Consider the following 56,104-nt stretch of genomic DNA (forward strand, 5'->3'; position numbering starts at 1 on the left):
CCCCACGGCCTCGGCCCGGATCGCCCGGACCCGGCGACCGGCCCCGCCCCGGGCGGGATCAGTTGGGCACCGGGGGGGAGGCCAGCTCCGACAGCGGCACCGGAACCGCCCGGACCTGGCGCAGCAGAGCCGCCTCGCGGTTGAGCAGCCGCAACTCGGCGCGGAGCCGGGCGGCGGTGTCGTCGATGGCAAGCAGCCGCTGCCGGTCCGTCACGGTCAACGCGGCGGTCGCCGCCACCAGGTGCGACAGCACCGTCGGGTCCTCCGGCAGCTGCTCGGAGACCTCCTGCTCGCCCGGACGGACCAGTCCCAGGTACTGCCGGAAGACCGCGATCACCCGGGCCGCCAGCAGCTCGGTCACCTCGTCGGCTCCGGCCGGCTCCGGCAGCCACTCCACCTCGGCGGTCAGGTACGGCCCGGCGTCCCGCTCGACGTCGACGACGCGGAACCGCCGCCGGCCCACCGTGACGATGTTGAAGCCGCCGTCGTCGAGCTCGGTCACCTGACGCAGCTCGGCGGTGCAGCCCACCTCGTGCAGGACCACCTCGCCGCCGCCCGGAACGGCCCGTCCCGCGTCCGGGGCGACCTCCCAGCCGCTGCGGATCGCCACCACGCCGAACTCGCGGGGTGCCCCCTCCGGCCGCCCGACCAGGTCGCGCACCAGGGTGCGGTAACGCTCCTCGAAGATGTGCAGCGGCAGCACCAGACCGGGGAAGAGCACCGTTGCGAGCGGGAACACCGGCAGCCGTGCGGTCACGCGTCCGAGCGTAGCCCGATCCCGCGCGGACGGCGTGTCCCGGCTCACCGTCCCGCCGTGCGGACGGCGCGGGCCGCCTCCGCGGCAGCCGCCTAGACTCGCAGGGGTGTTGAATCGGATCGACCTGCGCGGCGGGGCCCGTGACCCGCGCCGCCTGCTGCCCCGTGCCCAGCTCGACGTCTCCGTGGCCGTCGAGCGGATCCGCCCTGTGGTGGAGGCGGTCCGGGAGCATGGGTACCGGGCGATCCGGGAGGCCAGCGAGCGGTTCGACGGGATCAGCCCGGAGGTGCTGCGGGTTCCCGCCGAGGTTATCGCCGAGGCCGAGGGGACGCTGGACCCGCAGGTGCGCGCCGCGCTGCTGGAGTCGATCACCCGGGCCCGGAAGGTGCACGCCGACCAGCGCCGCACCGACCACACCACCCAGGTCGTGCCGGGTGGCACGGTGACCGAGCGGTGGCTGCCGGTCGACCGGGTCGGTCTCTACGTCCCCGGCGGCCTGGCCATGTACCCGTCGACCGTGGTGATGAACGTGGTCCCGGCCCAGGTGGCCGGGGTCCGCTCGCTGGTCGTGGTCAGCCCGCCGCAGCAGGAGAACGCCGGCCTGCCCGACCAGCGGGTTCTCGCCGCCTGCGCGCTGCTCGGCGTCGACGAGGTGTACGCCGTCGGCGGCGCCCAGGCGGTGGCGATGCTCGCGTACGGCGCGGCGGTCGACCCCGAGGGCACCCTCTTCTGCGACCCCGTCGACATGATCACCGGTCCGGGCAACATCTGGGTCACCGCCGCCAAGCGGCTGCTGCGCGGCGTGGTCGGCATCGACGCCGAGGCCGGCCCGACCGAGATCGCCATCCTGGCCGACGACACCGCCGACCCGGCGCACGTGGCCGCCGACCTGATCAGCCAGGCCGAGCACGACCCGCTCGCCGCGAGTGTGCTGGTCACCCCGTCGGTCGCGCTGGCCGACGCGGTCGACACGGAGCTGGCCCGGCAGGTGCCCGCCACCAAGCACGCCGAGCGGGTGGGCACCGCGCTGCGCGGCGAGCAGAGCGGCGTCGTGCTGGTCGACGATCTGGCCGCCGGGCTGCGGGTGGTCGACGCGTACGCCGCCGAGCACCTGGAGATCCAGACCGAGAACGCCCGCGAGTGGGCGCTGCGGGTCCGCAACGCCGGGGCGATCTTCGTGGGGGCCTGGTCGCCGGTGTCGCTGGGCGACTACTGCGCCGGCTCCAACCACGTACTGCCCACCGGCGGCTGCGCCCGGCACTCCTCCGGGCTGTCCGTGCAGTCGTTCCTGCGCGGCGTCCACCTGGTGGAGTACACCCGGGAGGCGCTGCGCGAGGTGGCTCCGCACGTGGTCACCCTGGCGGGGGTCGAGGACCTGCCCGCGCACGGCCAGGCGGTGCGGGCGCGCTTCGCGGAGGAGTCCGCGTGACGACCCTGGACGACCTGCCGATCCGCGACGACCTGCGGGGCCTGACGCCGTACGGGGCGCCGCAGCTGGACGTCGCGGTGCGGCTGAACACCAACGAGAACTCCTATCCGGTGCCCGGGCCGGCGGTCGACGCGATCGGCAGGGCCCTCGCCGCCGAGCTACGCGACCTCAACCGCTACCCCGACCGCGACGCCGTGGCGCTCCGCGCCGACCTGGCCGCGTACCTGGGCCACGGGCTCACCGGGGACCAGGTCTGGGCCGCCAACGGCTCCAACGAGATCCAGCAGCAGCTGCTCCAGGCGTTCGGCGGCCCGGGGCGCAGCGCGCTCGGCTTCGTCCCGGCGTACTCGATGCATCCGCTGTTGTCCCTGGGCACCGGCACCCGGTGGATCCCGGCCGCGCGTGGCGTCGACTACGGGCTGACCGCCGGCGAGGCGGTCGCCCAGGTCCGGGAACACGGCCCCGACGTGGTCTTCCTCTGCTCGCCGAACAACCCCACCGGCACCGCCCTGGACCCGGCCGTGGTCGCCGCGGTGCTCGACGTCGCGCGCGGCATGGTGGTGGTCGACGAGGCGTACGCCGAGTTCGCCCGGCCGGGCACGACCAGCGCCCTGGCGATGCTGCCGGGGCACCCGCGGCTGGTGGTCACCCGCACCATGAGCAAGGCGTTCGGTTTCGCCGGTGGGCGGCTGGGTTACCTGGCCGCCGACCCGGCGGTGGTGGCGGCGGTGCAGCTCGTGCGGCTGCCGTACCACCTCTCGGCGCTGACCCAGGCCGCCGCCCGGGCGGTGCTGGCGCACCGCGACGCGCTGCTCGGCACCGTCGAGGCGATCATGGCGCAGCGCGACCGGATCGTCACCGAGCTGCGCGCCCTGGGGTACCGGGTGGCCGACAGCGACGCCAACTTCGTGCTGTTCGAGGTGGGTGGCGACCAGTCCGCCGCCTGGCGCACCCTGCTCGACGCGGGGGTCCTGGTCCGTGACGTCGGCCTGCCCGGCTGGTTGCGGGTCACCGCCGGCACCCCGGCCGAGACCGACGCCTTCCTGTCCGCAATGAAGAAGCTCTAGTGGGAGCGCGAGGAGTGAGCTCGCGGGTCCCGCAGCCGCGACCGAAAGGTAAGCAATGAGTCGCACCGCCCGGGTGGAGCGGATCACCAAGGAGACCAACGTCCGGGTCGAGCTGGACCTCGACGGCGCCGGCAGGGCCGAAATCAGCACCGGCGTCGGCTTCTACGACCACATGCTGCACCAGATCGCCCGGCACGGCGGCTTCGACCTCACCGTGCGTACCGTCGGCGACCTGGAGATCGACGCCCACCACACGATGGAGGACACCGCGCTCGCCCTGGGCGCCGCGTTCGACCAGGCGCTGGGCGACAAGGCCGGCATCCGCCGGTACGGCTCGGCCACCGTCCCGATGGACGAGGTGCTGGTCCGGGCGGCGGTCGACCTGTCCGGCCGGCCGTACGTGGTGCACGACGAGCCGGCCCTGGCGCCGTACATCGGCCCGGTCTACCCGACCAGCATGACCCGGCACATCTGGGAGTCCTTCGGCCAGGCGGCCCGGATCACCCTGCACGTGGACGTGCTGCGCGCCGCCCGGCCGGGCGGCCACCCGGACGCCCACCACGTGGTGGAGGCCCAGTTCAAGGCGGTCTCCCGGGCGCTGCGGGAGGCCACCGCGCTGGACCCGCGCAACGCGGGTGTGGTGCCCAGCACGAAGGGGGCGCTGTGACGGGCGCGTGGATCGGCCCGGCGGCCGGGACCGGAGGCCGGCGCTGATGGGCGCGGTGTTGCCGACCCTGCTGTTGATCCTGGCCGGGGTGCTGGTCGGCGGGACGTGGTCGTTGCTCCGGCAGGGCGCGCCGCGGGGCGCGGTGGTGGTCACCGGGCTGCTCGCCGCGCTGGCCACCGTCGCCGGGCTGCTCTGGCTGCTACCGGGGGAGGGCTGATGGGCAAGCGGATCGTGGTGCTCGACTACGGTTCGGGCAACCTGCGGTCGGCCGAGCGGGCGCTGGAGCGCGCCGGCGCGGACGTGACCGTCACCGCCGACCTGGCCGCCGCCGCCGGGGCGGACGGCCTGGTGGTGCCGGGCGTGGGCGCGTTCGCCGCCTGCATGGCGGGGATCGAGGCGCTCGGGGCCGGGGCGGTCATCGCCGACCGGGTCGCCGCCGGCCGGCCGGTGCTGGGCATCTGTGTCGGCATGCAGGTGCTCTTCGAGCACGGCGACGAGCACGGGGTGGTCACCAAGGGCCTGGGTCTGCTGCCCGGCGGGGTCAGGAAGCTGCCCGCCCGACGGCTGCCGCACATGGGCTGGAACACCGTCGACGCGCCGGCCGGTTCGGTGCTCCTCGCCGGGTTGCCGGCCGGCAGCCGGTTCTACTTCGTCCACTCGTACGGGGTGACCGACGTGGCTGGCCTGGTCGCCGCCGGCGCGACGGTGACCACGGCCCACCACGGGGCGGACTTCGTCGCCGTCGTGGAGCGCGGTCCGCTGTCGGCGGCCCAGTTCCACCCGGAGAAGTCCGCCGACAGCGGCGCCGCGCTGCTGCGCAACTGGCTGGCCACGGTTGACTGAGCCGGTGGTCCGGCTGTCCGCGCGGGCGGCCGGCCGGTGAGCAGGGAGCGGGCCCGGCGGCGCGCCGAACGGGAGGCCCGGACCGCCCGGGAACGCGTGGTCCGCCAGCGCAGGCTGGCCCGCCGGGAGCGCCGCCGGGCCCTGGTCCGCCGGCTCACGCCGCAGTGGCGGCGGGGCCGGACCGGGCGGCTGGCCCGGCGTACCCGCGGAGAGCGGGCGGCGATCGTCGGGCTGAGCCTGGCCGCGCTGTTCGGTGTCTGGATGTTCGTCGACGACCCGGCGCTCCGGCTGGTCCTGGTCGTCCTGTTGCTGCTGGTCCTGCCCGCGGTTGTGGTGATCGCGCTGGACCGTCGGATCTGACCGAGGAGAAGAGAAGTTGAGCCTCACCCTGTTGCCCGCCGTGGACGTCGCCGACGGCCAGGCCGTCCGGCTCGTGCAGGGCGCCGCCGGTAGCGAGACCGCGTACGGCGACCCCCTGGAGGCCGCGCTGGCCTGGCAGTCCGACGGTGCCGAGTGGATCCATCTGGTGGACCTCGACGCCGCGTTCGGTCGGGGCTCCAACGCGCACCTGCTCGCCGAGGTGGTCCGCCAGCTCGACGTGAAGGTCGAGCTCTCCGGCGGCATCCGGGACGACGAGTCGCTGAGCGCCGCCCTGGGCACCGGCGCCGCCCGGGTCAACATCGGCACCGCCGCGCTGGAGGACCCGCCGTGGTGTGACCGGATCTGCGGGGAGTACGGCGACCGCGTCGCGATCGGGCTGGACGTGCGGGGCCGTACCCTGTCGGCCCGGGGCTGGACCCGCGACGGCGGTGACCTGTGGGAGGTGCTGGAGCGGCTGGACAAGGCCGGCGCGTCCCGGTACGTGGTGACCGACATCACCAAGGACGGCACCATGCGTGGGCCGAACCTGGAGCTGCTGCGCGAGGTCTGTGCCCGCACCGACGCCCCGGTGATCGCCTCCGGTGGTGTCTCGACCCTGGACGACCTGCGGGCGTTGGCCACCCTGGAGCCGGTGGGAGTGGAGGGTGTGATCACCGGCAAGGCGCTCTACGCCGGGGCGTTCACGGTCGCCGAGGCGCTGGAGACGCTTCGGGCCGCCGGGTGAGCCCGGCTGGGCCGGAGTCGGCGGTCGTCACCCGGCTGGGTTCAAGTGGCCCCTGGGAGGCGCGGTACGGCTACTCCCGGGTGGTGCGGGCCGGGGACCGGGCCTGGACGGCCGGCTGCACGTCGACGGTCGACGGTGTGGTGGCGCACGTCGGGGACGCGGCGGCGCAGACCGTCCAGGCGTTGCGGATCGGCCTGGCCGCGCTGGCCGAGGTGGGCGCGTCGGCGGCGGACGTCATCCGGACCCGGATGTACGTCACCGACCGGAGCCACGCCGACGAGGCGGGTCGGGCGCACCACGCTGTCTTCGGCTCGGTGCGTCCGGCGGCGACGATGGTGGTGGTGGCCGGGCTGATCGATCCGGACCTGCTGGTCGAGGTGGAGCTGGAGGCGTACCTGGGCCAGCGGTGAGCGGGGCCGCTCGGGGTGGGGGCTGTCACATCGCGACCGGATAAGTAGTGCACAACTTAATTTGGCACTACTGTTTGGGGCGTGACCGATGATCTGGTGCTGCGTCGACAGGTGTGCTTCGCGCTCTATGCCGCGTCCCGCGCCCTCACCGACGTCTACCGGCCCATCCTCGACGAGTTCGGCCTGACCTACCCGCAGTACCTGGTGCTGCTGGTGCTCTGGGAACGCGGCGACGACGCCCCCACCGTCTCCGAACTCGGCGCCGCGCTGCGGCTGGACTCCGGCACGCTCTCCCCGCTGCTCAAGCGGCTGGAAGTCGCCGGCCTGGTGGTCCGGTCCCGATCCGCGCGCGACGAGCGGCGGGTGGAGGTGGGGCTGACCGCCGACGGTGCGGCCCTGCGGCAGCGGATCGGCGAGGTGCCGGCGCGGGTCGCCCGCGCCACCGGCCTCACCCAGGCCGAGTTGGTCGCCCTGCGCGACAGCCTCACCCGGGTCACCGAGACGATCCACCGACAGAAGGAGCAGTGATCCCCGTGCAGGTGCTCTACACCGCCTCCGCCCGCGCCACCGGTGACGGCCGCAACGGCCACGTCCGCACCTCCGACGGCACCCTCGACCTGGACCTGGCGATCCCGAAGGAGATGGGCGGCGCGGGCGACGCGGCCAACCCCGAGCAGCTCTTCGCCGCCGGCTACGCCGCCTGCTTCCACTCCGCGCTGCGCACCGTGGCCCGCAAGGCCAGGGCCGACGTTTCCGGCTCGGTCGTCGAGGCGGAGGTGGGCATCGGCCCGAACGGCAGCGGCGGCTTCGGGCTGACCGTCGCCCTCGTGGTGGACCTGCCCGCCCTGGAGCGGGCCGCCGCCGAGCAGCTCGTCGAGGCCGCCCACCAGGTCTGCCCGTACTCCAACGCGACCCGCGGCAACATCGACGTCGCGCTCACCGTCCGCGAGGCCGCGTCGGCCTGAGCGTCACCCCCGACGACGACCGCGTACGAGAGGAAAACCTTCATGAGCACCAACCGTGAGATCCACCTGGCCTTCCGCCCGCAGGGCTGGCCCACCGCCGACAACTTCCGCCTCGTCGAGACCGAGGTGCCGACCCCCGGTCCGGGCCAGATCGTGGTCCGCAACCAGTACATGTCGGTCGACCCGTACATGCGGGGCCGGATGGACGACGTCAAGTCGTACGTGCCGCCGTTCGCGCTCGACGCCCCGCTCGACGGCGGCGCGGTCGGCGAGGTCGTGGCCAGCGAGGCCGACGGCATCACGGTCGGCGACACCGTCCTGCACGGCCTGGGCTGGCGCGAGTACGCCCTGGTCGAGGCGCGCGCCGCCCGCCCGGTCGACCCGACCGTCGCCCCGCTCACCGCCTACCTCGGCGTGCTCGGCATGACCGGCCTCACCGCGTACGCCGGGCTGCTCGAGGTCGCCGCGATGAAGCCGGGCGAGACGGTCTTCGTCTCCGGCGCCGCCGGCGCGGTGGGCAGCATGGTCGGCCAGATCGCCAAGCTCTCCGGCGCCGCCCGGGTGGTCGGCAGCGCCGGCTCGCCGGCCAAGGTCGAGCGGCTGAGGGCGCTCGGCTTCGACGCCGCCTTCGACTACCACGACGGTCCGGTACGGGACCTGCTCGGGGCTGCCGCCCCGGACGGGGTCGACGTCTACTTCGACAACGTCGGCGGCGAGCACCTGGAGGCCGCCATCGGCGCGATGAACCCGCACGGGCGGGCCGCCATCTGCGGCATGATCGCGCAGTACAACTCGACCGAGCCACCGGCCGCCCCGCGCAACCTGGCACAGGTCATCGGCAAGCGGCTCACCCTGCGTGGCTTCCTCGTCGGCGACCACGGCCACCTGCGCGACCGGTTCGTCGCGGACGTGGCCGGCTGGCTGCGCGACGGCAGGCTCTCGCACGACGAGACGGTCGTCGAGGGCATCGAGAACGCCCCCGACGCGTTCCTCGGCATGCTGCGCGGCGAGAACCTGGGCAAGATGCTCGTCCGGGTGTGACCCGGAACTCCTTCCCGGCGGTCGGCCCGGTCGGGTCGGCCGCCGCGCCGTACCGGTTGGATAGGCTCGCGGCATGACGGTGGCGGTACGCGTGATCCCGTGTCTGGACGTGGACGCCGGTCGGGTGGTCAAGGGGGTCAACTTCCTCGACCTGCGCGACGCCGGCGACCCGGTGGAACTGGCCGCGGCGTACGACCGGGCCGGCGCCGACGAGTTGACCTTCCTCGACGTCACCGCCTCCGCCAGCGACCGGGGCACCACCCTCGACGTGGTCCGGCGCACGGCGGAGTCGGTCTTCATCCCGCTCACCGTCGGCGGCGGCGTCCGGCAGGTGGCCGACGTCGACACGCTGTTGCGCGCCGGCGCCGACAAGGTCGGGGTGAACACCGCCGCGATCGCCCGGCCGGAGCTGATCGCCGAGATCGCCGACCGGTTCGGCCGGCAGGTGCTGGTGCTCTCGCTGGACGTACGGCGGGCGCCCGCCGGCACCACCGCGAGCGGCTTCGAGGTCACCACGCACGGCGGCCGGCGCGGCACCGGCCTGGACGCCGTCGAGTGGGCCGCCCGCGGCGCCGAACTGGGCGCGGGAGAGATCCTGCTGAACTCGATGGACGCCGACGGCACCAAGGCCGGGTTCGACCTGGCGCTGATCCGGGCGGTCCGCGCGGTGGTCGACGTGCCGGTGATCGCCAGCGGAGGCGCCGGCGAGGTGTCCCACTTCCCGCCCGCGGTCGGTGCGGGCGCGGACGCGGTGCTCGCCGCCAGTGTCTTCCACTTCGGCGAGCTGACCGTGGGTGAGGTGAAGGACGCGTTGCGGGTCGCCGGGCATCCCGTCCGCTGACGCCGGGGCACCGCTGCGTCCGGCCCCGCCCGGGCCGGTCGGGCCGCCTCAGCGGCCGGACTGGCCCTCGGGTGAGCGGCGCGGCGCGGGGATCGACCGGACGAGGTACTCCTGTACCGCCGCGGCGTGCTCCTCCTCCGGCAGGTGCCACTCCGCGTCGCCGGGCGTGGCGTGCCGGCGGGCCAGCACCCCCTGCACGGTGTCCACCGTGGTCCCGACGCCGGCGCTCGGCCTCGTCCGCCAGAGCCGCTCCCCCTCCGGGGTGATCCGAAACCAGCCGTCGCTCACGCTGACCAGCCCGGCACCGACCAGCCGGCGGACCGCTGTCTCGACGTCCTCCCGGTCGGGGATGTTCTGGTTGAGGTGGTCGGCTGTGGAGAGGACGTCAGCGAGCCGAACGCCCTCCGGGCGCCGGGAGTCCGCGGCGCGGCGGTGCCGCCCCGCGCCGCTCGCGATCACCAGTGACACGAAGATCCAGGCGTCCGTCCACCGCCATGCGTCCACCGCCATGCAGGAATGATGCCCGGCGGTGTCGCCGGAGGAAACACCTACTTTGCGGTGGGCGCGTCTGCGCAGGTCAGGGCCGAGATGGTGAGGTTCGTTTCCGGAGCGGTCCGGTGACTGACGGCGAAGAGGGGGATGAACAGCTGGGTCAACGGGCCGATCGCCAGCGCGTACGCCACCGTTCCCAGGCCCACGGTGCCGCCGAGCAGGACGCCGGAGGCCAGCACGACCACCTCGATGGCGGTGCGGACCAGCCGGACCGACCAGCCGGGACGCCGGGCGACCAGCCCGGTCATCAACCCGTCACGGGGGCCGGGGCCGAGGTCGGCACCGAGATAGAGGCCGGTGGCGGCGCCGTTGGCGACGATGCCGGTGACCACCAGCACGACCCGGGCCGGCAGTGGCAGGTCGGCCGGGAGGAGGGCCACGGTGGCGTCGACGGCCAGTCCGATCACCACCACGTTGCTGAGCGTGCCGAGGCCGGGCCGCTGCCGCAGCGGGATCCACAGCAGCAGCACCGTCGCACCGACCAGGATGCTCGCCGTGCCCACGGAGATCCCGGTCTGCCGGGACAGGCCCTGGTGGAAGACGTCCCACGGGTTCAGCCCGAGTCCGGAGCGGATCATCAACGCCATGCTGACGCCGTAGAGGACCAGGCCGGCGTAGAGCTGGGCCAGTCGTCGTACCGGTCGGGATCGGAGATTGCCAATCAGCGCCATGCATGCCAACCTAGTGGCCAATTAGTGTTAGAGAAGAACCAATTCGGGGGAGGTGGCTATGACCAGCCAGGTCCGGGGAGCCCAACTGGCCCGGTTGCTGGGGCATTGGCATGCCCTGCCCGGCCGCCGCAGAAGCCCGGACTACGCCGCTCTCGCGGCCGCCGTTCGCGGTCTGCTCGCCGACGGCCGGCTCCCGCTGGGGGTACGCCTGCCCGCCGAGCGGGAACTGGCCGAGGCGCTGCGGATCAGCCGGACCACGGTCACCGCCGCCTACCGGCAACTCCGCGAGACCGGCCACCTCGCCAGCCGGCGCGGCGCGGGAAGCTGGACGATGCTGCCCGGCACCCACCGGGTCGCCAGCACCGGGCTGTGGACGCCGCTCGACGACCAGGACATGATCGACCTCGGGGTCGCCGCGCTGGCCGCCCCGCCGCAGCTCGTCCCCGCCGCCCGGGCCGCCACCGAGGACCTGCCCCGGTACCTGAACGGCGCCGGCTACCACCCGACCGGGATCATCGAGCTGCGCGAGGCGGTCGCCCGCTCGTACACCGATCGGGGGCTGCCCACCAGCGCCGAGCAGATCATGGTCACCAGCGGCACTCAGCACGCGCTGGACCTCGTGCTGCGCCTGGCGCTGGCCCCCGGGGGCAGCGTGCTGGTGGAGTCGCCCACCTACCCCAACGCGCTGGCCGCGTTCGCCGCTCGCCGCGCCCGGATCGCCACCCACGGCCTGGCCGCCGACGGCCTCGGCTGGGATCCGGACCTGCTGCTGGGCAGCATCCGCCAGACCCGCCCCAAGCTGGCCTACCTGATCCCCGACTTCCAGAACCCGACCGGCCACCTGATGCCGGCCGACCTGCGGGAGCAGACCGTCGCCGCGGCGCACGCCGCCGGCACCGACCTGGTGGTCGACGAGTCCTTCGTGGACCTGCCGCTGGACGGCACCCCGATGCCACCGCCGGTCGCCGCGTACGACCGGCACAGCCGGGTGATCAGCATCGGCGGGATGAGCAAGCCGTTCTGGGGCGGGCTGCGGATCGGTTGGGTGCGGGCCAGCGCTCCGCAGGTCCAGCGGCTCGCCGCCGCCCGGGTCGGCGTCGACATGGCCAGTCCGGTACTGGACCAGCTCGTGGCGGTGCACCTGCTCGCCGACGCCCCGGCCATCGTCGCCGCCCGCCGGGCCCAGCTCGCCGCCCAGCGCGACGCCCTGCTCGACGCGCTCGACGCACGACTGCCCGACTGGCGGGTGACCGTGCCGCCGGGCGGGGTCACCCTCTGGGCCGAGCTGGACGGCCCGATCTCCAGCGCGCTGGCCCGCGCCGCCGAGGATGTCGGCGTACGGCTGGCACCCGGCCCCCGGTTCGGCCTGGACGGCACCCTGGAGCGCTTCCTTCGGTTGCCCTTCACCCTGCCCGCCGCCGAGCTGGTGGAGGCCGTGAGTCGGCTCGCGGCGGTCCGCTACGACCTGGACCGCTCGGCCCGGCGGCAGTGGCGGGAGGCCACGGTCATCGCCTGAGGCTGCCGGGTCGGCCCTGGCGGCCACCTGCCCGCCACCCGACCCGGCGGTGCCACCACCACCACGTCCGACGGGTCCGTCGCCGATCGGCGACGGACCGGCCGCGCCGCTGGGAGACTGCCGGTGTGCAGGGCGGACGCCGGAGGGGGACGGGCGGGGTGCGACCCGGTGCGCCCGGCTCCCGCACCAGCCGACTGGAACTCTTCTACGACCTGGTCTTCGTCTTCGCGTTCCTCACCGTCACCAACCTGACGTCGAGCCTGGCGACCGTGCCCAACCTGTTCGGCGCCCTGCTGGTGCTGGCGTTGCTCTGGTGGTGCTGGACCGGCTTCGCCGGACTCGGCAACGCGGTCCGCGCCGACCAGGGCGTCATGCCGGTGATCGGCTTCGTCACCGCCGCCGCCACCTTCCTGCTCGCGCTGAGCATGCCCGGGGCGTTCCGCGACGGGCCCGGCGGCGTCAACGGCCCGCTCTTCTTCGCCGGCTGCTACTTCGTGGTCCGCGCCGCGCAGCTCGGCGTCCTCGGCTGGACGCACCGTGCCGACAGGACCCGGCTGCGCCGGTGGGCGCTGCTCGCCGTACTGCCGGTGGTCTCCACCGGACTGCTGGTCGTCGCCGCGCTGGTGCCGCCGCGGGTCGCCGACGGATCCACCCAGGGGTGGATCCGGCTGGGCATCTGGTTGCTGGCCCTGTCCATCGAGTACGTCGGGGGCGTCACGCTCGGCCGGGCGTACTGGACGGTGGTCTCCGCCGGGCACTGGGCGGACCGGCACGCCCTGATCCTGCTGGTCGCGCTCGGCGAGTCGATCATCGCGCTGGGGTTCGGCCCCAAGTTCGTCACCGAGCTGCCGCTCACCTGGCCGGTGGTGGCCGCCGCGCTGCTCGGCGTCGCGGTGGCCGCCGCGCTGTGGTGGGCGTACTTCGACACCCTGGCCCTGGCGGTCGAGCAGACACTGCACCGGACCCGCGAGCCGACCGCCCGGCGCCGGCTCGCCCGGGACGCGTACACCTACCTGCACCTGCCGATGATCGCCGGCGTCATCTTCCTCTCCCTCGGCCTGGAGGACCTGCTGGCCGAGGCGGCAGCGCCGGGCGCACCGGCCTGGGGGCCGCCGCTGGGGTGGTTCTGGATCGTGGTGCTCTGGGGTGGCGTGGGCCTCTATCTGCTCAGTCTCGTCGCGTGCGGGCTGCGGGCGTTGCGCGTGGTCCGGTGGCCGCCGCTCGTGGCCGTGCTGCTGCTCGCCGTGCTCGCCCCGGTCGGGGCGGGTCTGCCGGAACTGGTGGCACTGGCGGTGGTGGCGGTGGTCTGCGTCGCCACGGTCGTCACGCAGACCCTGACCGACGGCGGGTTGCGCCGCGAGGTCCGGCGGGTGGCGCTGGAGGAGGAGCGTGCCATTGAGGCGGAGCACACCCGCTGGCGCGGGCGGCACCTGTGAGCGGGAGCGCCGTACCGCCCGACCGGCGACCGGCGACCGGCGGGCGTGGGTGGCCGTGCCCCGAGCCGTGGGCACGGCCACCCCTGTCCGGTCAGATCCCGGCCAGCGTGCCCTCGTACATCTTGTCGATCTCGGCGGCGAAGTTGCTCTCCACACCCCGCCGCTTGATCTTCAACGACGGGGTGATCTCGCCGTGCTCGATGGTCAGGTCGCGCGGCAGGATGGTGACCTTCTTGATCGTCTCCCACCGGTTGAGCCGCGCGTTGAGCTGGGCGACGTACTCCTCGACCATGGCCTGCGCCTGTGGGGAGGTGACGATGTCGGTGTAGTCGCGGCCCTCCAGCGGGCCGCCCGCCGCCCAGCCCCTGATCGCGTCCGGGTCCAGCGTGACCAGCATGGTGCAGTAGTTGCGGGCCTGCCCGATCACGACCGCCTGCGAGGTGTACGGGCAGACCGCCTTGAACATGCCCTCGATGTGCGACGGCGCGATGTACTTGCCGCCAGAGGTCTTGACCAGGTCCTTCTTTCGATCGGTGATGCGCAGGTAACCGTCGTCGTCGAGGCTTCCGATGTCACCGGTGCGGAAGAAACCGTCCTCGGTGAACGCGGCGGCGGTTTCCTCGGGCAGGTTGTGGTAGCCGCGCATCACCGGCCCGCCCCGCAGCAGGATCTCCCCGTCGGTGTCGATCCGGCACTCCAGGTCGCCCAGCGCCTGGCCGACGGTGCCGATCCGGTTGGCGTGGGGCCGGGCGACGAAGGCCCCGGCACTGGTCTCGGTGAGGCCGTACCCCTCGGAGATGGGCAGGTTGGCGGCGGCGAAGAAGGTGGCGATCTCCGGGCTCAGCGGCGCGGCGCCGGAGACCAGTACCCGGATCCGCCCGCCGAGGCGGGCCTGGAGCTTGCTGAACACCAGCTTCTCGGCCAGCGCGTACTTCAGCCTCAGCCCAATCGGGACCGGCTTGCCGGCCTGCTCCAGGGCGACCTTCTCCTTGCCGACCGCGACAGCCCAGGCGAAGATCTTGGCCTTGGCGCCACCGGCGTCCCGGGCCGTGGTGACCGCCTTGTTGTAGACCTTCTCGAAGACCCGGGGAGCGCCGCACATCAGCGTGGGCCGGACGACGCTCAGCATGTCGACCAGCTTCTCCACCCGGCCGTCGACGTAGGTGGGCAGGCCGACGTGGGTCGCCCCGCACAGCAGCGTCTTGCCGAACGAGTGGGACAGCGGCAGCCAGAGGTACTGCAGGTCGTCCTCGCGCAGCAGGCCGACGTCGGACTGTGCCACGCCCTCCCAGCACCAGCCGCCGTGCAGCAGCTCGACGCCCTTGGGTTGGCCCGTGGTGCCGGAGGTGTAGATCAGGGTGGCCAGGTGATCCGGCCCGATCGGGGCCACCAGCCGCTCGATCAGGCCCGGGTCCGCCGCGAGGGACTGCCGGCCCCGCTGTTCGAGCTCGGCCAGGGTGAGTTGGGGTACGGCGGCGGCCGGGTCGGGCACCCCGTCGAACAGGACCACGTGGGTCAGCGCCGGCAGGTCCGCGCCCGCGATCTTCGCGGCCTGGGCCGGGTTCTCGGCGAACAGCACCCGGGACCTTGAGTCGGCCATGATGTACGCCGCGTCCCCCGGTTCGGTGGTCGGGTACACCGTGGTGGTGGCGCCGCCGGCGCACATGATGCCGAAGTCGGCGATCACCCAGTCCAGCCGGGTGTTGGCCAGGATCGCCACGGGATCCTCCAGGCCGACGCCGAGGCCGTGCAGGCCGGCGGCGACCGCCTTGGCCCGCTGTCCGACCTGTTCCCAGGTGAGCCACACCGGCCCGGAGTCATCCGCGTTGGGGTGGGCGAAAGCGTGGCGGTCCGGTGTCGCGGCCACGCGCTTGAGGAACATGTCGGGGATGGAACGGTACGGTACATCGAGAGACATCGCTGTAGCCGCCTTCAGGGGGTGTAAGACGTGACAAGGGTCACGCCGCTTTGCGGTTACCGAAGAGTATTGCCTGTACCCGGGGGTCGGCTAGCCCTGAAACTGTGAGGCTGCCGGGTGCCCTGACCGGGCACCGGGGATCAGGCGTACCGGTCCGCCCGCAACGACCAGTCGTAGGTGGCCCGGATCCAGGCCCGCCGGGCGGCGAGGAAGGACGCCAGCGCCGGGTCGGCGGCCAGCGCGCTGTCCCGGGCCAGGTATCGGGCCAACCCCTCGTTGAACCGGTCCGCCGCGACCCGGAAGGCGCTGTCGCCGTCCAGCCCGGCCTGCGCCGCGAGCACGGTGACCAGGTTCTGCGCGTCGGACTCCGCCCGCCGCTCCTTGCGGTGCGAGAACAGGTCGTTGCACCAGCAGACCAGGTCGGTGGTGAGGTCGTCCAGGGCGAGCACCTCCGGCGCGCTGCGCCGCCCCACCCCGGGCTGACCGTCGTACGCCAGATCGGTCAGGGTGAGGCTGGGGCGGGCGCCACCGGTGTGCCGCCGCATCTGCACGTACTCAGTCAGCCCCGGCACCCGCCGGCGTTCCCGGTTCGCGGCCTCCCAGAGCAGCGCGAGCAGGTACTCCCGCAGCTGGCTGACCAGCCGCAGCAGCAGGGCCGGCCGGTGCTGGTCGCGGACCCGTCGGCAGATGTCGGCCAGGGCCGACCCGAGCGGGCCGGCGGCCCCCCGCGTCTCCTCGTCCGGCCCGCCGATCCGGTCGAGGACGTCCAGCAGGGCGGCGACGACCGGCGCGAGCCGGGCCGCCTCCGTGCCGAGACCGTCCTCGTCGCACGCGTCGTCCATCACGAACAGCCAGGTGATCAGGTCGGTGAGCAGCCGGAGCCGGTCGAGGGGGGCCGCCGGGCAGGTCCGGCCGGCGAGTTCGGCCGCGGCGGCCCGGCCCAGTCGGCGCTGCCGGGGCCCGGCGTCGACCAGGCCGAGGCGTCCGGCCCAGGCCAGGCTCTGGGCCGCCACCTCGTCGGTGCCGGGATGTCGGGCCGCGACGAAGGGAGGCTCGTGCAGTGCCGACATGGCGGTGCTGAGCATGATGGCCCCCTGTCCGGCCGACCCGGTGGGGCCGGTGCGCAGCAGGTGCGGGAAATGCATCGGCGAGAATCCAGTGTGTACGGACGCCCGGCGCATCGACAGTGACCGATTGCGCACATGGCGGTGCCCGGATTCCCGAAGTCCATGCCGCTTCGTGTCGTCACGGTCACGATCGGTGCCCCCGGGATGGGCCTGCTCGACGCCTGATCTCGGAAAGGCCCGTTCCCGTACTCCTGTCCGGCGGCCTCCCGGCGGTACCGGCGGGCGGGTCGTCCGTCCCGCCCGGTCGAGCGGGACATGGACGGCGCGGAGGCCCGCTGCCGTCGCGCCGCTGCCCGGGCGTCGTCCGGGACCAGACAGGCGCACCGGCGCTCGGGGGTGGACCAGCCGGTCGCGCGTTCGGTCAGAGGCCGAGGGCGGCGGTGCGGAGTCTCTCCGCGCCGGCCGGCGGGCCGTCGACCTGAACCCGCGCCACCCGCTGCCGTCCGGAGAGGAACAACGCCAGCTCGCCCGGGCCCCCCACCAGCCGGAGGCGGTCGCCGCCCCGGCCCACGGCCACCTCCCCGTGCCCGGGGGCCTGCACCAGCAGGTCCGCCGGGAACCGGCGCAGCGCCGCGCGGGCCAGCAGGGCGACCCGCTGCCACAACCGGCCCTGCAGGCCGGCCGGCAGGTCGCGGGGCTGCCACCCCGGCCGGGCTCGGCGGACGTCCTCGTGGTGGACGAAGAACTCCAGGGTGTTGGCCAGCTCGTCGGTGAGCGGGTTGCTCAGCGGGCTCCACACCGGCGGCCGACGGACCTGTCCGACCAGTTCCGGCCAGGGCCGCGCGGCGATCCGCAGGCGTACCCGCTCGGCGTACCCGCGCAACGGCGGCAGCAGGATGCCGCCGGCGGCGTCCGGTCTGCGCTCGCGCAGCACCAGGTGCGCGGCCAGGTCGCGGGTCGTCCACCCGTCGTTGACCGTCGGCGCGTCCGGGCCGCACTCCAGCATCAGGTCGGCGAGCGCCTCGCGCTCCGGTCGGGCGTACCGCGGCATGAGGGAGATGGTAGGCCCGCCGGCGGTATCCGGCGCGGTGGGCTCGCTGGCGGCGGCCGACCGGCAGCCGCCGGCACACGTGACGGCGGACATACCGCATGCGGTCGGCGGGGCTGGCCCCGACCGGTAAGGATGAGGGGACAGAAGGCGGCTTACGGCGGGGGAGAGCGTGGCGAGCGGAACGAGTCGGGACGTCATCGGGCGGGGTCTGTGGGTCCTCGGCCGGGCGATCCGGGAACAACCACGCATCTTCGCGGTGGCTGTGACGGGTAGCGTGCTCTTCGGCCTCATGGTGGTCGCCAGCGCGTACGTCGTGGGCGCGGTGGTCGGCGAGGTGGTGGTGCCGGCGATCGCCCGCGGGTCCGTCCCGGTCGGCGCGCTCGCCCTGGCCGCGGCGGCGCTGTTCGGCATGAGCGTGCTGCGGGTGGTCGGCATCTTCGGCCGCCGCCTCGGCGCCGGCTACATGCAGTTCCGTCTCCAGGCCGCCTACCGCCGCCGGGTCACCCGCCGCTACCTCGACCTGCCGCTGGCCTGGCACCAGCGCAACGCCACCGGCACGCTGCTGTCCAACGCCAACTCCGATGTGGAGGCCGCCTGGTACCCCATCGCCCCGCTGCCCTTCGCGGTGGGCACCCTGGTGATGCTGGTCGGCGCGATCGTCTCGCTCTTCGTCACCGACTGGCCGCTCGCGCTGGTCGGCCTCGCGGTCTTCCCGGCGCTCTTCGCGCTCAACGTGGTCTACTCCCGACGGATGGCGCCCCGGCAGGCCCGGGCGCAGCGGCTGCGGGCCGAGGTCAGTGGCATCGCCCACGAGAGCTTCGACGGCGCCCTGGTGGTCAAGACGATGGGCCGGGAGGCCCACGAGACCGCCCGGTTCGCGGCCCGCGCCGCGGAGCTGCGCGACGCGCTGATCTCCGTCGGCCGACTGCGGGGTGTCTTCGACCCGATGCTGGAGGCCCTGCCCAGCCTCGGCACCCTGGCCGTGCTGGTGGTCGGGGCGTTCCGGCTGCGCTCCGGCGCGATCAACGTCACCGAGCTGGTCAGCGTCGCCTTCCTGTTCACCGTGCTGGCCTTCCCGGTACGCGCCATCGGCTGGGTGCTGGCCGAACTGCCGCGCAGCGTCGCCGGCTGGGACCGGGTCCGCCGGGTCCTGGACGCCACCGGCGAGATGCCGTACGGCGACCGTCGCCTCGACCCGACGAACCCGACACCGGCCACGCTCGCCTTCCACGACGTGCACTTCGGCTACGAGCCGGCCGAGGCGCACCTGCCCGGCGTCGAGGTACTCGGCGAGGTCTCCTTCACCGTTCCGGCCGGAAAGACGGTCGCCCTGGTCGGCCCGACCGGCGCCGGCAAGTCGACCGTCGCCGCCCTGGCGGTACGCCTGGTCGACCCGCGCGCCGGCACGGTCACCCTGGACGGCGTCGACGTCCGCGAGTTGCGCGCCGACGCCCTCGCCTCGAACGCCGCCCTGGTCGCCCAGGTGCCCTTCGTCTTCGACGACACGATCCGGGCCAACATCACCCTCGACCGTCCCGGCATCGGCGACGACGACGTGTGGGCGGCGCTGCGGCTGGCCGAGGCGGACGGCTTCGTCGCCGCGCTTCCCGAAGGGTTGGACACCATGGTCGGTGAGCGCGGCACCTCGCTCTCCGGGGGGCAGCGGCAGCGGCTCACCCTCGCCCGGGCGCTGGCCGGACGACCCCGGCTGCTGGTGCTCGACGACGCGACGAGCGCGGTCGACCCCCGGGTGGAGGCCGCCATCCTGGCCGGGTTGCGCGCCCCGACCGACGGCCGGGCCGCCGCGTCGATCCTGGTCGTCGCGTACCGCCGGGCCACCATCGCGCTCGCCGACGAGGTGATCTACCTGGAGCAGGGGCGGGTGCTGGCCCGGGGTACCCACAGCCGGTTGCTGGCCACCGTTCCCGGGTACGCGCAGCTGGTCACCGCGTACGAGCAGGCCGAGCAGGACCGCGAGCAGCAGCGCGGCTTCGACGAGGTCACCCCGCTGACCTCCGGTTTGGAAATCGAGGTGGACCGGTGAGCGCGGCGGTGGAACACGCGGAGAAGACCGAGTCGACCTGGCGGACCCTGCGCCGTGGTCTCGCGCTCTCTCCGGAGCTGAGGACCGGACTGGCCGGCACGCTCGTGCTGGCCCTGGTCTACATGGTCGGGCGCGTGGCGGTGCCGGTGGCGGTGCAGCGCGGCATCGACGACGGCATCGTCGGCGGTCTCGACCTGGGCGTGGTCTGGACGGTCGTCGGCGTCACCGCCGCCGTGCTGGTGGCGACCACCGCCTGCGGCTACCTGATGATGCGCCGGCTGTTCACGGTCAGCGAGACCGCCCTGGCCAACGTCCGCACCCGGGCGTTCCGGCACGTGCACGACCTGTCGATGCTGCACCAGCAGTCCGAGCGGCGCGGGTCGCTGGTCTCCCGGGTCACCAGCGACGTCGACCAGATCACCCAGTTCCTCCAGTGGGGCGGCGTGATCCTGATCGTCAACCTCGGCCAGCTCGTGGTCACCACCGCGGTGATGCTGGCGTACTCCTGGCAGCTGACGCTGGTGGTGCTCGGCGCGTTCGCGCCGGCGGTGCTGCTCATCCGGGTCCTCCAGCAGCGCCTCGGCGCGGCCTACGGCGTGGTACGGCAGCGGATGGGCGCCCTGCTCGGCGCCATCGGCGAGAGCGTCGTCGGCGCGCCGGTGATCCGGGCGTACGGCATCGCGGGGCGCACCGCCCGGCGGCTGGACAGCGCCATCGAGGGGCAGCAGAAGGCCCAGCAGCGGGCCATCCGGATCAGCATCATGGGCAGCTCGGTGGGGGAGCTGGCGGCCGGTCTGGCGCTGGCCGGCGTCGTGGTCGTCGGCGTCACCCTGGGCGCTGACCGCACCCTGTCCATCGGGCAGCTCACCGCCTTCCTCTTCCTGGTCACGCTCTTCATCCAGCCGGTGCAGATCGCCACCGAGGTGCTCAACGAGGCGCAGAACGCCATCGCCGGCTGGCGTCGGGTGCTCGACGTGCTCGACGTCGCCCCCGACGTGGCCGACCCGGGCGCGCAGGGGCGGGAGTTGCCGCCCGGCCCGCTGGACATCCGGTTCGCCGGGGTGACCTTCGCCTATCCGGGCGGCCCACCGGTGCTGCACGACGTCACCCTGGACATCCCGGCGAAGAGCCGGGTGGCGGTGGTCGGTGAGACCGGCAGCGGCAAGACCACCTTCGCCAAGCTGCTCACCCGGTTGATGGACCCGAGCGCGGGCGAGGTGCTGCTCTCCGGCGTGCCGCTGCACCGGGTCCGGTTCGACTCGCTGCGTTCCCGGGTGGTGATGGTGCCGCAGGACGGTTTCCTCTTCGACGCCACGGTGGGCGACAACGTCCGTTTCGCTCGTCCGGAGTTGACCGACGACCAGCTCACCGTCGCCTTCACCGAGCTGGGGCTGGCGGACTGGCTGGACGGCCTGCCGTCGGGCCTGGACACTCCCGTCGGCGAGCGGGGCGAGGCGCTGAGCGTGGGGGAGCGGCAGCTGGTCGCGCTGGCGCGGGCGTACGTGGCCGACCCGGACCTGCTGGTGCTGGACGAGGCCACCAGTGCCGTGGACCCGGCCACGGAGGTCCGCCTGCAGCGCACCCTGGACGCCGTGACCCGGGGCCGGACGACCCTGGCCATCGCGCACCGGCTCTCCACCGCCCAGGCCGCCGACGAGGTGATCGTGGTGGATCGGGGCCGGATCGTGCAGCGGGGGCCGCACGACGAACTGGTCCGCGACCCGGAGTCGGTCTACGCCCTGCTCTACGCCTCCTGGCTGGAGCAGACCCGCTAGGCGGGCGCGGGAACCGGCCCGCCGGGACGTGCCGGTGGTGACCGGGCGGCACGGATCGCGGTGGTGACGGTGGACGTCTCGGCGCGGGTGCTCTAGGGTGCGACTTAGGTAAGGCTAACCTGTGTTGGAGGTGTCCGATGGGACCGAGCCCCGCCGAGATCGTTCGTACCCTGGTCGCGGGCCGGCTCCCCGCTCTGGTGCACCTCGCTCACCGGCCCGGGCCGTTCCACGTCCGGCACGCCACGGACCCCGACGGCCGGGTGCTGATGCTCGTGCCGGTGGTCAGCGACCTCGCCGCCGAGCTGGCCCCGGGTTCGGCCGACGACGTGGCCGTGGTGCTGGACGTGCTGGACCTGCCCCCGGCGGCCGGTGCGCCGTCGCTCGGCCGGGCCTGGGTGTCCGGCTGGGCCGCGCCGTTGACCGGCGCCGCGGCCCACGCCGCGGCGGCGGACTTCGCCGCGGTCGACCCGACCGGTGACCTGCTCGACGTCGGCACCCGGTTCCGGCTGCACCGCTTCGAGGTGGTGGAGGTCCGGCTGGAGAGCGCCGGCGTGCACCGGGTCGACCCCGTGGAGTACGCCGCCGCCGCACCGGACCCGCTGCACCCGGTCGAGGCCGCGCTGCTGGCCGACCTCGCCGATCACCACGGCCCCGAGGTGACCGGATACCTGCGTCGACGGCTCGACCTGCCCGACGGCGAGCCGCGCGTGCTGCGACTGGACCGGTACGGCATGGTGGTCGCGTACGGCGGGCCGGGCGACCGCCGGCGCGCCCGGCTGGCCTTTCCCCGGCCGGTGGCGGACGTGGCGGAACTGTCCCGGCTGCTGCACCCGATGCTCTGCCGTCACGCGGTGGCCGCCCGCAGTGGTGCCCGGCCACCGGTCGACTAGACCCGGCGGCCAGTTCGGTCTGCCGCGGCGTCGGTCACCGGTCCGCGTCCGGCCCCGGCTGTCGCGTCGATGCCGTCCTGCTCGCCGGATCAGCAGTCGTAGCGGTGCTCGCGGAGCAGCCGCTCGACCGTCGCGGGATCGGGGCTGTTGCCACCCCAGCCGTCGACGTCCTTGTCGTCGACCTCCTCGATGTTCCAGTGGTCACCGCGCAGCGAGCGATCGTTGAACGCCGGGTGCCGGAGGAGGACCTCGCAGGTCGCCGGGTCGGCGTCGGTGTTGACGCGCCACCGGAAGGTGTAGGCGACGGTGTTGCGCCGCTCGCGGTTCTTCCGCAGGGAGGTCTTCACCTCCGGGGAGACCGTCACCGAGGTGAACCCGGCCCGGGTGAGCTTGTCGACGTACTCCCGCTGGGCGTCGCCCTCGCCGCCGCACGCCGTGACGCCCACCAGCGCGACGACCGCGACAGCCACCGGGGCGAACCTTCTACTTCCCAACCTGGCCTCCCGCCAATGCGTGCCACGCTCACCGTCCGGCGGTCCGTGACGGGTCACGGGACCGCGGCGCCATCACGGTAGAGGGTCGGGACAACGTGCCGGACCGGACGGACCCTCACCTGCTCCGGCTGCGGGCAGATCCCTGGTCGAGTTGGCCGGTGAGGTAGCGCTGCACCGTGGGGGCCACCGCCGTCACCAGGGCCTCCGGATCGGCGGAGGCGACCGGCTCCAACCGGATGACGTACCGCATCATGGCCAGCCCGATCATCTGGGTGGCGACCAGCGAGCCGCGCAGCGGCAGCTCGGCCGGGTCGACCGCCAACTGGTCGAGCACCCGGCGGAGCACCTGGGTGACCAGGAACTCGCGCAGCAGCCGGGCTGTCCACTCGTTGGCGACCGCCGAGCGCAGCAGGGCCACCGCCGCCGCGCCGGCCGGCGAGTCCCACACCGTGAGGAACGTGCGGACCAGCCGTTCGCCCACCCCGTCCACGTCCCCCGCGAGCACGGCGGGGAGCAGCTGCGCCGGGTCCACCGGGATGTCGACGGTGGCCCGGAAGAGCTGTTCCTTGGTGCCGAAGTAGTGGTGCACCAGCGCCGGATCGACGCCCGCGGCCGCCGCGATCACCCGGATGGAGGCCGCGTCGAATCCGCGCTCGGCGAAGGCCGTGCGGGCCGCGGCGAGGATCGCCTCCCGGGTGTCCGGGTTGCCGGGGCGCCGGCCGGTGCGTCGGGGACTCATCCGCTGCGCCGCCGCAGGGTCGCCGCGGCCAGCACCAGGGCCACCACGGCCGCGCCGGCCACGACCGCCACGTCCCGCCACATCGTGCCGGTCGGCTCGGCGTGCGCGCCGACCTGCTGGAGGGCCTCGACCGCGTACGACAGGGGCAGCACGTCGCTGACCGCCTGGAGCCAGCCGGCCATCTGCCCGCGCGGCACGAACAGCCCGCAGAGCAGCAACTGCGGCAGCACCACCACCGGCATGAACTGCACCGCCTGGAACTCGGTGCGGGCGAAGGCGCTGCACAGCAGGCCGAGCGCGACCGCCAGCACCGCGTTCACCGCGGCGATCAGGACGACCAGCCAGGCGCTGCCGGCGGTGTCCAGGCCGAGCAGCCCGTACGCCGCGGCCGAGGCGACCGCCGCCTGCGCGGCGCCGGCCAGGCCGAACGCGACGCCGTAGCCGAAGAGCAGGTCGAGCCTGCCCAGTGGGGTGGTGAGCAGGCGTTCCAGTGTCCCGGTGGTGCGTTCGCGGAGCATGGCGATGCTGGTCACCAGGAACATGATGATGAACGGGAAGATGCCGAGCATCACCAGGGCCACCCGATCGAAGAACGAGGGCTGCCCGGGTGGGGTGGGCTGGTCGGCGTACATGAAGTAGAGCAGGGTGAGCAGCGCGGTCGGCACCACCACGAGCAGCGCCACGGTGCGCCGGTCGTGCCGCAGCTGGCGCAGGATGCGCCCGGTGGTGACGGCCAGGATCCTCGGGTTCACGGGGTGGCTCCCTCTCGGGTCTCGCCCGCGCGGATCAACCGCAGGAACGCCTCTTCCAGGTCGTCGACGCCGGTGCGGGCCCGGACCGCGTCCGGGGTGTCGTCGGCGACCAGCCGGCCCTGCCGGATCAGCAGCAGCCGGTCGCAGCGGGCCGCCTCGTCCATCACGTGGCTGGAGACCAACAGGGTCGTGCCGGCTGCGGCGAGCGCGTGGAACCGGGCCCACAGATCGGCCCGCAGGACCGGATCCTGCCCGACGGTCGGCTCGTCGAGGACGATCAGCTCCGGCTCGCCGACCAGGGCACAGGCCAGCGAGGCGCGGCTGCGCTGCCCGCCGGAGAGGGTGCCGACGAGTTGGTGGGCCGCCCCGGCCAGCCCGACGTCGGCCACGGCCCGGTCGGCGTCGGCCGCCCGCCGGCCGTGCAGGGCCGAGAAGTAGCGGGCGTTCTCCCGCACGGTCAGGTCGGCGTAGACGCTGGGCGCCTGGGTCAGGTAGCCGACCCGGCGCCGCAGCGCCGCCGTTCCGGCCGGCTGGCCCAGCACGGTCACGCTGCCGCTGCCGACCACCTGCACCCCCACCACCGCGCGCATCAGGGTCGTCTTGCCGCTGCCGCTGGGGCCGAGCAGCCCGGTCACCGAGCCGCGCGGCACCGCGCAGCCGATGCCGTGCAGCACCCGTCGTCGACCGCGGTCGACGACCAGGTCGCGGATCGTGATCGCGTCCTCCACCGTCCACCTCCGCAGAAACTCATCATCTGTTGAACTCAACGGTAGATGAATTACTCGTCCGCGCGCAAGGTTGACTTCGAGCGCACTCGAACTGGAAACCTGGCAGGCGTGGACATCGCTACGCGGGAACGAGGCCTGTCCGTCGGCGAGGCGGCGGCCCGGGTCGGCCTGACCACCTACACCCTGCGCTGGTACGAGCAGGAGGGCCTGGTCGCCCCGGTGGGTCGGGACTCCGCCGGCCGACGCCGGTACAGCGACGCGGACCTGGACTGGCTCGTCCTGCTCACCCGGCTGCGTCGGACCGGGATGCCGGTGCGCGACATGCGCCGGTACGCCGAACTGGCCCGGCTGGGGGAGCGGACGCTGGGCGCCCGGCGGGCGCTGTTCGAGGCGCACCGAGTCCGGGTGCTGACCCGGATGGCCGAACTGGAGGAGGACCTGAAGGTGCTGGATTACAAGATCGATATTTATCGCAGGGCCGAGGAGGGGCGATGATCCGCCGACGGATGGGGGCCGGCGGGCCCGAGGTCTCCGCCATCGGGCTGGGCTGCATGGGCATGAGCCACGGCTACGGTGGCCGCGACGACGCCGAGTCGACCCGTACCCTGCACCGCGCCCTCGACCTGGGCGTCGACCACCTCGACACCGCCGACATGTACGGCTTCGGGGCGAACGAACGGCTGCTCTCCCCCGTGGTGCGCGCCCGCCGTGACGAGGTCTTCCTGGCCACCAAGTTCGGCAACCGCGCCGGCGCGGACGGCATGTACGTCGACAGCAGCGCCGCCTGGGCCCGCGAGGCGTGCGACGCCTCGCTGGACCGGCTCGGGGTGGACCGCGTCGACCTGTACTACCTGCACCGGCGCGACCCGGCCACGCCGATCGAGGAGACGGTCGACGCCATGGCCGACCTCGTCCGGGCCGGCAAGGTGCGGCTGCTCGGCCTGTCGGAGGTCAGCCCGGCCACCCTGCGTGCCGCGCACGCCGTGCACCCGATCGCGGCGGTGCAGATGGAGTACTCCCTGTTCACCCGGGACGTCGAGGGGGAGATGCTGGGCACCTGCCGGGAACTGGGGGTGGCCCTGGTGGCGTACTCGCCGGTCGGACGAGGGCTGCTCACCGGCGCGATCACCGGCCGGGACCAACTCGCCGCCGACGACTGGCGAGCCGGTGTCCCGAGGTTCGCCGAGGGCAACATCGAGGCCAACCTCCGGCTCGTGGCGGAGGTCCGCGAGGTGGCCGCGGAGATCGGCTGCACCCCCGCCCAGGCGGCACTGGCCTGGCTGCTGGCCCAGGGCGAGGACGTGCTGCCCATCCCGGGCACCAAGCGGGTGCGCTGGCTGGAGGAGAACGTCGCGGCGGCCGACGTGCGGCTCACCGACGAGCAGCAGGCCCGGTTGCGCGCGGCGGTGCCCGCCGACGCGGTGGCCGGCGAAAGGTACCCGGAGGTAGGAATGCGAACGGTCGGGCACTAGCCTTCGGAGCGGACAGGCTGTCCGTCTTCGGGCATTGCGGGCGGGTACCCCGTGCGGCAGGATGGCGAAGTGGATCACGGGCCGCTGTCAGAAGGCGTTTTCCTCGACGACTGGACGACCAGGCTCCGCGCCACCGCCGAGCGGCCCGTCGTGGGCATCCTGCTCCGTGGCAGCCATGCCCGCCGAGCCGCCACCGCGCACAGCGACGTCGACCTCGACGTGCTCGTCGAGCCCCGCCCCGCCCGGCCCCGGCCTGGCGCGGCGGGCCGCGCGGTGGACCCGCCGTACGCCGCCCGGCAGGCGTACCTCGCCGAGGTGGACGGCCGGCTCGTGCACGTCTCGGTCTCCGCCCGGGACGTCCGCTCCTGGGTCGACCGGCTCGGCGAGCCGGCTGACTGGGCGTTCGGCCTGCCGGTCGCCGCCCCCGCCCGGCTGCTCTGGGCCCAGGACGACTGGCGGTCCCGGATCGACCTGCCGGTGCTCTGCCAGCCGGCCGACCAGCCCCGGCTGGAGGAACTGGTCGCGACCCTCGGCAAGGTGGCCTCCGGCCGGGCCGCCGCGGATCAGCTCGGGGTCCGGCTGGCCGCCGCCGACCTGGCCCGGCTCTGCCCCTCGGTGCTCCGGCTGGCCAACCCGGGCGTCCGGGTGGCCTCCCGCCGCGCCGCCTTCGCCGCCGCCCTCACGCTGCCGGTCGCCCCGCCCGGCTACCGGGACGACATGCTGCTCTGCCTCGGGCTGCGCCCCGGCACCACCGGCCAGCTCGCCGCCGCTGCCGCCCGGCTGGTCGCCGGGGTCGTCCCGCTGGTCCGCCCGTACGCCGACCGGATCGCCGAGGCCGCCGGCGCGGATCTGGCCGCCGCGCTCGCCGACGGCCGGCTGGACCGCTACGTCGCCCAGCTCGGCCGGGCGGCCCGGCGGGGTGGGGACGGCCCGCAGGTGCCGGTACCGCGTGCGGGAGAATGGCTGACTGTGCCCGTACCCGAGTCTCCCGTGACCGGCGGCGCCCCCGCCGGCGCGGCCCGCCCCTCCCGCCTGGACCCGGCCGTCGCCGCCCGGCTGCGCCGCACCCCCGACGGCCTGGTGGCCGCGGTGGTACGCCAGCACGACACCGGCGAGGTGCTGATGGTCGCCTGGATGGACGACGAGGCGCTGCACCGCACGCTGACCACCGGCCGGGCCACCTACTGGTCGCGCAGCCGCCAGGAGTACTGGGTCAAGGGCGCCACGTCCGGCCACCACCAGTACGTCCGCTCGGTCGCCCTGGACTGCGACGGCGACGCGCTGCTGGTCAGCGTCGACCAGGTCGGCGCGGCCTGCCACACCGGCAGCCGCACCTGCTTCTTCACCGAACTGCCGGTCACCGCCGAAGGAGCCTCCTCATGACCGACGGCACACTCCACCCCGACCTGGACGCCTTCGCCGAGTTGGCCACCCGCTGGCGGGTGGTGCCGGTGACCCGGAGGTTGCTGGCCGACGCGGAGACCCCGGTCGGTGTCTACCGCAAGCTCGCCGGCGGGCCCGGGACCTTCCTGCTGGAGTCCGCCGAACAGGGCGTCGGGTCGGCCGGCATGGCCTGGTCCCGGTACTCCTTCATCGGGGTGCGCAGCAGCGCCACCCTGGTCGAGCGGGACGGGGTCGCCGTCTGGACCGGCCACCCGCCGGCCGGCGTGCCGACCTCCGGTGACCCGGTGGCGGTGCTGCGCGAGACGGTCGCGGCGCTCGCCGGCCCGGCCCAGGACCCGGCCGGCGGCCTGCCGCCGCTGACCGGTGGCATGGTCGGCTACCTCGGCTACGACCTCATCCGGCGCTTCGAGCGGCTGCCCGAACTGACCGAGGACGACCTCGGGGTGCCGGAGCTGGGCATGATGCTCGCCACCGACCTGGTGGTGCTGGACCACTACGACGGCTCGGCCATCCTGGTGGCCAACGCGGTGCTGCCCCCGGCGGACGCGCCCGACCGGGACGCCCAGGTCGCGGCGGCGTACCACCACGCGGTGGGGCGGCTGGACGCGATGACCACGGCGCTGTCCCGGCCGATCCCGCCCATGATCTCCACGGTCGACCGTCCGGCGGCGGGGGCGGTGGTCAGCCGGACCCCCGACGGCGGCTACCCGAAGGCGGTCGAGGAGGCCAAGGAGGCGATCCGGGCCGGGGAGTGCTTCCAGATCGTGCTGGCCCAGCGGTTCGAGCGGGCCACCCACGCCGATCCGCTGGACGTCTACCGGGTGCTGCGCACCACCAACCCCAGCCCGTACATGTACCTGCTGCGCTTCGACGGCTTCGACATCGTCGGCTCGTCTCCCGAGGCGCACCTCAAGGTCAACGCCGGGCCGGACGGCGAGCGCCGGGCGTTGCTGCACCCGATCGCCGGCACCCGGCCCCGGGGCGCCACCCCGGACGCCGACGCCCGGCTCGCGGCCGAGCTGCTGGCCGACCCGAAGGAGCGGGCCGAGCACGTGATGCTGGTCGACCTGGGCCGCAACGACCTGGGCCGGGTCTGCCGGCCGGGGACGGTGCAGGTGCCGGAGTTCGCCACCATCGAGCGGTACAGCCACGTCATGCACATCGTCTCCACCGTGGTGGGCACGCTGCGTCAGGACCGCACCGCCTTCGACGCCCTCGCGGCCACCTTCCCCGCCGGTACCCTCTCCGGCGCCCCGAAGGTCCGCGCCATGGAGATCATCGAGGAGCTGGAGCCGGTCCGGCGCGGCCTCTACGGCGGCACCGTCGGCTACTTCGGCTTCGGCGGCGACCTGGACATGGCGATCGCCATCCGCACCGCGCTGATCCGCGACGGGCGGGCGTACGTGCAGGCCGGCGCCGGGGTGGTGGCCGACTCCGATCCGGCCGCGGAGGACCAGGAGACCCGGAACAAGGCCGCCGCCGTGCTCGCCGCCATCGCCGCCGCCGAGACCCTGCGGTCCGCCCGGTGACGGCTCCCGGAGACGCCGCGACACCCATCCCGACCGGCGGCGCGCCGACCGACCGGGGCCGGCGCGAGCTGGCGTACGCGGTGCTGCTCTGCCTGGCCGGCGCGGGCCTGGCGGTCTGGGCGGCGACCCGCACCTGGGCGGTGGAGGTGACCGCACGGGGGGCGCTGCCGCCGGTCCGGCAGGACCGTTCCGGTGCGGAGCTGCTGCCCTGGCTGTCGGCGCTGGCCCTGGTCGTGTTGGCCGGCGGCGGCGCGGTGCTGGCCACCCGGGGCCGGCTCCGGCGTCTGCTCGGCGGGCTGCTGGCCCTGCTCGGCCTGGCCGTGGCGGCCGGCGGCGGGTACGGGGTGACCGCCGGTTTCGCCGGTGAGGTCAGCCGGCAGTGGCCGGCGCTCTGCCTGCTCGGCGGGCTGCTCGCGGCAGCCGGTGGCGGACTGGCCGCTCGGCGGGGCGACCGCTGGCCGGCGATGGGTGCCCGCTACGAGCGCCGGACCCGCTTCGGCCCGACGCCCGACCCGGGGCCCGCCGCCCCGCGGGGCAACCGGGAGGCGTGGGACGCTCTCGACCGGGGCGAGGACCCGACGGTCAGTTGACCGGCTGCCGCAGCTCGCGGCGTTCCCGGGCGGCGGCGCGGGCGGCGGACAGTTCGGCGACGAGCCGGTCGAGTTCGGCGCGCTGGTCGGCGCGGGCCCGGTCGGCGCAGACGGCCTCCCAGGCGTTGCTCCGGGCGGTACGCACCCGGCCGTCACCGACCACGGCGCGTTCGAGGCTGTGCACCACGCCGACGGCGAGGGAGGCGACAGTGCGGGAGATGGTCGTGAAGCCGATGGTGGAGTCCGGTCCCGTAGTGCTCATGGTCACTCCCCACGAGAAGTCCGACGGTCGGCAGGCCCGCTCCCGAGTCTGCCCGAGTCCAGGCTGCCCGGCGCACGTTTCACCGTGGTGACGGGCGGATCAACTGTCCATCGGCGTGGACGTCCCCGGTAGGTCCGTTCGTCCTTGAGCTTGGTCACACCATCGACCGGCGTCGCGGTGCTGCGGCGGACCGGCCCCTCGTGCTGTCATGGTCCATGGGTTTCGGTCGATGGGTCGGCGGGGGGCGCGGAAGCCCGCCAGATGACCCCTGTCGATCGCTGCGGTGGCGCTGCGTGACATCGCGTTCACCGGAAGTCGGTCATCATGCCACAGCCCATTCCGTGAGGAGCGCCATACCCCCGGCACGTGCTGCCAGGTGGCGCCCCCTAGCATCGCCCCATGACACCCGGAGAGGGGAGTCCGTTGGTGACTGCAGACCATGCGCACGCGGAAGGGGACGGGCCCGGTCCGGCAGCGTCCGGAAGCGTGCTCGACGAGATCCTGGCCGGCGTCCGCGAGGACGTCGCGCGGCGACAGGCGCAGGTTCCGCTGGAGCGGATCCGCGAGCTGGCCGCCGCCGCGCCGCCGCCGCTGGACGCGTACGCCGCCCTGCGCAAGCCCGGCGTGGCGGTGATCGCAGAGGTCAAGCGCTCCTCGCCGTCCAAGGGCCGGTTGGCCGAGATCGCCGATCCGGCCGACCTCGCCGGCCAGTACGCCGCCGGCGGCGCCCGGGCGATCAGCGTGCTGACCGAGGGGCGCTGGTTCGGCGGATCGCTCGACGACCTGGCCGCCGTCCGGGCCGCCGTGCAGGTGCCGGTGCTGCGCAAGGACTTCGTCGTCTCCAGCTACCAGGTGCACGAGGCCCGCGCGCACGGCGCCGACCTGGTACTGCTGATCGTCGCGGCACTGGAGCAGAACGCGCTGGTCGGGCTGCTGGAGCGGATCGAGTCGCTCGGCATGTGCGCGCTGGTCGAGGTGCACACCGAGGAGGAGGCCGACCGGGCGCTGGAGGCCGGCGCGCAGGTGATCGGGGTCAACGCCCGCGACCTGCGTACCCTGGAGGTCGACCGGGCCGTCTTCGAGCGGATCGCGCCCGGGCTGCCGAGCAGCGTGGTCAAGATCGCCGAATCGGGTGTGCGCGGCCCGCACGACCTGATCCGGTACGCCTCGGCCGGCGCCGACGCCGTCCTGGTCGGGGAGGGCCTGGTCACCCAGAAGAGCCCGCGGGAGGCAGTCGCCGAGCTGGTCAACGCCGGGAACCACCCGGCCACGCCGCGCCCGGTGCGCTGAGCCGTCCGCAGTTCCCGCAGCGAGAGGACACCGCGATGAGCACCGACACCTCGAGCCCGTCCGGCGGCGTTCCCGACGTCGCCGGGCACTTCGGCCGGTTCGGCGGCCGGTTCGTGCCGGAGGCGCTGGTCGCCGCGCTGGACGAGCTGGACGCGGCGTACCGCAAGGCGATGACCGACGAGGAGTTCCTCGCCGAGTTGGAAGCCCTGCTGCGCGACTACGCCGGTACCCCGTCGCTGCTCTACCCCGCGCGGCGGTTCTCGGCCGAGGCCGGCGCCCGGATCCTGCTCAAGCGGGAGGACCTCAACCACACCGGCGCGCACAAGGTGCGCAACGTGCTGGGCCAGGCGCTGCTGACCAAGCGGATGGGCAAGAGGCGTGTCATCGCCGAGACCGGCGCCGGACAGCACGGCGTGGCCACCGCCACCGCCGCCGCCCTGTTCGACCTCGAGTGCGTCGTCTACATGGGCGAGGTCGACACCCGGCGGCAGGCGCTCAACGTGGCCCGGATGCGGATGCTGGGCGCCACCGTGATCCCGGTGACCGCCGGCTCGCGGACCCTCAAGGACGCGATGAACGAGGCGATGCGGGACTGGGTCGCCAACGTGGACGACACCCACTACCTGATCGGCACGGCCGCCGGTCCGCACCCGTTCCCCGAGCTGGTCCGCGACTTCGTCCGGGGCATCGGCGTCGAGGCCCGCCAGCAGTGCCTCGACCTGACCGGCGCGCTGCCGGACGCGGTCGCCGCCTGCGTCGGCGGCGGCTCCAACGCGCTGGGCATCTTCCACGCCTTCGTCGGCGACACCGGAGTGCGGCTGTACGGCTTCGAGGCCGGCGGCGAGGGCGTGGAGACCGGCCGGCACGCGGCCAGCATCACCGGTGGCAGCTCCGGTGTGCTGCACGGCACCCGCACGTACGTGCTCCAGAACGAAGACGGCCAGACGATCGAGTCGCACTCCATCTCCGCCGGCCTGGACTACCCGGGTGTCGGCCCGGAGCACGCCTGGCTGCACGACACCGGCCGGGCCAGCTACCAGCCGGTGACCGACGCCGAGGCGATGGCCGCGTTCGAGCTGCTCTGCCGTACCGAGGGGATCATCCCGGCGATCGAGAGCTCGCACGCGCTCGCCGGTGCCCTGAAGGTCGCTCCGGGGCTCGCCGCCGAGCTGGGCCGGGAGCCGGTCATCGTGGTCAACCTCTCCGGGCGGGGCGACAAGGACGTGCACACCGCCGGCGAGTACTTCGGCATCCTCGACAAGGAGTGACGATCGTGAGCCGGATCGGGGTGGCCTTCGACAAGGCCCGCGCCGACGGACGGGCACTGCTGGTCGGCTGCATGCCGGCCGGTTTCCCGACCGTCGAGGGCAGCATCGCCGCGATGACCGCCATGGTGGAGTCGGGCGTGGACGTCATCGAGGTGGAGATCCCGTACTCCGACCCGGTGATGGACGGTCCGGTGATCCAGAAGGCCAGCGACATCGCCCTGGCCGGCGGGGTCCGCACCGCCGACACGCTGCGCATCGTCGAGGCGATCGCGGCCACCGGCGCACCGGTGGTCACCATGACCTACTGGAACCCGATCGAGCAGTACGGCGTCGACGCCTTCGCCCGTGACCTGGCCGCCGCCGGTGGCACCGGTCTGATCACCCCGGACCTGATCCCCGACGAGGCCGGCGAGTGGCTGGCCGCCTCGGACGCGTACGGCCTGGACCGCACCTTCCTGGTCTCGCCGTCGTCGACCGACGGCCGGCTGAAGATGACCGTCGAGCACTGCCGGGGGTTCGTCTACGCCACCGCGCTCATGGGGGTGACCGGGGCGCGGGCGCAGACGTCGCAGGCCGCGCCGGTGCTGGTCTCCCGGGTTCGCGAGGTCACCGACCTGCCGGTCGGCGTCGGCCTCGGCGTGGGCACCGGCGCGCAGGCCGCCACGGTCGCCGGGTACGCCGACGGTGTGATCGTGGGCAGCGCCCTGGTCCGCTGCGTGCTCGACGGCCCCGACCTCCCCGCCGGGCTGACCGCCCTGCGCACGCTCAGCGCCGAGCTCGCCGAGGGCGTGCGCAACCCGGCCCGCTGACCCACCACGCCCCGCGTCCCGGCGCGCGACGACCACCGCTTCCGGCCCGGTGATCGACTCCGTCTGCGCCGGTTGTGGCTGCGGCGCGGTGGACACCGCGAGGTGGCGCGGCCGGAGTTGATCATGGACCGGGCCGCCGCGGTGCGGCGCGGGTGGAGTGACCCTTGGGCGGGGCGTCCGGCGGCGGACCGGTCGGGGCGCGGAACCGTACGGACCGGGGTGCCGCGGAGGCGGTCCGCAACGGTAGCCTGTGCACCCGTGACCCTCGCCTCGACGATCCCGCAGGCAGCCCTGCCGAGCCCGACCACCGCCGTGTGGCAGCTCGGGCCGGTGCCGATCCGGGCGTACGCGCTCTGCATCATCCTCGGCATCGTGGTGGCCTGCTGGGTCACCGAGCGCCGGCTGCGCCAGCGCGGGGTGGCCCCCGGCGCGGTGCTCGACATCGCGGTCTGGGCTGTCCCGTTCGGCATCGTCGGGGCCCGCATCTACCACGTGATCACCTCGCCGGAGAAGTACTTCGGCGCCGGCGGCGAGCCGCTGAAGGCGTTTGCCGTCTGGGAGGGCGGCCTCGGCATCTGGGGCGCGGTCGCCGGTGGCGCGGTCGGCGCCTGGATCGCCGCCCGGCAGCTCGGCCTGCCGTTGACCGTGGTGGCCGACGCGCTCGCCCCCGGGTTGCCGTTGGCCCAGGCCGTCGGCCGGTTCGGCAACTGGTTCAACAACGAGCTCTACGGTGGCCGGACCACCCTGCCGTGGGGCCTGGAGGTCCACAAGATGGACCCGGCCAACGCCGGGCACGCGCTGCGCGACGAGACCGGCCAGCCGATCCTGCTGCCCGGCCTCTACCACCCGACCTTCCTCTACGAGGCGATCTGGAACGTCGGCGTCGCCGCCCTGGTGATCGTTCTGGACCGCAGGTTCAAGCTGGGCAAGGGCCGCGCGTTCGCGCTGTACGTGATGGGCTACACCGCAGGCCGGTTCTGGATCGAGATCATGCGCACCGACGAGGCGACCCGCGTCCTCGGCGCCCGGATCAACGTGTGGACCGCCGCCCTGGTCTTCGTCGGCGCGCTGGTCTACTTCCTGCGGGTCCGCGGCTCCCGCGAGTACCTCGTCCCGGTGGGTGTCACCACCCCGGTTCCGCCGTCCGGCGGGGACGTCTCCCAGGTCGACCTCTCCCGTACCGGGAACGGCCCTCGGGCGGTCGCGCCCGAGGGGTACCGGATGGTGAGCGAAGAGCAGTTCCGGGCGTACCAGGAGACCGGTGAGGTCCCCGACGAGCCTGCCGCCGCGCCACCCACGGCGACCGGCGAGCACGCCGTGGCACCCGGTACGCCGGCCGCCGACGCCCCCGAGGGGACGCCACCCGCCGACGTCGACGGCGAGCCGACGCGGGCCGTCGCCGCCACCGAGCGGGACGACCGGGCGGGTGCCGCCGGCGCCCGACCCGCCGACCGGGACCACTGAGCGGGGCCGGGGATGCGGACAGCGGTGGTGGTCGGCGCCGGGCTGGGCGGGTTGGCGGCGGCCGGCGCGCTGGCCCGCTCCGGCTGGCAGGTCACCCTGTTGGAACGGTCCGACCGGGTCCGACCCGAACCCACCGCCGTGGTGCTCTGGCCCAACGGGGTCCGCGCGCTGCACGCGCTCGGCCTCGGCGCGGGCCTGGACGCGATCGCCACCGCGCTGCCCGACTGCGGGGTACGCCGCCCGGACGGGCACTGGCTGGTGCAGCCGCGTCCCACACCGGCGGACCGGATGCCGGTGGTGGTGCACCGGGAGGACCTGCACGACGCCCTCATCGCCGGTCTCGGCGACCGGGCGGAGCTGCGTACCGGAGTGGCCGTGGACACCGTCCAGGTCCGACCGGGGCAGCGGCCGGCGGTCGGCGTCGGTGGCCAGCTCGTCGAGGCCGACCTGGTGGTCGCCGCGGACGGCGTCGACAGCGCGGTACGCCGCCGGTTCGCCCCCGAGGCCGCCGTCGTCAGCTCCGGCTCGGCCTCCTGGCGGGCGGTGATCCCCTGGTACCGGGCACCGAGGTTGGCCGCCGACCAGCCGCCCGGCGGGGAGGTGCTCGGTGCCGGCTACCGGTTCGTGGCCGCCTCGCTGGGGGAGCGCGGCTCGTCCGGGGCCTCCCGCCGGGGTGGGGTCTACTGGGTGGCCACCGCCGCCGGCGCGCCCCGCCCGGAGCCGCCCGAAACCCAGCTCGCCCTGCTGCGGCGCTGGTACGCCGGCTGGCCCGCCCCCGTCGGCGCGCTGCTCGAGGCCACCGAGCCGGACGACCTGGTCCAGCAGGAGGTCCGCGAGCTGCGTCCGCTGCCCCGGGCGTACGGCTTTCCGGCCGGCCCCGGTGGGGTGGTGCTGCTCGGCGACGCCGCGCACGCCATGCCGCCGCACCTGGGGCAGGGCGCCTGCCTGGCCTTCGAGGACGCCGCGACCCTGGCGTCGCTGCTGCGCGAGTCGACGCTGCCCGACGCCGTGCAGGCGTACGACCGGTTGCGTCGTCCCCGTGCGGCGACCGTGGTCCGGCAGACCCGCCGCATGTCGGCGGTCCTGCAGGCCCGGGGCCGGCTGGCGCTGCGCGCCCGCGACGCCGCGCTGGGCACGATCAGCCCCCGCCTGCTCTCCAGCGCCGCTTCGGCCGCCGCCCAGTGGCGCCCCCCGTCGCCCTCCTGACCCCCGTCGGGTCAGACCAGGGCGGTGGGTTCGGCGATGCAGGCGGTGCCGACGCGGCGAAAGCCGACCCGCAGGTAGACCCGGGCGATCTCCTCGCCGCCGGCGGAGAGGAAGACCAGGTCGGTGCCGGCGGCGAGCAGCTCGCGGGCGAGTACGGCGGTGACCGCCGCGCCCAGCCCCCGGCGGCGGGCGGCCGGCAGGGTCGCCACCCCGGCGATCTCGGCCACGTCGCCGACCCGCATCGCCATCCCGCTGGCGAGGGCTCCCTGTTCGGGTGTTCCGGCCAGCGCCGACAGCCGCCGGCCGTCGGCGATCCGGGCGCGTTCCTCGTCGAGCGCGCGCGTGTCGAGCCCGGCCATGGCAGCGTCCCGCGCGGCCGGTCCGGCCTCGCCCCGGGCGGTGCCGGCGGCGGTGAAACCGACCGTGGCCACCGCTCGCCGGGCGGCCACGTCGACGGCGAAGCCGGGCGCGTCGGGGTCCAGCAGCCACACCGGTACGTCGGTGAGCGTGCCCGGATCGGGCAGGGCGGCCGGGTCGAGCACCATCAGTGGCGCCTCCAGGACGTTCAGCCCGGCCGCGCGGGCGACGGCCAGCAGGTCCGGGGTGGTCTCGTGCACCCACTCGAAGGCCTCGGGCAGGCCCAGCTCGCGCTGCCGTTCCCGGACGGCGGCCACGTCGGCCAGCGACGGTGGCGCGGTGGCGTCGAGCCGGGGGCGGGCGTAGAACGGCCAGCCCGCTCCTTCCCGGACGAAGAGCACCAGGCCGCCGTGCTGCTCGCCACGGGCGGCGTCTCTGGGCACGGCGTCGTAGAAGCGTTCCAACCGGACGAACAGGTCGCGCTGGGTAGGATCCACCGCGCGAGACTACACGTCCCAAACTATGGAAGGTGTGATCAATCCGCACTGGCCTTGCGGGGGCCGCCCTAACGTAGACTCAATAGACCGCTGAGGGCCGACGTCGTCCCGACCATGATCCAACCTGAGTGACGACAGGAGGCCCGGTGGCCTTTCCGTACCCTCACAGCCCGCAGTCGGCCCCGCCCCCGGCCGGTCTCTACGACCCGGCCAACGAGCACGACGCGTGCGGCGTGGCCTTCGTCGCGGATCTGCACGGCCGCCGCTCCCACGCGGTGGTGGCCGGCGGACTCGGCGCGCTCTGTCGCCTGGACCACCGGGGCGCGCGGGGCGCGGAGCACAACACGGGTGACGGCGCGGGGATCATGATCCAGGTTCCGGACGCCTTCCTGCGCGCGGTGGTGGAGTTCCCGCTCCCGCCGGCCGGGCAGTACGCCACCGGGCTGGTCTTCCTGCCCGACGACGACGCCGCCGAGGCGCGCGCCCGGCAGGTGGTCGAGAAGTACGCCCTGGTCGAGGGGGCCGAGGTGCTCGGCTGGCGGGAGGTGCCCACCGACCCCACCGACCTGGGTGAGACCGCCCTTCAGGCGATGCCCCGGATCCGGCAGCTCTTCCTCGCCGCGCACCGGCTCACCGACACCCCGGTGGGCCCGGCCGGCACCCCGCTGACCGGGATCGACCTGGACCGGGTGGCCTTCTGCGTACGCAAGCAGGCCGAGCGGGAGACCGCCGAGCGGGGCGTGCCGGCGTACTTCCCGTCGCTGTCGTCGCGGACCATGACCTGGAAGGGCATGCTCACCCCCGACCAGCTTCCGGCGTACTTCCCGGAGTTGACCGACGAGCGCATGGACAGCGCCATCGCGCTGGTGCACTCCCGGTTCTCCACCAACACCTTCCCGTCCTGGCCGCTGGCCCACCCGTACCGGTTCATCGCCCACAACGGTGAGATCAACACCATCCGCGGCAACCGCAACTGGATGCAGGCCCGCGAGGCGCTGCTGCGCAGCCCGCACATCCCCGGCAACATCCGGCGGGTCTTCCCGGTCTGCACCCCGGGCGCCTCCGACTCGGCGAACTTCGACGAGGTTCTGGAGCTGCTGCACCTGGCCGGGCGGAGCCTGCCCCACGCGGTGCTGATGATGATCCCCGAGGCGTGGGAGAACGACCCGGGCATGCGCGCGGACAAGCGGGCCTTCTACCGCTTCCACGCCAGCCTGATGGAGCCGTGGGACGGCCCCGCCTCGGTCGCCTTCACCGACGGTGAGGTCGTCGGCGCGGTGCTGGACCGCAACGGGTTGCGCCCGGGCCGCTGGTGGCGCACCGCCGACGGCCTGGTCGTGCTGGGTAGCGAGGCGGGCGTGCTGGACCTCGACCCGGCCACCGTGGTCGCCAAGGGCCGCCTCCAGCCGGGCAAGATGTTCCTGGTCGACACGGTCAACGGGCGGATCGTCTCCGACGACGAGATCAAGACCGAGCTCGCCGCCGCCGAGCCGTACGCCGACTGGCTGCACGCCGGCCTGATCGAGCTGGGCGACCTGCCGCCGCGTGAGCACGTCGTCTACACCCACGACTCGGTACGCCGCCGCCAGCAGACCTTCGGTTACACCGAGGAGGAGCTGAAGATCCTGCTCGCGCCGATGGCGCGCAGCGGAGCCGAGCCGATCGGTTCGATGGGCACGGACACCCCGATCGCCCCCCTGTCGACCCGGCCGCGACTGCTCTACGACTACTTCCACCAGCTCTTCGCCCAGGTCACCAACCCGCCGCTGGACGCCATCCGGGAGGAGCTGGTGACCAGCCTGGCCTCGACCATCGGCCCGGAGGGCAACCTGCTCGACCCCGGCCCGGCGAGCTGCCGGCAGATCGTGCTGCCGTACCCGGTGATCGACAACGACGAGCTGGCCAAGATCCTCGACATCGACGAGGACGGCGACCTGCCCGGTTTCAAGGCCGTGCGGGTCTCCGGGTTGTACCGGATCCGTGACGGCGGCGCCGGCATCAAGGCCCGGCTGACCGAGATCTGCCGGCACGTCTCCGAGGCGATCGAGGACGGCGTGCGGATCCTGGTCCTGTCCGACCGGGACTCCAACGCCGACCTCGCGCCGATCCCGTCGCTGCTGCTCACCGCCGCCGTGCACCAGCACCTCGTGCGGGAGCAGACGCGTACCCAGGTGGCGCTGATCGTCGAGACCGGCGACTGCCGGGAGGTGCACCACGCGGCCGTGCTCATCGGGTACGGCGCGGCGGCGGTCAACCCGTACCTCGCCTTCGAGTCGGTGGAGGACATGATCTCCACCGGAGCCCTGGTCGGCGTGGAGCCGGTGAAGGCGATCCGCAACTACGTCAAGGCGCTCGGCAAGGGCGTCCTGAAGATCATGTCCAAGATGGGTATCTCGACGGTGTCGTCGTACTGCGGCGCGCAGGTCTTCGAGGCGGTCGGCCTGGACACCCGCCTGGTCGAGCGGTACTTCCGGGGCACCCCGAGCACCATCGGCGGCATCGGGCTGCACGAGATCCACGCCGAGGTGGCCGCCCGGCACTCCCTGGCCTGGCCGGCGCCGGGCGCGATGACGTCCGACCGGCTGGAGGTCGGTGGCGAGTACCAGTGGCGCCGCGAGGGTGAGCTGCACCTGTTCAACCCGGAGACGGTCTTCCTGCTCCAGCACGCCACCCGCAGCCGCCAGTACGACGTCTTCCGGCAGTACACCGCCAAGGTCGACGAGTTGGCCGCGAAGGCCGGCTCGCTGCGCGGCCTGTTCACCCTGCGCACCGGGGTCCGTCCGGCGGTGCCGATCGAGGAGGTCGAGCCGGCCGGCGAGATCGTCAAGCGGTTCGCGACCGGCGCCATGTCGTACGGCTCGATCTCGGCCGAGGCGCACGAGACCCTCGCCATCGCGATGAACCGCCTCGGCGGCAAGTCCAACACCGGCGAGGGCGGCGAGGACGTCGAGCGCCTCTACGACCCGGTCCGCCGCTCCTCGGTCAAGCAGATCGCCAGCGGCCGGTTCGGCGTGACCAGCGAGTACCTCGTCAACGCCGACGACCTCCAGATCAAGATGGCCCAGGGTGCCAAGCCCGGTGAGGGCGGCCAGCTGCCCGGCAACAAGGTCTGGCCGTGGATCGCCCGGACCCGGCACGCCACCCCGGGCGTCGGCCTGATCTCCCCGCCGCCGCACCACGACATCTACTCCATCGAGGACCTCGCCCAGCTCGTGCACGACCTCAAGTGCGTGAACCCGGCCGCCCGGGTGCACGTGAAGCTGGTCAGCGAGACCGGGGTGGGCACCGTCGCGGCGGGCGTGGCCAAGCTCAAGGCGGACGTCATCCTCATCTCGGGCCACGACGGCGGCACCGGCGCGTCGCCGCTGAACTCGCTCAAGCATGCCGGCACCCCCTGGGAGCTGGGCCTGGCCGAGGCGCAGCAGACGTTGCTGCTGAACAAGCTGCGTGACCGGGTCACCGTGCAGGTCGACGGCCAGCTCAAGACCGGCCGGGACGTGCTCGTCGCGGCGCTGCTCGGCGCCGAGGAGTTCGGGTTCGCCACCGCCCCGCTGATCGTCGAGGGTTGCGTGATGATGCGGGTCTGCCACCTGGACACCTGCCCGGTCGGCATCGCCACCCAGAACCCGGTGCTGCGCGAGCGCTTCACCGGCAAGCCGGAGTTCGTGGAGAACTTCTTCCTCTTCCTCGCCGAGGAGGTCCGCGGCTATCTGGCCGAGCTGGGCTTCCGCAGCATCGAGGAGGCGATCGGGCACACCGAGCTGCTCGACGTCGCCCCGGCGGTCGACCACTGGAAGGCCCACGGGCTGGACCTGTCGCGCGTACTGCATCTGCCGGAGCTGCCGGCGGGCGCCGCGCGGCGCGGCGTGCGCCCCCAGGACCACGGCCTGGAACTGGCGCTGGACAACGAGCTGATCGCGTTGGCGCAGCCCGCGCTGCGCGACGGCACTCCGGTCCGGGTCGAGGTGGCGGTGCGCAACGAGCACCGCAGCGTCGGCGCGATGCTCGGTGGCGAGGTCACCCGCCGGTTCGGCGGCGCCGGCCTGGCCGACGACACCATCGAGTTCGTGCTGCGCGGCACCGCCGGGCAGTCCTTCGGCGCGTTCCTGCCGCGCGGCGTGACGCTGCGGCTGCACGGTGACGCCAACGACTACGTCGGCAAGGGTCTCTCCGGCGGGCGGATCGTCGTCCGCCCGGACGCCGCCGCGCCGTTCGTCTATTCCGAGGCCCCGGCCGGGCAGCGGGCCGAGGACCAGATCGTCGCCGGCAACACCATCCTGTACGGGGCCACCGCGGGCGAGTTGTTCCTGCGGGGCCGGGTGGGGGAGCGGTTCGCCGTGCGCAACTCCGGCGCGGTGGCGGTCGTCGAGGGAGTCGGTGACCACGGCTGCGAGTACATGACCGGCGGCACCGTGGTGGTGCTCGGTGAGACCGGGCGCAACTTCGCCGCCGGCATGTCGGGCGGCACCGCGTACGTGTGGCGGCTGGACACCGGGCGGGTCAACGCCGAGCTGGTCGATCTGACGTCGCTGCGTGACGAGGAGCGCGAGCTGCTGCACGACCTGGTGCAGCGGCACGTGGCGGAGACCGACTCGGCCGTCGGGGCGGAGCTGCTCAAGCGCTGGCCGGAGGCGGCCGAGGAGTTCACCGCGGTGGTGCCCCGGGACTACCGCCGGGTGGTGGAGATCATGAAGGCCGCCGAAGCCGCCGGCCGTGACGTCGACGACGCGGTCATGTCTGCGCTGGCCGCGCCGGTGCTGCCCGCTGCGCGGGTGGCGGTCCAGGAGGTGGCTCGTGCCTGACCCGAACGGTTTCCTGCGCTACGACCGGCGGTTGCCGGCCCGACGCCCGGTGCCGGTGCGGATCATGGACTGGCGGGAGGTGTACCCGCCCGCAGGCGAGGAGCTGATCCGCGAGCAGGCCACCCGCTGCATGGACTGCGGCATCCCGTTCTGCCACGACGGCTGCCCGCTGGGCAACCGCATCCCGGACTGGAACGACCTGGTCCGGACCGGCAACTGGGACGCGGCGGTGGAGTCGCTGCACGCCACCAACAACTTCCCGGAGTTCACCGGCCGGCTCTGCCCGGCGCCCTGCGAGGCGGCGTGCGTGCTCGGCCTCGGCGGTCAACAGCCGGTCACCATCAAGCAGGTCGAGGTGGAGATCGCCGACGCGGCGGCGGCCCGGGGCGGGCTGCGGCCCCAGCCGGTGCCGCCACCGACCGGCCGGTCGGTCGCCGTGGTCGGCTCCGGCCCCGCCGGGCTCGCCGCCGCGCAGCAGCTCGCCCGCGCCGGTCACGCCGTGACCGTGTACGAGCGCGACGACGCGATCGGTGGCCTGCTCCGGTACGGCATCCCGGACTTCAAGCTGGAGAAGCGGCACATCGACGCCCGGCTGGCCCAGTTGGCCGCCGAGGGCGTGTCGTTCCGCACCGGGGTGAACGTCGGCGTCGACGTGACCGCCGAGCAGTTGCGCGCCGAGCACGACGCGGTGCTGTTGGCCTGCGGCGCGTTGCAGGGCCGGGACACCCCGGAGACGCCGGGGCGGGCGCTGCGCGGCGTACACCAGGCGATGGCGCACCTGGTGGCCTCGAACCGGGTGGTCGCCTCGGCCGGTGAGGGTAGGCCGGCCCTGGCGCTGCTGCCCGACGGCACACCGATCGACGCGGCCGGCAAGCATGTGGTGATCATCGGTGGTGGTGACACCGCGGCGGACTGCCTGGGCGTTGCCCACCGGCAGGGCGCGGCCGGGGTGCACCAGCTCGACCTGTACCCCGAGCCGCCGCACAGCCGCGACGCCGACCGCGATCCGTGGCCGACCTGGCCGTGGGTGTTGCGCAACTACCCGGCGCACGAGGAGGGCGGCGAGCGGGTCTTCGCCGTGGCGGTGCAGGAGTTCGTCGACGACGGCACCGGCCAGGTGAAGGGGGTGCGGATCGCCGAGGTCACCGTGGAGAAGCGGGACGGCCGGCGGATCGTCACCCCGCTGCCCGGCTCGGAGCGGGAACTCCCCGCCGACCTGGTGCTGCTGGCGATCGGCTTCGAGGGCACCGAGGAACAGCCGTTGCTGGCACAGTTCGGGGTGGCCCGCAACGCGCGCGGCGCGGTGGACGCGCGGCCGGACTGGCAGACCGACGCCGACGGGGTCTTCGTCGCCGGCGACATGCACCGGGGCGCCTCACTGATCGTCTGGGCGATCGCCGAGGGCCGGGCCGCCGCGTCTCCCGCTGCCGGCGGGCGGCGTTGCCCACGGGACCGCCCCGTCGAACAGGTCGGCTCCGAGCCACTTCCGTACCCAAGTGCCTCAGCCCGTGGCGAGGGTGTCCAACCCTGCCGGCGTCGCCACCCGGAGCCCGGGCGGACAACCAACCGTCGGTGGATCAGCGTTGCCGCACCTGGTGCGCCTCGCGGATCTTCGTCCACGACTTCGGCTGCTGCGGGGCGAGTGCCGCGCGGGCGGCGGCGGTCGGCAGCGCCGGACGACCGGCGGTGAACAGCCAGGTGGTGAAGAGGTCGTCCAGGTCCAGGCCGGAGATCCGCTCGGCCGACGCCTGGAACTGCGCGATCGTGGCGTTGCCGTGCCGGTGCGCGGCGGTCCACGCCGGGAGCAACGCGAAGAACGCCTCGTCGCCGACGGCGAGCCGCAGCTGGTGCACCGCCATCGCGCCCCGGTCGTAGACCGCGTCGTGGAAGATACGGCCGGCGCCCGGGTCTCCCGGGAGCACCTGCCAGAAGCCGGAGTTCTCCGGATAGCTGGCGTAGGTGAAGTCGAACAGCTCCTGGGCGGTGCCCTCACCCTGTTCCTCGGACCACAGCCACTCGGCGTACGTGGCGAGGCCCTCGTTCAGCCAGATGTCGCGCCACTGCGCCACCGACACCGAGTTGCCGAACCACTGGTGGGCCTGCTCGTGCACCACCACGTACGAGTTGGACCCGCGCCGCCAGAAGCCCGGGCCGTACACCGGCCGGGTCTGCGTCTCCAGCGCGAAACCGATGCCGTCGACCGGCCCGGCCACCCCACCCTGGGCCTCGAACGGGTACGGCCCGAAGACCCCGCTGGCCCAGTCGACGACCTCGGCGGTGCGCTCGATGCTGGCCCGGGCGGCCGGCCCGAGCTCGCCCAGCGTGGTGCTGTACGCGTTGACCACCGGTTGCCCGTTCGGCGCGGTGTCGGTGACGACGTCGTACTGGCCGATGGCGAGGAACGCCAGGTAGGTGGCGGTCGGCGTGGTGGTCCGCCAGCTCCACCGGACCCGGTTGCCGGGCTCGGCGAGCGCGGGCCGCGGCTGCACGCCGTTGCTGACCACCTCGACGCCCGCGGGCACCGAGACGGAGATGTCGAAGGTGGCCTTGTCCAGCGGATGGTCGTTGGCCGGGAACCACCACCAGGCCGACTCCGGCTCGTTGACGGCCAGCGCGCCGTCGGCGGTGCGGGTCCAGCCGGTGTAACCGTCCACCAGGGTCTCCGACGGCACGCCGGCGTACGTCACCACGATGGTGAGCGCCTGGCCCCGGGTGATCCCGCGCGGCGCGGTGACCGCCAACTCGTGGCTGCCCTCCCGGGCGAACCGGGCCGCCCAGCCGTTCACCCGGACGGACTCCACGTCGAGCAGGAAGTCCAGGTTGAACCGGGACAGATCCTGGGTGGCCTTCGCCAGGATGGTGGTGGTGCCGGTGAGGCGGTCGGTGGCCGGATCGTAGCGCAGGCGTACGTCGTAGTGGTCGACGTCGTACCCGCCGTTGCCGTAGGTCGGGAAGTAGCTGTCACCCAGGCCGGGGCTGCCGGGCGCGGATACGGCGACCGGGATGTGCCGGCTCCGACCGGATCGGTCGGCGGCCTGGCCGGGGGTGCCGGTCACCAGGGTGCCGGCGGTCGTGACGGTCAGGGCGGCGATGGCCGCCGTGAGAACGCGTCGCACGAAAGGGTCTCCCTCCGTCGGGGATGCTCGCGCGATCAACCTAATCGATGTTTGTGAACCGGGTGGGACCGGCCGGCGTGGGCTGCCTGGTCGGGCGGCGTCCCGGCCGATGATCGGCTGGTGCGCCGCCGGGTCGGCTCCACTAGGGTTTCCGAGGATCGGACGGCACGTGGTGGGGGAGCAGAGGGTGGGCAGGCTCGCGTCGGCGTACGGGCAGGCGGTGGCGGCGCACCGCCACGCCCGGGAACGCTGGGCGCACGCCCGCGCCCTGCTCGACCGGCTGACCGGCCAACCCGTGCCGGAGCGTACCGTCGACCTCGTCGCCCGGCTCGGCCGTCTCGCCGACGCGCTGACCGCCCCGGGGGCGCGGACCGCCCGCCCGGCCGGCGCTCCCGCGCCGGTGCGGATCGGTCAGGCGTCCACCGCCGACGGTCGCTTTCCGCTGCTGGTGCCGCTGGGCGCCGGCCGGCACCTCGCCGTCAACGCCGACGCCCGCGACCCCCGGGTGGCGGTGCTGCTGCGGGTGCTGGTGCTGCGCCTGCTCGCCACCACCGCCCCTGGCGCGGTCCGGGTGGTGGGTGTCGACCCCGCCGCGCTCGGCGCCACCTTCCTGCCGCTGCGGGCGTTGCGCGACGCCGGCGTCCTCGGCGCTACCGCCACCACCGAGGTGGAGATCGGCGCGCTGCTCGACGCCGCCCAGGCGCACGCCCGCGCCGCCCAGCAGGCCGACCGCGACGACCACGAACTGCTGCTGGTGGTGGCCGCCTCCACCCCGGGTCCCCGGGAACTGGCCCGGCTCGCCGCGCTCACCCACGCCGGACCGGCCGCGTCGGTCTGCGTGCTGCTCGCCGGCTACCCGGCCAGCTCGCCCGGTCAGGCGCCGCCGCCGCTGGGCGCCACCACGACGATCCGGCTCGACGAACGGTACGCCTGGATCGGTGACCCGCCGGGGAACCCGTACGGCGACGACGGCGCCGGCCTGGCCGTACCGGTGCTGCTCGACCCCGACCCGCCGGCGCAGGCCGTACGCGCGCTCGCCGAGCGACTGGACGCGGCCGTGCGGGCCGTCGCGGCGCTGCACGTCGCGGACCTGCTGCCCGAGCGGCGCTGGACGGAGTCGGCGCGGGCCGGGCTGCGCACGGTCGTCGGCCGCGCCGGGCGGGAGCCGGTCACCCTCGCCTTCGACGACGCGACCCCGCACTGGCTGGTCGGCGGGCGCACCGGCGCCGGCAAGACGGTGTTCCTGCTCGACGTCCTCTACGGCCTCGCCGCCCGGTACGCCCCGGCCGAACTCCAGCTCTGGCTGCTCGACTTCAAGGAGGGCGTCAGCTTCACCGAGTTCGTGCCCACCGCCCGCGACCCGTCCTTCCTGCCGCACGCCCGGGCTGTCGGCGTCGAGTCCGACCGCGAGTACGGCCTGGCCGTGCTCCGCGAACTCCGCCGCGACCTGGGCCGCCGGGCCGACCTGCTCAAACGCCACGGGGTCAGCAAACTCGCCGATCTGCCCGCCGACGCGGCGGCGCCGCGCGTGGTGGCCGTCGTCGACGAGTTCCACGTGCTGCTCGCCGGCAACGACCGGCTGGCCCGGGAAGCTGTCGACCTGCTGGAGGAACTGGCTCGCAAGGGCCGCTCGTACGGCGTGCACCTGGTGCTGGCCAGCCAGAGCACGACCGGCATCGAGGCCCTCTACGGCCGCGCCGACACGCTGTTCGGGCAGTTCGCGCTCCGGGTGGCGCTGCCCGGCGGAGAGGCCGTGCTCGGGGTACGTCCGACGACCTCCGCCGCGACCGAGGTCGGCACCGCCGTGGTGAACACCGCCGCCGGGGCCCCCGGCGCGGACCGGCTGGTCCGCTTCCCCGACGCGCACGCCGACGCCCGGCAGATCGCCCGGCTGCGCTACGAGCTGTGGGACGCCGCGCCGGAGGGCGTCCGCCCACCGTCGGTCTTCCGGGGATACGAGCCGGCACACCTGGAGGACGACCCGGCTGCCGCCGCGCTGCGGCCCGGCGCCGGTCGGCCGGTCGTGCCGGTCGGCCGCACCGTCGACGTGGACGGCAGCCCCGCCCGGTTCGCTCTGGACGCCACCCCCGGCCGGCACCTCGCGGTGGTCGGCACCTCCGCCACCGGGGCGCACGTGCTGCGCGCCGCCGGGTTGGGCCTGGCCCGCCAGCACGCCCCCGGGGAGGCGGAGTTCGTCCTCGCCCCGCTGGTCGAGGCCGCCGACGCCCTGGCGGAGGAGACGATCGCCGGGATCAAGGCCGCCGGGCACCCGGTCACCGTGGTCGACGCCGCCGAGCTGCGGCGCCGCGTCGGCGCGCTGGCCGCCGACCCCGGGTCGCGCAGCCGCACGTACCTCGTGGTGTTCGGGATGGACGCGGCGGCAGGCGCCCTGGGCCGGACCGACCCGGGCACCTTCCGCTCCGGGCACGACGACCTGCGGACGCTGTTGCGCCAGGGTCCCGGCCAGGGGACGCACCTGCTCGGCTGGTGGCGCGGTCTGCGCCGGCTCGGCGACGACCTGGGCGGTTCGCAGCACCGCGACGACGTGGCCTGCCTGGTCGCGCTCAACGTGCCCGCCGCCGACCTCGGCCTGCACCTGGGGGTCACCGACCTGGCGTACACCCCGCGGCCGCACCGGGCGTTGCTGGTGGACCGGCACGCCCAGCGGACCGCGCTGATCGTGCCGTTCGTCCGTGCGGGGCACCGTCCCGACGCCGAGGAGCACTGAGTGTCCACCTTCGAGGAGTACGCCGTCGCCGTCCGCCAGCTCTCCGCCCAGGTACGTGCCGGAGAGCGCGGCGTCGCCGCCGAGGTCGAACGGCGTCGCCGGCTGCACGCGGGCGTCGAGCAGCTCGCCCAGCGGCTCGCCGTGCAGGGGCAACGCCTCGACCAGCTCGGTCAGGCGATCGCGACACCCCGCGCCGCTCCCGCCGGCACCGCTCCCGCCGCCTTCGCCGACGCCGACCCGGCGGCCGTCCTGGACGAGGCGCGCGCGCTGACCGAGGAGGCCGACCGGCGGATCGGGTACGTCCAAGCCCTCGCCCAGCGGCCGGAACTGCTGCCCACCTGGTCACCGGCGGCCCGGGCGGTCGCCGTCTACGTCGCCTGCGCCGCCGCCGGGGTGCTGCTGATGCTGGTGCTGGTGGTCGCCTCCGGGGTGGGGTTGGTCAGCGGCTTCACCCTCGGCGCGTGGATCTGCGCCGGCCTGCCGGTGCTCTCCTTCGTCGCCGGCTGGTTCATCCTCGGCCGGTGGGGCCGCCCGGCACTGGCCACCGTGGACCCGCCGCGTTTCGTCCCGCTCGGCTTCGTCATCTGCGTGGCCCTGGTGCCCATCGCCTACTGCGCCAGCCTGCTGGTGGTCCGGGCCCTGCGCTGAACCGTCGGCCGCCCACCGGTTGTGGTCGGGCGGCAGCCGGTATCCCGTAGGTCTTCGGGTGGTCGCGGCGGGTGGGTTGATTCCGTAGGCTCCCTGGTGGCCGGCGCCGGTGCGGTGGCGTGGCCGATCGACGCGGGGCGACCAGGGGAGGGCGCGTGAGCGCAGCGCAGATGATCGCGCGGCTGACGGCGGCGATGCAGAAGCTGGACGAGGCCAGGGCCAAGACGGCTTCTGCCGCGCAGGACGCCGCCGAAGCGCGGGCGCTGGTCGCCGGCGCGCTGGAGGGGGTGGCCGCCGGCCCGCTCATCGGGGTGATCGACGCCTACCGGCAGGCGTTGGGCCAGGCCGCCCAGGGTGGTGAGCCGGCCCGGCAGCACGTCCAGGAGACGATCGCCAGGGTGCAGGCGCTGGGCAACTGAGCGGGGGTCTGGCGGCGCGACCGGCCGGCCGGGCCCCGGATGGCGGTGCCGGGGCCGCGATCGTGTGTCACGTCCGATAGGGCCCTTTGTGCTCCTGGAGCGACATCACGTTACCGGCCCGTAACTTTGCATTGACGGGCGCGGATCAAGGCGACCATCATCGATCCCACGATCGATCGGATCTCATCCACCCGTCCCCGGCTCCCGGGTACCTCCACCGGAGGTGTGGTCATGCTGCTCCGACCGATCCTCGCGGCCACCGCCGCCGTCACCGCGCTTCTCGTCCCCGCCACCGCCGCCCACGCCGCCCCGGACCGGTCCGCCGCCACTCGGTCCGTCGCTCCCGACGGACCGTTGACCGCTGTAGCCGACGCGAATCCGGTCATCGTCGTCGGCGGCCTGATGGGCGTCAGCATCGCGTACGAGCCGATCGTCGCGCGGCTGCGCGCCGACGGTTTCCGCGTCTCGGTCTACGAACTGCCCGGTCTCGGCTTCGGCGACATCCGGGAGTCCGCCCGGGCGTTCCAGGGATACGTCGACCAGGTGCGGGCCCGAACCGGGGCGGCCCGGGTCGACATCGTCGCCCACTCCGAGGGTGGCCTGGTCTCCAGGTGGTACGTGAAGTTCCTCGGGGGCGTCGACTCGGTCGGCCGGTACGTCAGTCTGGGCAGCCCGCAGCGGGGCACGTACGTGGCCAACATCCTGAACGTGGTCGGGCTGGGCAGCTGCGCCGGCGTGCTGGCCTGCCAGCAGATGGCGATCGGCTCGGACTTCCTCGCCAGCCTGAACGGGGGCGACGACACTCCGGGCGCGGTCCGCTGGCACACGATCCGCACCCGGCAGGACGAACTGGTGCGTCCGGTCGACAACGCGGAACTGGCCGACGGCGCGACCAACGTGCTGATCCAGGGCTTCTGCCCGCTACGGGTCGTCGGCCACCTGGGCCTGGTGCTCGACGGCGCCACCTACACGGCGGTCCGCCAGATCCTCACCGACCGCCCCGTCAACCCCGACTGCCACGCCCTCTGACAGGCTCCGGCGGGAGTGGGGCGACGCCGGCGAGCGTCGGCCCACTCCCGGCGCCGATCAGGCGACTCCGTTGTTGGTGATCTCCAGGTTGTAGGCCCTTGTGCCCTTGTAGTTGAGGACCCAGATGTTGAGCGGGGTCTCCTCGGGCCACATGTCCCACTGGAACGACTCGCAGTGGCCGTTGTTCGACGGATCCGAGATCAGGACCTCGTCGTCGAGGTTGTTCTGGTTGCGGATGATCGCCCGGGTGCCCATGCCGTCGGTGGTGTTGTCGCAGACGGTGATCTTCTCGTAGCCCGGGTGGCCGGCGAGGTCGGCGTCGAAGAACACCGCGTCCCGGCCGTTGCTGGTGTAGAACCAGCCGACGTTGCGCGACGCGAAAGCCGGCGTGCCGGCGCCGACCACGGCGACTGCGGTTACCGCCGCCACTGCGGCGATTCTGCGTACCCCATTCATGCGATAGATCATCGCCGTTGTCTGCCGGCCGGCGGAGCCCCGGTACCCATAAGCTACGTAAGGCGCACGAACCGCGCGAGAGGGGCTCGCCAGTCGCTCTGCCTCGACCGCACCACTCAAGCCGTCAGCCGGCGCGCCGGATCACCACCAGTGCCTGGTCGTCGTCGGAGGCGGAGAGCTTGTCCAGGATCGCGTCGGCGATGGTGTCCAGCAACGCCAGGTCACCCTCGCGCAGCGGGCGTTCCCGGTGCCAGCCGAAGGCCAGCGCGGCGATCGGCTGGCGCTGCGCGTCCAGCAGCGGCAGCGCCACCGTGGTGACGATCCCGTGCGCGCCGACCGGCTCGGGCAGCCCCGGGACCCGTGCCGCGAACGCCTCCACCAGGGTGCGGAACCGCTGGTCGGCCCGGTGCCGCGCGGCCCGGGCGGTGGTCTCGGCCCGAACGTCGGACGAGCGGCCCAGTCGGTCGGCAACCGGGCGCGGCCCGGGGCAAGTGCCGCAAGCGCCCGCTGCGGCCGGCCCGGTCGTGGGACGCTGGGCCGAGTCGGGGGCCGGCGCGGTGCGCCACGCCGGCAGCGCGGGAGGGAGCGCCATGACGGGTACGCCGCAGCTGGACTTCGCGCTGGACACGTACGAGTGCATCGTCCTGTATCCGGGGCCGGCCGGGCCGGCCCTGCCGCAGGAGACGGTGCAGCGGCTACAGGCTGAGCACCTCGCGCACATGCAGGCGTTGCAGCGTCGTGGGCTGGTGCTGGTCGCCGGATCGATCGACGGGCCGGCCCGGGAGCCGGCGCCCCCGATCGGCATCGGGCTGGCCCACACCGGCTCGGTGGACGACGTACGCAGCGTGATGGAGGCCGACCCGGCTGTGCAGGCCGGGCTCTACCAGGTGGACGTGCTGACCTTCCTCTGCCCGGCCGGCTCGATGGAGTTCCCGCTGGCCAAGACGGAGAGCTGAGCCGGCGCGGAGCGGCGGTGCGGGGCGTCCGCGGTACGCCCTCCCTGTTCCCGGTGCCGGCGGGCGGTACGATTCCCGGCGCGCGGTCGCCGATGCCCGCCGTTCACGACGTCCACCGGTGGGCCCGCGTCCCGCCGGCCCACCGATCCGGTCACGCGTCGTTGGACAACCGTTCCACAGTCCGCAAGGGGTCGGCCCGCAGGTCGATCCGGAGGAGAGACTAGCCTGATGGGCGTGACACGCCGCGCGAAGATCGTCTGCACTCTTGGCCCCGCCACCTCGTCTCCGGAGCGGATCCGGGGGCTCGTCGAGGCGGGCATGAACGTGGCCCGGCTCAACTTCAGCCACGGCAGCCACGAAGACCACGAGGTGGTGTACCACCTGGTGCGTGAGGCGGCCGACGCGGCCGGCCGTCCGGTCGCCGTCCTGGCCGACCTGCAGGGGCCGAAGATCCGCCTCGGCCGGTTCGCCGACGGCCCGCACGAGTGGCGCACCGGCGACTCGGTGGTGATCACCGGCGACGACGTCCTCGGCACCCGGGACCGGGTCTCCTGCACCTACCGCAAGCTGCCGCAGGAGGTGAAGCCGGGCGACCGGCTGCTGATCGACGACGGCCGGGTCGCCGTCGAGGTCAGCGACGTCACCGGCAACGACATCCGCTGCCTGGTCACCGAGGGCGGGCCGGTCTCCAACAACAAGGGCGTCTCGCTGCCCAACGTCGCGGTCAGCGTCCCGGCCATGTCCGACAAGGACGCCGAGGATCTGCGTTTCGCTCTCGGCCTCGGCGTCGACATGATCGCGCTCTCCTTCGTCCGCTCGGCGGAGGACATCAAGCTCGTCCACGCGATCATGGCCGAGGAGGGCGTGTACCGCCCGGTGCTGGCCAAGGTGGAGAAGCCCGAGGCGGTGGACCACCTGGAGGCGATCGTGCTCGCCTTCGACGGGGTCATGGTCGCCCGCGGTGACCTTGGCGTGGAGCTTCCGCTGGACCAGGTGCCGCTGGTGCAGAAGCGTGCGGTGCAGCTGTGCCGGGAGAACGCCAAGCCGGTCATCGTGGCCACCCAGATGCTCGACTCCATGATCGAGAACTCCCGCCCGACCCGGGCGGAGGCCTCGGACGTGGCCAACGCCGTGCTCGACGGCGCGGACGCGGTGATGCTCTCCGGTGAGACCAGCGTTGGCAAGTACCCGGTGCTCACCGTCAGCACCATGGCGAAGATCGTCGCCACCACCGAGGCCGGCTCCATCGGGGTGCCCCGGCTCCAGCACGATCCGCGTACGCACGGCGGCGCGCTGACCGTCGCCGCCTCCTCGATCGCCCGGGCCATCGGCGCCAAGGCGCTGGTCGCGTTCTCGCAGACCGGTGACACCGTCAAGCGGCTCTCCCGGCTGCACTGCGACCTGCCGCTGCTGGCCTTCACCCCGGTTCCCGAGGTGCGTAACCAGCTCGCCCTCTGCTGGGGCGTGGAGACCTTCCTGATGCCGTTCGTCGAGCACACCGACGACATGTTCCGCCAGGTCGACCAGGCCCTGCTCGGCCTCAACCGGGCCAACCCGGGCGAGTACGTGGTGATCGTGGCGGGCAGCCCGCCCGGCACCCCGGGCTCCACGAACACCCTGCGGGTGCACCAGCTCGGTTCGCTGGTCGACGCCGCCTCCGCCCGGGCCCTGCAGTGAGCGCACGGTGACGGAGCCGTCGGCGCTGACCGGGCAGGCCGCGGTCGACCAGCTCCTGGAGGTTCTCGACCTCGACCACACCGGCGAGATGACCTTCCGGGGGATGAGCCCTCCGGTCGGGCCGCAACGGGTGTACGGCGGCCAGGTGGCCGGTCAGGCTCTGGTCGCCGCCGGACGTACCGTCGACCCGGACCGCCTGGTGCACTCGCTGCACGGCTACTTCGTCCGCCCCGGCGATCCCGCCGAGCCCATCGAGTACCAGGTGGAGAACATCCGCGACGGGCGGTCGTTCTCGGTGCGCCGGTCGGTGGCGCTGCAGCACGGCAAACCGATCTTCTTCATGTCCGCGTCGTTCCAGCGGCAGGAGGAGGGGCTGGACCACCACGCGCCCGTCCCGGCCGACGTGCCGGGGCCGGAGCAGGTCCCCACCATGACCGACCGGCTCTCCCGCTACCCGGAACGGCTCGGCATCTGGGGGCAGATTCCGCGCCCGATCGATGTGCGGTACGTGGGTGAGCCCGGTTGGGTACGACCCGGGGACCGGCCCGCCGAACCGCACCAGCGGGTATGGATGCGTATCGACGGCAAGCTGCCGGACGAGCCGCTGCTGCACGCGTGCGCCCTGGCGTACGCCTCCGATCTGACCCTGCTGGACTCGGTGCTCTCGGTACACGGCGAGGTGTGGGGCCCCGGTGGAGTGGTCGGCGCCAGCCTGGACCACGCCCTCTGGTTCCACCGGCCGTTCCGGGCCGACGAGTGGTTCCTGTACGACTGCTGGAGCCCGTCGGCGTCCGGGGCACGCGGCCTGGCCACCGGGCGGATGTTCACCACCGACGGTCGGCACATCGCCAGCGCCGTGCAGGAGGGTCTGCTGCGCCGCGTGGGCACGTGATCGTGGGGGCCAGGCCCGACCGGCCGGTCGGTCGGGCCGCCGACTAACCTTGCCGTCATGCGCCTCTCCGCCCGGGTCGACTACGCCCTCCGCGCGTCCGCCGAGCTCGCCGCGGTCGCCGACGGCGCGAACGGCGGGCGGGCCCGGCCGGTCACCGCAGAGCAGATCGCCCGCGCCCAGGACATCCCGCCGAAGTTCCTCGAGAGCATCCTGCTCCAGTTGCGGCGCGGCGGCATCGTGCAGGCCCAGCGTGGCCCGGAGGGTGGCTACTGGCTGGCCCGGCCGGCGGCGGAGATCTCCCTCGCCGAGGTCATCCGCGTGATCGACGGGCCTCTCGCCCACGTACGCGGGCAGCGCCCGGAGGAACTGGGCTACCACGGCGCGGCCCAGGCGTTGCAGGATGTCTGGATCGCCCTGCGGGCCAGCGAGCGGGAGATCCTGGAGCAGGTGAGCCTCGCCGACGTGGCCGCCGGGAAGCTGCCGGGGCGGATCAACGAGCTGGCCGCGGACCCGCGCGCCTGGATCTGACGCCTCTTCTCCCGTACCGGTCGCGATCGGCGTGGGTCGCGTCCCACTCCGCGACACAGGGGTTGACCCTGGGCCCTCCGTACCGCATTGTCGGCCAAGTTGATAGGAGATGCCGAAAAGCCTGGAGGGGCTCGTGCGCAAGCTTCTGGTCCTCGCCCTGGTCGGGCTGGCCGCCCAGCTCGTCGACGGCGCGCTCGGCATGGCGTACGGGCTGACCTCCTCCACCCTGCTGCTCTTCGTCGGGGTCGCGCCGGCCGCCGCCTCCGCCTCCGTGCACCTGGCCGAGATCGGCACCACCCTCGCCGCGGGCGTCGCCCACTGGCGCTTCGGCAACGTCGACTGGCGCGTGGTGACCCGCATCGCCGTCCCCGGCGCGCTGGGCGCATTCGCCGGGGCGACCTTCCTCAGCGCGATCTCCACCAAGTCCGCCGCCCCGTGGATGGCCGGCATCCTCTTCGCTCTCGGCGCGTACCTGCTGGTCCGCTTCGCCCGGCCGCTGCGTTCCCGCACCGGCGTCGGCACGTTGCGTGGACGGTTCCTCGGCCCACTCGGCCTGGTCGCCGGCTTCGTCGACGCCACCGGCGGCGGCGGGTGGGGGCCGGTGGCCACCCCCGCCCTGCTGGTCTCCGGCCGCCTCGCCCCGCGCAAGGTGATCGGCTCCGTCGACACCGCCGAGTTCGTGGTCGCCGCCGCCGCCAGCATCGGCTTCCTGATCGGTCTGGGCAGTGAGGGTTTCCTGCTGCCCACCGTCGCCGCGCTGCTGGTCGGCGGCCTGATCGCCGCCCCGATCGCCGCCTGGCTGGTCCGGATCGTCCCGGCGCAGCTGCTCGGTGCCGCCATCGGCGGCGTGATCGTGCTGTCCAACGCTCGCACCCTGTTGCGCGCCGGCGACGCCGGGCCGGCGCTCACCCCGGCGGTCTACGCCGTGCTCGTCGCCGGTTGGGTGGTCGCCCTGGCCCTCGCGGTACGGGCGCTGCGCCGGGCCCGCGCCGCCGACGCCGCCCTGGCCGAGGCCGACGCTCCCGCCGTTGCCGTCCCGGCCGGCGTGGCGCCGGCCGAGGCTCGCCTGGCCGGTGCCGACCGCTGAACCGGCCGCTTCGCCGGGGCGGGACGTCCCTGCTGCGACGGATCGGGCCGCCCACAGTCCTGCTGCCCCGCGACGCGTCACCACGCCGACGTGCGTTCGCTCGGGCAGAGCGGAGAACGGGCCGTACGGCACGCTCACGGAGGGTGACTGTCGCGCCCGTGCTGGCAGGGCGTCGTCCCGGCCCGGGTGTCGTGGTTGCCCGGTTGGGGCAAGCCGGCGGCGCGGGTGGGTTGTGCGGCGGGAAAGCGGTGTCCTAGCATCGGCGGTGCGCGGAGTAGTAGTTACATGTATCAATGCGTTACGTGCCACTGCCATCACCCTCAGTGCGGCGCACCAACCTCCCCGCCGGTCCTGGGCAGACCGGTGTGGTCGACGGCGCCGCGCGCCCACCTCCTCCGGAGGCACGCCGTGCGACTCATCCCGTCCCGCCGGGCCGCGCTGTTCGCCGCGATCACGGCCACCACCCTCGTCGCCGGCACCCTGACCGCCGTGACCGCGGCAGCCGCCGCCACCGGCTGCCGCGTCGACTACCGGATCACCAACCAGTGGGGCGGCGGCTTCGGCGCCGACATCACCATCACCAACCTCGGCGACCCGGTGAACGGCTGGACGCTGACCTGGTCGTACACGGCCGGGCAGCAGGTCGCCCAGGCGTGGAACGCCACCGTCAGCCAGTCCGGGGCCCAGGTCACCGCCCGCGACGCCGGCCACAACGCCAGGATCGACACGAACGGCACCGCCAACTTCGGCTTCAACGGCTCCTGGAACGACCGCAGCAACCCCGTTCCGGACAGTTTCGCGCTCAACGGCACCACCTGCACCGGGACGGCCAATCCCACCACCTCGCCCCCGCCGAGCAC

The 56,104-nt window shown here is 74.0% G+C and carries 53 protein-coding genes and 2 pseudogenes; 40 read left to right on the forward strand and 15 right to left on the reverse strand.

The window, feature by feature from the left end; translation table 11 throughout:
- Positions 1-58 precede the first annotated feature (58 nt).
- Positions 59-757 carry an LON peptidase substrate-binding domain-containing protein gene (locus E1165_RS08325; protein ID WP_132389377.1) on the reverse strand — a complete coding sequence of 233 codons (699 nt, stop codon included), beginning with the start codon at positions 755-757 and terminating at the stop codon, positions 59-61.
- Positions 758-863: 106 nt separating this feature from the next.
- On the opposite strand from E1165_RS08325, the gene hisD reads away from it, so the two are divergent.
- The 12 genes from hisD to hisF all read left to right on the forward strand — a co-directional run bounded on the left by hisD (position 864) and on the right by hisF (position 9,125).
- Complete coding sequence (gene hisD / locus E1165_RS08330) at positions 864-2,186, forward strand: histidinol dehydrogenase (RefSeq protein WP_132389379.1); 1,323 nt, start codon at positions 864-866, stop codon at positions 2,184-2,186.
- Positions 2,183-3,253 (forward strand): histidinol-phosphate transaminase, encoded by a 1,071-nt coding sequence (locus E1165_RS08335; RefSeq protein ID WP_132389381.1) that lies wholly within the window; start codon positions 2,183-2,185, stop codon positions 3,251-3,253. Before hisD ends, E1165_RS08335 begins: the two co-directional genes overlap by 4 nt.
- 55 nt (positions 3,254-3,308) lie before the next feature.
- Positions 3,309-3,920, forward strand: coding sequence for an imidazoleglycerol-phosphate dehydratase HisB (hisB, locus tag E1165_RS08340; RefSeq protein ID WP_132389383.1), 612 nt, complete (start codon positions 3,309-3,311; stop codon positions 3,918-3,920).
- 46 nt (positions 3,921-3,966) lie between these two features.
- Positions 3,967-4,137 carry a hypothetical protein gene (locus E1165_RS28880; RefSeq protein ID WP_165945175.1) on the forward strand — a complete coding sequence of 57 codons (171 nt, stop codon included), beginning with the start codon at positions 3,967-3,969 and terminating at the stop codon, positions 4,135-4,137.
- A complete protein-coding gene (gene hisH, locus E1165_RS08345) occupies positions 4,137-4,763 on the forward strand; it encodes an imidazole glycerol phosphate synthase subunit HisH (RefSeq protein ID WP_132389385.1) in 627 nt (208 codons plus the stop codon). Before E1165_RS28880 ends, hisH begins: the two co-directional genes overlap by 1 nt.
- Before the next feature lie 36 nt (positions 4,764-4,799).
- Positions 4,800-5,123, forward strand: a complete 324-nt coding sequence (locus tag E1165_RS08350) for a hypothetical protein (RefSeq protein ID WP_132389387.1) — start codon at positions 4,800-4,802, stop codon at positions 5,121-5,123.
- A gap of 16 nt (positions 5,124-5,139) precedes the next feature.
- Entirely contained in the window at positions 5,140-5,868 is a 729-nt protein-coding gene (gene priA, locus E1165_RS08355; protein WP_132389389.1) for a bifunctional 1-(5-phosphoribosyl)-5-((5-phosphoribosylamino)methylideneamino)imidazole-4-carboxamide isomerase/phosphoribosylanthranilate isomerase PriA, read from the forward strand.
- Complete coding sequence (locus E1165_RS08360) at positions 5,865-6,278, forward strand: RidA family protein (protein ID WP_132389391.1); 414 nt, start codon at positions 5,865-5,867, stop codon at positions 6,276-6,278. Before priA ends, E1165_RS08360 begins: the two co-directional genes overlap by 4 nt.
- 81 nt (positions 6,279-6,359) lie before the next feature.
- Complete coding sequence (locus tag E1165_RS08365; protein ID WP_132389393.1) at positions 6,360-6,806, forward strand: MarR family winged helix-turn-helix transcriptional regulator; 447 nt, start codon at positions 6,360-6,362, stop codon at positions 6,804-6,806.
- Between the two features lie 5 nt (positions 6,807-6,811).
- Positions 6,812-7,243 carry an organic hydroperoxide resistance protein gene (locus E1165_RS08370; protein ID WP_132389465.1) on the forward strand — a complete coding sequence of 144 codons (432 nt, stop codon included), beginning with the start codon at positions 6,812-6,814 and terminating at the stop codon, positions 7,241-7,243.
- A 42-nt stretch (positions 7,244-7,285) separates the two neighbouring features.
- Complete coding sequence (locus tag E1165_RS08375) at positions 7,286-8,284, forward strand: NADP-dependent oxidoreductase (protein ID WP_132389395.1); 999 nt, start codon at positions 7,286-7,288, stop codon at positions 8,282-8,284.
- 73 nt (positions 8,285-8,357) lie between these two features.
- Complete coding sequence (gene hisF / locus E1165_RS08380; protein ID WP_132389397.1) at positions 8,358-9,125, forward strand: imidazole glycerol phosphate synthase subunit HisF; 768 nt, start codon at positions 8,358-8,360, stop codon at positions 9,123-9,125.
- A gap of 48 nt (positions 9,126-9,173) precedes the next feature.
- Here the strand turns inward: hisF and E1165_RS08385 are convergent, their stop codons facing one another.
- Both E1165_RS08385 and E1165_RS08390 read right to left on the reverse strand, forming a co-directional pair.
- Positions 9,174-9,635 carry a hypothetical protein gene (locus E1165_RS08385; RefSeq protein ID WP_132389399.1) on the reverse strand — a complete coding sequence of 154 codons (462 nt, stop codon included), beginning with the start codon at positions 9,633-9,635 and terminating at the stop codon, positions 9,174-9,176.
- Positions 9,636-9,673: 38 nt separating this feature from the next.
- Entirely contained in the window at positions 9,674-10,348 is a 675-nt protein-coding gene (locus E1165_RS08390; protein ID WP_243704656.1) for a YitT family protein, read from the reverse strand.
- Between the two features lie 58 nt (positions 10,349-10,406).
- Between E1165_RS08390 and E1165_RS08395 the strand changes: the two genes are divergently transcribed.
- On the forward strand, positions 10,407-11,864 hold the full coding sequence (locus E1165_RS08395; protein ID WP_132389401.1) for a PLP-dependent aminotransferase family protein: 1,458 nt from the start codon (positions 10,407-10,409) through the stop codon (positions 11,862-11,864).
- A 158-nt stretch (positions 11,865-12,022) separates the two neighbouring features.
- Complete coding sequence (locus tag E1165_RS08400; protein WP_132389403.1) at positions 12,023-13,300, forward strand: low temperature requirement protein A; 1,278 nt, start codon at positions 12,023-12,025, stop codon at positions 13,298-13,300.
- 91 nt (positions 13,301-13,391) lie between these two features.
- Here E1165_RS08400 and E1165_RS08405 read toward each other — a convergent pair whose 3' ends face one another.
- From E1165_RS08405 to E1165_RS08415, 3 genes are all read right to left on the reverse strand, one after another.
- Positions 13,392-15,218, reverse strand: a complete 1,827-nt coding sequence (locus E1165_RS08405) for a long-chain fatty acid--CoA ligase (RefSeq protein WP_132389405.1) — start codon at positions 15,216-15,218, stop codon at positions 13,392-13,394.
- A 140-nt stretch (positions 15,219-15,358) separates the two neighbouring features.
- Positions 15,359-16,363, reverse strand: coding sequence for a terpene synthase (locus E1165_RS08410; RefSeq protein ID WP_243704657.1), 1,005 nt, complete (start codon positions 16,361-16,363; stop codon positions 15,359-15,361).
- Between the two features lie 343 nt (positions 16,364-16,706).
- Positions 16,707-17,336 (reverse strand): TIGR03085 family metal-binding protein, encoded by a 630-nt coding sequence (locus E1165_RS08415; RefSeq protein ID WP_132389407.1) that lies wholly within the window; start codon positions 17,334-17,336, stop codon positions 16,707-16,709.
- A 169-nt stretch (positions 17,337-17,505) separates the two neighbouring features.
- Between E1165_RS08415 and E1165_RS08420 the strand changes: the two genes are divergently transcribed.
- From E1165_RS08420 to E1165_RS08430, 3 genes are all read left to right on the forward strand, one after another.
- Positions 17,506-19,380: an ABC transporter ATP-binding protein gene (locus E1165_RS08420; RefSeq protein ID WP_132389409.1), complete on the forward strand. Its 1,875-nt coding sequence runs from the start codon at positions 17,506-17,508 to the stop codon at positions 19,378-19,380.
- Positions 19,377-21,155: an ABC transporter ATP-binding protein gene (locus E1165_RS08425; protein ID WP_207916772.1), complete on the forward strand. Its 1,779-nt coding sequence runs from the start codon at positions 19,377-19,379 to the stop codon at positions 21,153-21,155. Before E1165_RS08420 ends, E1165_RS08425 begins: the two co-directional genes overlap by 4 nt.
- A 137-nt stretch (positions 21,156-21,292) precedes the next feature.
- Entirely contained in the window at positions 21,293-22,045 is a 753-nt protein-coding gene (locus tag E1165_RS08430) for a DUF2470 domain-containing protein (protein WP_132389411.1), read from the forward strand.
- 89 nt (positions 22,046-22,134) lie between these two features.
- Here E1165_RS08430 and E1165_RS08435 read toward each other — a convergent pair whose 3' ends face one another.
- The 4 genes from E1165_RS08435 to E1165_RS08450 form a co-directional block, all read right to left on the reverse strand.
- Positions 22,135-22,515, reverse strand: coding sequence for a hypothetical protein (locus tag E1165_RS08435; protein ID WP_132389413.1), 381 nt, complete (start codon positions 22,513-22,515; stop codon positions 22,135-22,137).
- 139 nt (positions 22,516-22,654) lie between these two features.
- A complete protein-coding gene (locus E1165_RS08440; RefSeq protein WP_132389415.1) occupies positions 22,655-23,278 on the reverse strand; it encodes a TetR family transcriptional regulator in 624 nt (207 codons plus the stop codon).
- Positions 23,275-24,030 (reverse strand): ABC transporter permease, encoded by a 756-nt coding sequence (locus E1165_RS08445; RefSeq protein ID WP_132389417.1) that lies wholly within the window; start codon positions 24,028-24,030, stop codon positions 23,275-23,277. The genes E1165_RS08440 and E1165_RS08445 overlap by 4 nt, the downstream gene beginning before the upstream one ends.
- Positions 24,027-24,758, reverse strand: a complete 732-nt coding sequence (locus tag E1165_RS08450; RefSeq protein ID WP_132389419.1) for an ABC transporter ATP-binding protein — start codon at positions 24,756-24,758, stop codon at positions 24,027-24,029. Before E1165_RS08450 ends, E1165_RS08445 begins: the two co-directional genes overlap by 4 nt.
- A 108-nt stretch (positions 24,759-24,866) precedes the next feature.
- Here E1165_RS08450 and E1165_RS08455 point away from each other — a divergent pair, with 108 nt between their 5' ends.
- The 6 genes and pseudogenes from E1165_RS08455 to E1165_RS08475 all read left to right on the forward strand — a co-directional run bounded on the left by E1165_RS08455 (position 24,867) and on the right by E1165_RS08475 (position 29,753).
- Positions 24,867-25,253: a MerR family transcriptional regulator gene (locus E1165_RS08455; protein ID WP_132389421.1), complete on the forward strand. Its 387-nt coding sequence runs from the start codon at positions 24,867-24,869 to the stop codon at positions 25,251-25,253.
- Positions 25,250-26,230 (forward strand): aldo/keto reductase, encoded by a 981-nt coding sequence (locus E1165_RS08460; protein ID WP_132389423.1) that lies wholly within the window; start codon positions 25,250-25,252, stop codon positions 26,228-26,230. The genes E1165_RS08455 and E1165_RS08460 overlap by 4 nt, the downstream gene beginning before the upstream one ends.
- Positions 26,231-26,707: 477 nt before the next feature.
- A pseudogene (locus E1165_RS29795) lies at positions 26,708-27,031 on the forward strand (phosphoribosyl-AMP cyclohydrolase); the annotation flags it as partial.
- 168 nt (positions 27,032-27,199) lie between these two features.
- Positions 27,200-27,613: a phosphoribosyl-AMP cyclohydrolase gene (gene hisI, locus E1165_RS29800; RefSeq protein ID WP_132389471.1), complete on the forward strand. Its 414-nt coding sequence runs from the start codon at positions 27,200-27,202 to the stop codon at positions 27,611-27,613.
- Complete coding sequence (locus E1165_RS08470) at positions 27,610-29,163, forward strand: anthranilate synthase component I (protein WP_132389425.1); 1,554 nt, start codon at positions 27,610-27,612, stop codon at positions 29,161-29,163. Before hisI ends, E1165_RS08470 begins: the two co-directional genes overlap by 4 nt.
- Positions 29,160-29,753, forward strand: coding sequence for a Trp biosynthesis-associated membrane protein (locus E1165_RS08475; RefSeq protein ID WP_207916774.1), 594 nt, complete (start codon positions 29,160-29,162; stop codon positions 29,751-29,753). Before E1165_RS08470 ends, E1165_RS08475 begins: the two co-directional genes overlap by 4 nt.
- Here E1165_RS08475 and E1165_RS08480 read toward each other — a convergent pair.
- On the reverse strand, positions 29,746-30,015 hold the full coding sequence (locus E1165_RS08480) for a hypothetical protein (protein WP_132389427.1): 270 nt from the start codon (positions 30,013-30,015) through the stop codon (positions 29,746-29,748). The genes E1165_RS08475 and E1165_RS08480 overlap by 8 nt on opposite strands.
- A gap of 486 nt (positions 30,016-30,501) precedes the next feature.
- On the opposite strand from E1165_RS08480, the gene trpC reads away from it, so the two are divergent.
- From trpC to E1165_RS08505, 5 genes are all read left to right on the forward strand, one after another.
- Entirely contained in the window at positions 30,502-31,305 is an 804-nt protein-coding gene (gene trpC / locus E1165_RS08485) for an indole-3-glycerol phosphate synthase TrpC (RefSeq protein WP_207916776.1), read from the forward strand.
- A gap of 35 nt (positions 31,306-31,340) precedes the next feature.
- Positions 31,341-32,573: a tryptophan synthase subunit beta gene (gene trpB / locus E1165_RS08490; protein ID WP_132389431.1), complete on the forward strand. Its 1,233-nt coding sequence runs from the start codon at positions 31,341-31,343 to the stop codon at positions 32,571-32,573.
- Between the two features lie 5 nt (positions 32,574-32,578).
- Positions 32,579-33,382: a tryptophan synthase subunit alpha gene (gene trpA / locus E1165_RS08495; RefSeq protein WP_132389433.1), complete on the forward strand. Its 804-nt coding sequence runs from the start codon at positions 32,579-32,581 to the stop codon at positions 33,380-33,382.
- A gap of 258 nt (positions 33,383-33,640) precedes the next feature.
- Positions 33,641-34,846, forward strand: a complete 1,206-nt coding sequence (gene lgt / locus E1165_RS08500) for a prolipoprotein diacylglyceryl transferase (RefSeq protein WP_132389435.1) — start codon at positions 33,641-33,643, stop codon at positions 34,844-34,846.
- 12 nt (positions 34,847-34,858) lie between these two features.
- Entirely contained in the window at positions 34,859-36,052 is a 1,194-nt protein-coding gene (locus E1165_RS08505; protein ID WP_132389437.1) for an NAD(P)/FAD-dependent oxidoreductase, read from the forward strand.
- 11 nt (positions 36,053-36,063) lie between these two features.
- Here the strand turns inward: E1165_RS08505 and E1165_RS08510 are convergent, their stop codons facing one another.
- Positions 36,064-36,906 (reverse strand): GNAT family N-acetyltransferase, encoded by an 843-nt coding sequence (locus E1165_RS08510; RefSeq protein WP_132389439.1) that lies wholly within the window; start codon positions 36,904-36,906, stop codon positions 36,064-36,066.
- Between the two features lie 146 nt (positions 36,907-37,052).
- Between E1165_RS08510 and gltB the strand changes: the two genes are divergently transcribed.
- Together gltB and E1165_RS08520 are read left to right on the forward strand one after the other, a co-directional pair.
- Positions 37,053-41,708 carry a glutamate synthase large subunit gene (gene gltB / locus E1165_RS08515; RefSeq protein ID WP_132389441.1) on the forward strand — a complete coding sequence of 1,552 codons (4,656 nt, stop codon included), beginning with the start codon at positions 37,053-37,055 and terminating at the stop codon, positions 41,706-41,708.
- Positions 41,701-43,128, forward strand: a pseudogene (locus E1165_RS08520) (glutamate synthase subunit beta); the annotation flags it as partial. The gene gltB and the pseudogene E1165_RS08520, both read left to right, overlap by 8 nt.
- A gap of 157 nt (positions 43,129-43,285) precedes the next feature.
- On the opposite strand, the gene E1165_RS08525 reads toward E1165_RS08520, so the two are convergent.
- Positions 43,286-44,824: a M1 family metallopeptidase gene (locus tag E1165_RS08525; protein WP_132389443.1), complete on the reverse strand. Its 1,539-nt coding sequence runs from the start codon at positions 44,822-44,824 to the stop codon at positions 43,286-43,288.
- Positions 44,825-45,011: 187 nt separating this feature from the next.
- On the opposite strand from E1165_RS08525, the gene E1165_RS08530 reads away from it, so the two are divergent.
- The 4 genes from E1165_RS08530 to E1165_RS08545 all read left to right on the forward strand — a co-directional run bounded on the left by E1165_RS08530 (position 45,012) and on the right by E1165_RS08545 (position 49,648).
- Positions 45,012-47,552: an FtsK/SpoIIIE domain-containing protein gene (locus E1165_RS08530; RefSeq protein WP_132389445.1), complete on the forward strand. Its 2,541-nt coding sequence runs from the start codon at positions 45,012-45,014 to the stop codon at positions 47,550-47,552.
- Entirely contained in the window at positions 47,553-48,200 is a 648-nt protein-coding gene (locus E1165_RS08535) for a hypothetical protein (protein ID WP_132389447.1), read from the forward strand.
- Positions 48,201-48,355: 155 nt separating this feature from the next.
- Entirely contained in the window at positions 48,356-48,619 is a 264-nt protein-coding gene (locus E1165_RS08540; protein ID WP_132389449.1) for a DUF6244 family protein, read from the forward strand.
- A 231-nt stretch (positions 48,620-48,850) separates the two neighbouring features.
- Positions 48,851-49,648 (forward strand): triacylglycerol lipase, encoded by a 798-nt coding sequence (locus E1165_RS08545; protein WP_132389451.1) that lies wholly within the window; start codon positions 48,851-48,853, stop codon positions 49,646-49,648.
- Between the two features lie 57 nt (positions 49,649-49,705).
- Here E1165_RS08545 and E1165_RS08550 read toward each other — a convergent pair whose 3' ends face one another.
- Positions 49,706-50,104, reverse strand: coding sequence for a hypothetical protein (locus tag E1165_RS08550; protein ID WP_132389453.1), 399 nt, complete (start codon positions 50,102-50,104; stop codon positions 49,706-49,708).
- Positions 50,105-50,228: 124 nt separating this feature from the next.
- A complete protein-coding gene (locus E1165_RS08555; RefSeq protein ID WP_132389455.1) occupies positions 50,229-50,696 on the reverse strand; it encodes a GAF domain-containing protein in 468 nt (155 codons plus the stop codon).
- Here E1165_RS08555 and E1165_RS08560 point away from each other — a divergent pair.
- From E1165_RS08560 to E1165_RS08585, 6 genes are all read left to right on the forward strand, one after another.
- Positions 50,695-51,060: a YciI family protein gene (locus E1165_RS08560; RefSeq protein ID WP_132389457.1), complete on the forward strand. Its 366-nt coding sequence runs from the start codon at positions 50,695-50,697 to the stop codon at positions 51,058-51,060. The genes E1165_RS08555 and E1165_RS08560 overlap by 2 nt on opposite strands.
- Before the next feature lie 228 nt (positions 51,061-51,288).
- The gene (gene pyk / locus E1165_RS08565) at positions 51,289-52,737 is read left to right on the forward strand and encodes a pyruvate kinase (protein WP_132389459.1); all 1,449 of its coding nucleotides are present in this window, start codon (positions 51,289-51,291) and stop codon (positions 52,735-52,737) included.
- 7 nt (positions 52,738-52,744) lie between these two features.
- Positions 52,745-53,629: an acyl-CoA thioesterase II gene (locus E1165_RS08570; RefSeq protein ID WP_132389461.1), complete on the forward strand. Its 885-nt coding sequence runs from the start codon at positions 52,745-52,747 to the stop codon at positions 53,627-53,629.
- A 57-nt stretch (positions 53,630-53,686) separates the two neighbouring features.
- On the forward strand, positions 53,687-54,157 hold the full coding sequence (locus E1165_RS08575; protein WP_132389463.1) for an Rrf2 family transcriptional regulator: 471 nt from the start codon (positions 53,687-53,689) through the stop codon (positions 54,155-54,157).
- Positions 54,158-54,290: 133 nt separating this feature from the next.
- A complete protein-coding gene (locus tag E1165_RS08580) occupies positions 54,291-55,244 on the forward strand; it encodes a sulfite exporter TauE/SafE family protein (RefSeq protein ID WP_132389475.1) in 954 nt (317 codons plus the stop codon).
- Between the two features lie 408 nt (positions 55,245-55,652).
- Positions 55,653-56,104, forward strand: a 452-nt coding sequence (locus E1165_RS08585) for a cellulose-binding domain-containing protein (protein ID WP_243704658.1), incomplete at its 3' end; no start/stop codon positions are given.

The organism is Micromonospora sp. KC723 (assembly GCF_004348595.1).
Lineage (GTDB): Bacteria > Actinomycetota > Actinomycetes > Mycobacteriales > Micromonosporaceae > Micromonospora.

Bases quoted from the DNA above. Each gene is read 5' to 3' on its own strand.
- hisB (WP_132389383.1), top strand. From the start codon at position 3,309: ATGAGTCGCACCGCCCGGGTGGAGCGGATCACCAAGGAGACCAACGTC.
- E1165_RS28880 (WP_165945175.1), top strand. From the start codon at position 3,967: ATGGGCGCGGTGTTGCCGACCCTGCTGTTGATCCTGGCCGGGGTGCTG.
- hisH (WP_132389385.1), top strand. From the start codon at position 4,137: ATGGGCAAGCGGATCGTGGTGCTCGACTACGGTTCGGGCAACCTGCGG.
- E1165_RS08375 (WP_132389395.1), top strand. From the start codon at position 7,286: ATGAGCACCAACCGTGAGATCCACCTGGCCTTCCGCCCGCAGGGCTGG.
- hisF (WP_132389397.1), top strand. From the start codon at position 8,358: ATGACGGTGGCGGTACGCGTGATCCCGTGTCTGGACGTGGACGCCGGT.
- E1165_RS08385 (WP_132389399.1), bottom strand. From the start codon at position 9,635: ATGGCGGTGGACGCATGGCGGTGGACGGACGCCTGGATCTTCGTGTCA.
- E1165_RS08390 (WP_243704656.1), bottom strand. From the start codon at position 10,348: ATGGCGCTGATTGGCAATCTCCGATCCCGACCGGTACGACGACTGGCC.
- E1165_RS08395 (WP_132389401.1), top strand. From the start codon at position 10,407: ATGACCAGCCAGGTCCGGGGAGCCCAACTGGCCCGGTTGCTGGGGCAT.
- E1165_RS08405 (WP_132389405.1), bottom strand. From the start codon at position 15,218: ATGTCTCTCGATGTACCGTACCGTTCCATCCCCGACATGTTCCTCAAG.
- E1165_RS08410 (WP_243704657.1), bottom strand. From the start codon at position 16,363: ATGCATTTCCCGCACCTGCTGCGCACCGGCCCCACCGGGTCGGCCGGA.
- E1165_RS08415 (WP_132389407.1), bottom strand. From the start codon at position 17,336: ATGCCGCGGTACGCCCGACCGGAGCGCGAGGCGCTCGCCGACCTGATG.
- E1165_RS08430 (WP_132389411.1), top strand. From the start codon at position 21,293: ATGGGACCGAGCCCCGCCGAGATCGTTCGTACCCTGGTCGCGGGCCGG.
- E1165_RS08440 (WP_132389415.1), bottom strand. From the start codon at position 23,278: ATGAGTCCCCGACGCACCGGCCGGCGCCCCGGCAACCCGGACACCCGG.
- E1165_RS08460 (WP_132389423.1), top strand. From the start codon at position 25,250: ATGATCCGCCGACGGATGGGGGCCGGCGGGCCCGAGGTCTCCGCCATC.
- E1165_RS08470 (WP_132389425.1), top strand. From the start codon at position 27,610: ATGACCGACGGCACACTCCACCCCGACCTGGACGCCTTCGCCGAGTTG.
- E1165_RS08480 (WP_132389427.1), bottom strand. From the start codon at position 30,015: ATGAGCACTACGGGACCGGACTCCACCATCGGCTTCACGACCATCTCC.
- trpB (WP_132389431.1), top strand. From the start codon at position 31,341: ATGAGCACCGACACCTCGAGCCCGTCCGGCGGCGTTCCCGACGTCGCC.
- E1165_RS08505 (WP_132389437.1), top strand. From the start codon at position 34,859: ATGCGGACAGCGGTGGTGGTCGGCGCCGGGCTGGGCGGGTTGGCGGCG.
- E1165_RS08545 (WP_132389451.1), top strand. From the start codon at position 48,851: ATGCTGCTCCGACCGATCCTCGCGGCCACCGCCGCCGTCACCGCGCTT.
- E1165_RS08550 (WP_132389453.1), bottom strand. From the start codon at position 50,104: ATGAATGGGGTACGCAGAATCGCCGCAGTGGCGGCGGTAACCGCAGTC.
- E1165_RS08560 (WP_132389457.1), top strand. From the start codon at position 50,695: ATGACGGGTACGCCGCAGCTGGACTTCGCGCTGGACACGTACGAGTGC.
- E1165_RS08555 (WP_132389455.1), bottom strand. From the start codon at position 50,696: ATGGCGCTCCCTCCCGCGCTGCCGGCGTGGCGCACCGCGCCGGCCCCC.
- pyk (WP_132389459.1), top strand. From the start codon at position 51,289: ATGGGCGTGACACGCCGCGCGAAGATCGTCTGCACTCTTGGCCCCGCC.
- E1165_RS08575 (WP_132389463.1), top strand. From the start codon at position 53,687: ATGCGCCTCTCCGCCCGGGTCGACTACGCCCTCCGCGCGTCCGCCGAG.